The sequence below is a fragment of the Peptoniphilus gorbachii genome (genome assembly GCF_016908115.1).
Taxonomy (GTDB): domain Bacteria; phylum Bacillota; class Clostridia; order Tissierellales; family Peptoniphilaceae; genus Peptoniphilus_A; species Peptoniphilus_A gorbachii.
This window is the reverse complement of record NZ_JAFBDH010000003.1, coordinates 172863-230040: the sequence shown is the minus strand read 5'-3', so window position 1 is coordinate 230040 and position 57178 is coordinate 172863. Positions and strand designations below refer to the sequence as shown.

Here is a 57178-nt window from a genome sequence, read left to right as displayed (position 1 = left end):
GTGTAACTAGGGCATCTTGCAAAAAGTCTGCATGAGAAGATAAAATTCCATTTAATTTATTTTTTATGGAATCTTTTTTTGCTGCAATTCCCCTTCTTATTCTTAAAAGTTCGCGAGATGCGTCGTCAGCAATTTCTTCTTCAGAAATAATTTTTGAATTAATTTCATCTTCAAGACTTTTATCTGTGTAAAGATTCTCAATTAACTTGTCAATGTAATTTAATTTTATTTCCTCATCGCTACTTGAATCCTTTTTTAAATAAGTTTTTAGACCTCTAGAAACTCTCAAAAAGTCAGAAACTTTTAAAAGGGATCCAGCAGAAAGTCCACCACCAATTTCAACTCTTTTTATAATATTTTTTATGTCAACTATTCCAAAAAGTTGTGGTTCTCCCTTTGCCAAAACTAATTTTAGGGCCTCGTTAGTTTCGTTTAATCTCTCTTTAATCTCCTGAAAATCTGTGGAAATATTAAGGCCTTCAATATATTCATTTGTAATACTTGCACTGGCAAGATTTTTAAGTTCAGCTAAAACTTTGTCAAACTCCAAAGTTTTTGCTGCTCTCTTAAAAGAATTATCCACTGACAATCCCCCTATTTATATGTCCCTTAGTTACCTGTTGATACTTGTCTTCTAATTTCTTCTTTATATTTTTAAAGTCCTCTTCCTTGTAATTTTTATATAATTTTATAATTTCATCTGTAAATTCATCTGCCAAGATGAGAAGATTTACCTTGTTATCCAAAAGCCTATTTACATATCCGTCAAGTAAAATTGGATAAGAATTAAAAATTTCCGTAAAAGTATTTTGCCTTAGAACTTCAAAATCTACATTTTTCTCATCTCTTAATAGATAATTCTTGTATCTGCATGTCGAACAAGTTTTCTCATCTTTACAATTTTTTATAATAGAGAAAGGACAATGCTTCATTGTCATAACTGGCAGTCTTCCATAGGAAATTAAATTCAATTCGGTATCATTTTTATTTGCGATTTTTTGAATTTGACTGCTATTTAATTCTGGCGAAAGTGTTATTGACTTTAAGCCCAAGTCTCTAAAAAAGTCTGATGTAAGTCTATTAAAGACATTTAGACCAATGTCGCCATTTATTTCAAGACCACCATCCTTAAAAATATAATATTCTGAAAGATTATTTATCCAAATTCCTCTCACATTTTGATTTTTTAAAATATATTCTCTTAAATTTTCTAGTTCCTTATAGGAATAAAACTTGTCAAGATAAATTGAAACTTCTCTATTTTTAAATTTTTTATTAAATTTCTCTAAATCCTTGGCACGAATTATGATTTCATCAATGTCTTTTAAAGAAGAATTTTCCAAGTCCTTAAATTTATTGAAGAAAACTTTAATTTTACTTTTTTTATCTTTATTTTGCTTCTCAAAATTTTTATTTTCTAGTTTGTTTTCTATTTCAAGTCTATCAATTGAACCGTCTAAAATTTTATCTTCTAAAATTTTTGTGGCTTCTCTTCTAAGTTCGTTAATTGCAGAAATTGGGAGAAAGGCATTGTCGTCTAAATCAAGGTCAATATTTTTTACACGGAAAATACTGTCGCCCGTCTTAGAAATATTTTCAATGACTCTATCTCTATCTAATCCAGATTTTTTTGCCACTTCAACCACTCTATCAAGTTCAAAATTTGTAGATAAGTCCCCAGATTTTACCTTAATAAGAGGTCTTTCGCCAATTTTTATCTTTAAATCTATATCTAATTCTCTTTTGTAGTCAAAATTTTCAATTTTTTCATCAACTTTTTCATAAAGTTTTTTTGAAAAAGTTCTATTTATTTTAGAATTTAAAATTGGAGCCTTAAATAAATTTATCTCATGAGGAATATTTGCCTCATAGAAAGAATTTGACCTCATGCCAAATCTTCCACTATTAGAAATAAATTCAAGCCCATCGCCCTCAAATACATCTTCATCAAAAATAACTTTTGCGTAATTTTTTCTGGCATCAATTACTTTTCCAACTTCAACGCCTCTGTTGTCAGGTCTATCAGATGAGATGAAGTCATTTCCAAAGTCTCCATTAAAAAGCCCCTTGGTAAAGCCTCTGTTAAAAACTTGCTCTGTATCATTTTTATCCTCTAAAGTTAGTTTGCCTTCCAAGGATTTTTTATAGGATGACACAACTGTGTAGACATATTCCGGGTTTTTCATTCTCCCCTCAATTTTTAAGGAATAGCCACCAGAATTTATTATTTTGGCAACATCATCTAGGGTGTTTAAGTCTTTAGGAGAAATGTAATAAAGTCTCTTTCCAATTTTATTTTTATCAAAATCTAAAATTTCATAGGACTTTCTGCAAGCTTGAGCACATTCGCCACGATTGCCGGATTTCCCACCAATCATAGAAGACATGAGACACTCTCCAGAATATGAAACGCAAAGGGCTCCGTGAATAAAAGTTTCCACATCTATGTCGAGTTCTTTAATTTTTTCCAACTCAAAAAGTGGAGTTTCACGAGCAAGTACAACTCTAGAAAAACCCATTTCCTTTAAAAATTTTGCACCGTAAAAATTATTTACTGCCATTTGAGTTGATGCATGAACTTCAAAATCTGGGAAATTCTTTCTGATTTCTCTTGCAATGCCAAGATCTTGTAAAATAAGAGCATCAACACCTATGTCATAAAGCATCTTCACACTTTCCATGGCTCTTTTTATTTCAAAATCAGCAATTAAAATATTAAAAGTAACATAAATTTTTACATCCCTAAGATGGGCATAATTAATTGCCTCTCTTAATTCTTCTTTGTTAAAATTTTTTGCCTTTGCCCTTGCAGAAAATTCGTCATAGCCCAAATAAACAGCATTAGCACCTGCCGATACAGCAGCCTTTAGGGCAGCCATATCACCAGCAGGTGCTAGGAGTTCATATTTACTTTTCTTCATAAAGATTTTCCAGTTCTCTTGTCAAATCAATTATTCTTCTCGATGCGGCGTTGTTTTTTTCTTCTAGTGTGGAAATATTTCCTTCAAGTTTTTGAATTTCTTCTTTTAAATCAGTGATTTCTTTATTTTTATCAAGAAGATCCCTATTTACTTTCCTATTTCTGTCCTCTACATCAAGAGTTTTTTGTTGAAGCTCCCTGTAATTTGTGTTTACTTTCTTATTTTCCTCTTCAAAAATTGAAAGTTGTTTCTTTAAATCTTTTATTTCTTCCATTTTTTCAATGATTTCTTTCTTATCGCCACTGGCATTAACTAAGTCATTTTTGTCAGACTTCATCTTTTCAAAATCATCTAAAACATTTAGGGCACAGAGCACAAGAGTCTGAACCTGATTTAATTTGTAATTACTTTTTGCAGTGTCCTTGATTCTCTTATCAAGATTTTTTGCAAGGTCCTTAATATACTTTTCGTCATCATCACCGCATACTAAAAACTTCATTCCATCGATAATGACTTCGATTCTCTTAATATCGGACATAATAGCCTCCTTAGGATCTTAATTTAGCTTTAATTTCACTTTCAATCTCAGCAACTATTTTTTCACAAATTTCTGTAACTTCAGCATCTTCAAGAGTTCTATCGCCTGCTCTAAATACAAGTGAGAAAGCTACAGATTTCTTTCCTTCTTCAATATTTTCGCCTTCATAAATATCAAATACCTTAAAGGATTCTAAAAGGTCCTTGCCATATTTTTTAGATATTTTTTCAAGTTCAACTGAATCCACATCTCTATCCATTACAAAGGCAAAGTCCCTCTTCATAGTTGGGAATTTTGGAAGATCTTTGTAAGTGTAATTGCCAATAGTGTTTTCAACAATTTTGTCAAAGTCAAGTTCTGCCACATAGGCTTTTTTCTTTAAGCCATAATTTTCTAGTACCTTTGGATGAACTTCCCCAAATACACCAAGACTTTCTCCCTTTAAAATAAATTCAGCAGATCTACCTGGGTGCAAGAAGCTAACTTCTTTTCTTCTAACTTCAAGGTCATTAATTCCAAGATACCACAAGATTTTTTCAATGGATTCCTTTAGATAATAAAAATCTCCTAAATCATAAAATCCCATTGTTAGTTTTAATTTTTCTGAAGGAAGTTCCCCTTCATTTGGGAAGAAGGTATTTCCAATTTCAAATCCGCCTACATTTTCGTTTCCTCTAACATAGTTTTTGGCAAGGGCATCAATCATTGAAGGCACAATAGTTGTCCTCATTATTGAATAATCTTCTCCCAGTGGATTTAAAATTTTTATAATATTTTTTTCATCTTCTTCATAAGATGATTTTTCATAAGAAGATGGACTTACAAAGGAATAAGTCATAAATTCAGAATAACCAAGACCAATCAAAAGATTTTTTATTCTGTCTTCAACATTTCTAAATCTTGGCTTTCTTCCTACAGTTAAGGTTCCCCTTAATTTCTTAGGTTCTATATGGTCGTAGCCATAAATTCTTGCAACTTCTTCTATTAAATCTTCTTCAATGCCAAGGTCAAGTCTCTCGCTTGGGATTTTTGCAAGTAGATAGTCTTCTTTGACATCAGTTTTAATTTCAAGTCTATTTAAAATATTGGCAACTTCATCTATTGTAAATTCAACGCCAATTAAATCATTTACTTTTTCTAGTCTTAATTTTATTTCCTTTGGTGCCTTGTCAAAATCTCCAACATCTTTACTTCCGCCGACAACTTCAGCAATGCCAAGCATTTCTGCAAGTTGGCAAACTCTATCCACAGCAGTTTTTGCAAGATTTGGGTCTATTCCCTTTTCAAATCTTGAGGAAGCTTCACTTCTAAGGTTAAGTCTTCTTGAAGTTTTTCTTATGTTTTCCTTGTTGAAGTTTGCACCTTCTAAAAGTACATTTACAGTTTTTTCTGTAATTTCAGAATCAAGTCCGCCCATTATTCCTGCAAGACCAATGATGTCACTTCCATCAGTGATTAAAATATCATCACTTGTAAGTTTTCTAGTTTCGCCATCAAGTGTTACAGTTTCTTCGCCATCTTTTGCCATTCTAACTACAATTTTCTTGTTTGTTAGGCTGTCTAAATCAAAGGCATGAAGGGGCTCGCCGTATTCAAGCATTACAAAGTTTGTTAAATCAACTATATTTGAAATAGGTCTTACTCCCGCTTGCATAAGATAAGCTTGTAGCCAAAGTGGAGATGGTCCAATCTTTATATTTTTAAGAATTTTTGAATAATATCTCTTGCAGTTTTCTGTTTCGATAACTATGTCATCAAAGTAATCAGAAAAATCATCTACTTCATTTTCTATTTTAATATCATTGTGCTTAGTTTTTAAATCAAAGGATGCAGCAGTTTCTACAGCCATGCCCATGATACTAAGACAGTCTGGTCTATTTGGTGTGATTTCAAGTTCCAAAATGTCGCTATCCATGAAGAGAGTTTCCAAAGCAGATTTTCCAATTTCAGTACCTTCTGGGAAGATAAAAATTCCATTTCTCGCTTCCTTAGGAATTACAGAATTTTCAAATCCAAGTTCTTCAAGAGAACAAAGCATACCATTGGATTCAACTCCACGAAGTTTTCCCTTTTTGATTTTTACTCCACCAGCAACAGTTGAACCGTGAAGAGCAACGGGAACTATAGCGCCTTCAAAAACATTTTTAGCACCAGTTACAATTTGTAAAACTTCATCTCCCACATTTACAGAGCAAATAACAAGCTTATCTGCATCAGGATGCTTTTCAATTTTTTCAATTTTTCCTACTACAATTTTATCTAAACCATCTGATGGAATAATAACAGATTCAACATGAGAACCTGAATTAGAAAGTCCATCTGCAAGTTTTTTTACATCAAAATCGAAATCAACATAATCTTTAAGCCATTTAATCGGTAATAACATCTCTATCTCCTTAAAATTGTTCCAAGAACTTCTTGTTGTTTTCAAACATCATTCTTATATCAGTGATTTTATATCTAACCATTGCAATTCTGTCGATACCCATACCAAAGGCAAAGCCAGAATATTTTTCAGGGTCGATTCCACAGTTTCTAAGAACATTAGGATGAACCATTCCACATCCCAAAAGTTCCATTGACCAGCCAGTGTATGAACAAGCAGGGCAGCCCTTGCCGCCACAAGATGGGCAAGTAGTATCTACTTCAAGACTTGGCTCAGTAAATGGGAAATAGTGAGGTCTAAATCTTGTTTTCATATCTTCGCCAAAGAAGGACTTAACAAAATAGTTTAAAGTATCAATTAAATTTGCCACAGAAATTTTTTCATCAACAACAAGACCTTCAAGTTGGTGGAACATTGGTGAGTGAGTAGCATCAACTTCATCAGATCTGAAAACTCTGCCAGAACATATCATGCGAATTGGAGCGCCATGTTCCTTCATTGCTCTAATTTGAACAGGAGACGTTTGTGATCTAAGAATTGTATTTTTGTCAAAATAAAAAGTATCAGACATATCTCTTGAAGGGTGATCCTTTGGAGCATTTAAAAGATCAAAATTATTTTCCACAGTTTCGATTTCTGGACCATCATAAACAGTAAAGCCCATGTGTGTAAATAAATCTTCAAGATCCTCAAGAGTTTTCTTTAGAGGATGTCTATGTCCCAAGATTAGATCGTCAGTCTTTAAAGTGACATCAATTCTTTCCTCGTGAAGTTTCTTTTCCAAAATCTTATTATTGATTTCATTTTTCTTTTCTTCAATTGAATTTTCAATAGCTTCACGAACTTCGTTGGCAAGAGCGCCCATAACAGGTCTTTCTTCGTTAGAAAGATCCTTCATACCCTTTAGGATTTGAGTAAGTTCGCCCTTTTTGCCTAAGTATTTAACCTTTAATTCATCTATTTCTTTAATTGTATTAACTTCATTTAAAAGTTTCATGGATTCATCTTTGATTCCAAGTAATTTTTCTTTCATGTTGACCTCCAATTCATAATATATAATTATATCATAGTTATAAAAATTTTTTAATAAATTCAAATAAATTCCCATTTTATCAAGGGGTAGAGTTAAAAAATAAAATTTTCAAAAAAAGTTCAAGAAAGCTTTATTGAATTAAATAGGATTTGTTTTATAATTTAAGTATAATTTATAGTAATAAATCGAAGTCAAGGGAGTTTATTATGAAAGTTGGCATGAGAAAACCAAGCATTAAAAAATCTTTTAAAGCAAGAACAACTTCACAATATAAGAGAGCAATTAAGAGATCAGTAAATCCATTTTACGGCAAAAGAGGCATGGGCTTTATAAGAAATCCAAAAAAATCAATTTATAATAAAATTTATCACAAGACTACCTTTGGACTTAAAGACTTAATTTATTTGCCTAAGAAAAGCAGTCATAAAAATTATGTAAAAAATAATTCAGATGAAAATGATTATGGATTAAATTGGAAGGAGCTTGTAACTAACGAGAAAAAAGAATACTTAAAATTATATAAGGATTCCATTATGAAAATGTCTGATGAATTTTTTAATGGCTATAAAATATCTCTCGATAAAATTTCTCATATCGAAATAGATAATAAAGTTATTTATATCTATGATTTAGATGGCAATTTATTTTTCCATGGAAATTTAACTGAAAAAAATCAAAAAAATTGCTACAGACTTTATAAAAAAGTAAACAAAAAAGATTTATACCCTTATAAATCTTACTATGAAGTGACAAATAATTTGCCTGAAGGAAAGTCAAAAAGACCTTTAAAGCTTTTTAAGTTTGTGAATCTACCCTTGTCGATATTTTTAATCTTGCTTTCACAAATAATAAATAGCCCTTTCTTTAGTACAATAAGTCTTATTTTTTTAGTAATAAATATTTATGGTATAAGGATTCACACATCTAGTTTAAAATAGTCATATTTTCTAAAATTTTAGAGTTAATATTAATAAGGAGGAAGATAATATGAAAAAAACAAAGAAATTATTCTTAGTCGCATTTTTGTTATTTGCATTTATTCCCTTTAATTTATTTGCAAGTAGCGAAGTAAAACTTTGGATTAATGGCAGTTATGTAACTACTGATGTCGCTCCGGTAATTGAAAACGGGAGGACTTTAGTTCCTATTAGAGTTATATCTGAGAACTTAGGTCTTGAAGTTGATTGGGATAATGACTTAAAGCAAATCACAGTTTCGCAAGGTGATGATCATTTTATATTTGTAATTGGTCAAAATTTTTATACAAAAGATGAAATCAAACAAGACCTAGATGTTGCACCAAAAATTATAAATGATCGTACTTTTGTTCCTATTAGAGTTATTGCAGAAGCCTTTAATCAAGAAGTTAATTGGGACAATGTAGCTAGAACAGTTGCCATTGGAAGTGGTTACGAAGCTCAACAAGCACCTGCACCAGTTGCTACAGATAAGCAAGACGAAGTTAAAGAAGTTAATACCGTAAACACCTTTGTTACAAACCCACATGGAACTAATAATTACCAAAATTACACACCAGATACGAGCCAAGGCAAAATAAAAGGCAATAGAAAAAGCAAAATTTATCACGTCCCTGGAGGCAGAGATTACAACAAGGTCTCTCAAAAAAATGTGGTTTTCTTTGATACAGAACAAGAAGCGCAAGCTGCTGGCTATAGAAGAGCAAAAAATTAAAATTTAATATTCTAGATTCAAAAAAATCCTTGATTGCTGTAATAAGTAATCAAGGTTTTTTTATGGCATAAAAAAAACTGACTGCAAATGCAATCAGTAATTGGCAGGGGTAGCAGGACTCGAACCCACGACACTTGGTTTTGGAGACCAATGTTCTACCAACTGAACTATACCCCTAGGACAAGTTATATCTTAACAAAGAATTAATAAATTGTAAAGTTCTTTTTATATTTTGTAAATTTTTTCACACAAAAAAATGTGCTAGATAAGCTAACACATCTCTTTATTTTTTAAATTTTCTTCTACTTGGGCGAAAGTTTCTTCTAAAGTCCCAGAGTTGTCGATTATGACATCTGCTTTTTTTCTCTTTTCTTCGACAGAAATTTGAGAATTTATTTTTTCTTCTGCATATTCTCTTGAAATGCCGTCTCTATTCATTAGCCTTTTTATCTGTGTTTCTCTATCTACATAGACAAGCCAAATCTCGTCAAAATCAAGACCATATTTTTTATTTAAATCCTCATTTTCAAAGAGAAGAGGAATATCTATAAAGACAAGACCATCTGCACTTTCACTTTCTTTTTTTATTTTTTTATAAATTTCAGGATGCATAATTGAATTTAGTTTTTGGCGATGGATTTTTCTCGCAAAAATAATTTCTGCCAGTTTTTTTCTGTCAAGCTTGTCATTTTTATAAAGATCCTCGCCAAATTCTCTTTTGATTTTATTTTTTACAGTTTTATAATTTGCCACATCTCTTGCAATTAAATCTGCATCAATAACTTTTATGTCCTTATTTTTTAAATAATTTGAGACCTGAGATTTTCCCGTTGCAATGGAGCCTGTGAGCCCGATTACTTTATTTTGATTCATAGAGATTTTCTCCAGTATTCATATCAACAGAAAGTTTTACATTTAAGTCAACAGAATTTTCCATTAAGTCTTTCATAATTTTTTTAACTTCTTCAACTTCGTCCTCTGCAGCGTCAACTACAAGTTCGTCGTGAATTTGAATTATAAGTTTTGATTTTAACTTTCTTTTTTTAAGTTCACTATAAACTTTTACCATGGCAATTTTTATAATATCTGCTGCTGAACCTTGGATAGGTGTATTTAGGGCAATTCTCTCGCCAAAACTTCTTATGTTGAAGTTCTTTGCACTAAGTTCAGGGATATATCTTCTTCTCTTAAAAATTGTCTCAACATAGCCTTTTTTCTTACCATCTTCAATTTCTTCAGACATATAATTTTTTATGCCAATAAAATGACCTAAATAATTGTCGATGTATTCCTTGGCAGCCTTTCTTGGTATATTTAAATTTTGTGAAAGTCCGTAATCAGAAATTCCATAGACAATTCCAAAATTTACAGCCTTAGCCTCAGACCTTTGAAGGCTTGTAACATCATCATAAGGCACGTGAAAAACTTCTGAGGCAGTTTTTCTGTGAATATCTAAGCCATTTTTAAAGGCATCAAGCATTTCTTTATCCTCTGAAAGAGCAGCCAAAACTCTAAGTTCAATTTGTGAATAGTCGGCATCCACTAAAAGTGAATTTTTTGATGCCAAAAATGCCTTTCTAATTAACCTTCCCTCTTCAGTTTTTATTGGTATATTTTGAAGGTTTGGATCATTAGAGGAAATTCTTCCTGTGGCAGTCACTGTTTGCATAAATCTTGAGTGAATACGCTTAGTTTTTTTATTTATAACAGCTTTTAGCCCGTCAATGTAAGTTGATTTTAATTTAGAAAATTTTCTGTAATCTAAAATATTGTCAATAATTTCGCCCTTGCCGCGAAGTTTTTCTAGGACATCAGCAGAAGTTGAGTAGCCAGTTTTTGTCTTTTTAATAACTGGGAAATCCATTTTTTCAAATAAAATCACGCCTAATTGTTTTGGCGAATTGATGTTAAATTCCTCATCAGCTTCTCTGTAAATTTCTTCTTCCAAATCCTTTAGTTTTAAAGTAATTTTTTCGTCAATTTCATCTAAAACAGCCTCATCAGTGTTTATGCCCACATATTCCATAGAGGCAAGGACTTCGACTAGTGGTAGCTCCATGTCCTTATAAAGAGAAATCATCTCTTCCTTTTCAATTTTTTCACTTTGAACCTCTTCCAATTTGTAAATTGTATTTAGCATAAAGGCAAAATACTTAAATAGGTCTTCTTTATTAAGTTCTTCATAAGTTTTTTTCTTTGCGCCCTTGCCGCAGAGATCTTCCTCATCCATATAGCCATTTTTAAAGTAGTCCATGGAAATTTTATTTATATCGTAGTCGCTTTTTGTGGAATTTAAAATATATTCAGCAATAACTACATCGTGGGAATAATTTTTTATGTCAATGCCAAGATCCATTAAGATTATTATGTCTTCCTTTAGGTCGTAGCCAAGTTTTTCTATATTTTCATCTTCCATAATTTCCTTTAACATATAAGAATCAATATTTTCCCATGAAATGAAATTCACATCTTCACCAGGAACTTTTAGACCAAGATAAATTGGCTTCACGCCTTCATAAATTTTGCCGTCAGAAATAAATTTAAAGGCAAAAGACTTTTCTTTTTTCGCATTTTCTTTAAAATCATCTAGCTTTTTTATTTCCTTAAATTTAAAATTATCTTCAGAAATTTCTTCCACTTCTTCCTTTTGATATTCCTTTGGAAGCCTTGAAAGCATGGAATTAAATTCAAATTCCCTATACATTTTTGAAAGGCTTTCATAATCGTAAGAAGCTTTTTTGAAGTCATCTAAAGATTCTTCTATTGGCACATCCTTTACAATTGTCCCCAATTTTTTACTCATAAAGGCAGACATTTTGCCATCAATTAATTTTTCCTTTAACTTTTTTGCTGTAACACTTTCAATATTATCGTAAAGATTTTCAATGTTTTTATATTCTTTAATTAATTTAAGTCCAGTTTTTTCCCCAATGCCATAAATTCCTGGTATGTTATCAGATTGGTCCCCCATAAGTGCCTTTAAATCAATAAACTCTAGGGGTTCTATTCCATAATCTTTTTTAAGGCTATCAACTGTTATTATATCCATTTCAGTTATGCCCTTGCGAGTTAAAAGGACTTTAGTATTTTCATTTACAAGTTGAAAATAATCCTTGTCGCCGGTTAAGAGGTAATTTTCAAAATTTTTTTCGCTTGCAAGTTTTGAAAGCGTGCCAGCAATGTCGTCTGCTTCATAAACTGGTGATTCCAAAATTTTTATATTCATCAAGTTTAAAATGTCGCGGACAAGAGGCCATTGTTGTTCAAGTTCATTGGGAGTTTTTTGCCTTGTGCCCTTGTAGTCCTTATAAATGTCGGACCTAAAAGTTTTGCCCTTCATGTCAAAGCAAACTGCCACATGGGTTGGGTTTATTTTCTCTATGGCATTTTCCACCATCATGACAAAGCCGTAAATCGCATTTGTGTAAAGACCTCTCTTGGTTTTCAAAAGAGGGAGAGCGTAAAAAGCTCTGAAAAAAAGTGAACTTCCATCTATAATTAAAAATTTATTTTCCATAAAAAACCTCCTTACTACATTATAACAGAGTTTAAAAGAAAAATTTTGCAAATAAAAATCCCCAAGTGAAAGTAAATTCATTTTGGGGATTTAAAAATATTAAATTTTATTTTTCTGAATACTCTGCCTTTAAAGATTTTCCTTTTATTTTTTTGCCATCAAGATCTCTTATAGCTTCTTTAATCATATTTTTTGGAATTTCTACAAAAGTAAAGCTTGGCATAATGTTAATTTTTCCAATTTCCTTTGGAGATACATTTGTGTACTTATCTACAAGTCTAATTATTTCACGGGAGTCAAGATCATCTCTTTTTCCCTTGTTGATGAAAATCTTTGGTCCCTTGATTTTTTTGATTTCTTTATTTTTTTTGCCATTAGCATTTCCTTTTTTGGAATCTTTCCTATTAGATACATTCATTTCAAACTTTTTGCCAAAGTCAACTTTATCAAGCTCAGTGATTTTTCTATTTTTTGAAGACTCATTTACCATCCTTAAAAGTGATGCAGAAATGTCATAAAGACTGTAGCCCTGTGACAAAAGCTTATTTAAAACTTCAGTGTAGTCGGTGTTATCCTCAGCCTTTAAAATACTAGCACTAACCTTATTAAATAAATTTTCCATACTTTCTTTTTCAACATCGTATTTAGTTGGAAGATCTAATCTTTCCATTTTAATATTCGCATATTTTTCGATTTCTCTAAACTTTGGATAATCTTTATTAGTTACAAAAGTAAAGGAAACTCCCTTTTTTCCAGCTCTTGCAGTACGACCAATTCTGTGGACATAATACTCAGCTTGTTGTGGCAAATCGTAATTAAAAACAATGTCGATGTCAGAAACATCAAGACCACGAGCAGCAACATCTGTTGCAATTAAAATGTCTATGGTGTTATTTCTAAACTTTTTCATGACATTGTCTCTTGAAGACTGACGCATGTCGCCGTGAAGTGAATCAACCTTGTAGCCCTTTTGTGCAATTTCAACTTCCAAGCTCTCAACCATTCTCTTAGTGTTGCAGAAAATAATAGATTTTTTTGGCTTCTTGATTAATAAAAGTCTATTTAAAATTTCAGTTTTCATATTTCTATTTAATTCCAAATAGTATTGCTTAATTTTTTCTGCAGTAAGTTCTTTCTTTTCAATGATAACTTTCTTTGGATTATCTTGATATCTCTTTGAAAATTCCTTAATGTTGTTGTCAAAAGTTGCTGAGAAAAATAAAGTTTGTCTGTCACTATTTGTCTTTTCGATAATAGTTTTCATGTCATCTCTAAAACCCATGTCAAACATCTCGTCAGCTTCATCTAGTGTCAAGAATTTTAAATCATCAATCTTAATAGTTTTTCTCTTCATGTGGTCCATTATCCTGCCTGGTGTTCCCACGACAATGCTGGCACCATTTTTTAATTCTCTAAGTTGTTTTCTCATGTCTGCACCACCGTAAATGGCAACAACTTTTATAAATTTTTTATGTTTTGAAAGTTTTTTAAGTTCTTCAGAAACTTGTCTTGCCAACTCTCTCGTTGGAACAAGAACAAGAGCTTGCAAACTTTCATAATTATTATCTTCAATTTTCTCAATCATTGGAATCCCAAAGGAAGCAGTTTTTCCCGTACCAGTTTGTGCTTGTGCAAGAAGGTCATGACCCTCTAAAATTTTTGGAATAGTATTTTCTTGTACTTCCGATGGATTTTCAAAACCCATTTCTTCAATTGACTGTAAAACTTCCCTAGATAAATTTAATTCGTTAAATCTCAATATATTCTCCTAATCTTTTTTGAACAAAAAAATAGACCGAGATTCACTCGGTCCTCAAGTTCTTTCTTTAGACATTATAACACAAAAGTTTAAAAAAAGCTTGATTTTTTAAAAACAAATAATATTATCTAAAATTTTTAAATTATTTATAAAGCTTTCCCTTATATTCTAAAATTCCACCCTCAAGATTTATTACATCATAGCCTAGTTCACTAAGATAAGCTGCAACTTCATAAGATCTTCTACCACTTCTACATAATATATAAACTTCTCTATCTTTTGGAATTTTATTTAAATTATTAGGCACTGTCATCATGGGAATGTGGACTGCACCATTTATTGTTCCTGCTTCTAATAATTCACTTTCTTCTCTTACATCTATAATGTAAGGATCTTTTATTTTATCAATTTCATTTACATTTATTTCTCTCATTTTTCCCCACTTAGTTTTAAAATATTTCATTAAAAAAGACCCCTTAGGGTCCTTTTATTTAAAAATTTATTTTACTGCAATAGCTTCGATTTCAAGAAGTCCATTCTTTGGAAGATTAGCTACTTCAACGCAAGATCTTGCTGGTTTATGTTCACTAAAATATTCTGCGTAAACTTCATTTACTGCTGCAAAATCATTTACATCATCTAAGAAAATATTTACTTTAACAACTTTATCCATGCTTGAACCTGCTTCTTCTAAAATTGCCTTAATGTTGTCAAGACTTCTTGCAGTTGCCTTTTTAATATCGTCAGAAATAAGTTCTCCTGTTTCTGGAACTAATGGAAGTTGTCCTGATGTGAAAATAAATCCATTAACTTCTGTAGCTTGTGAATAAGGACCTACTGCTGCAGGTGCTTTATCAGTGTGTAGTGTTTTAACCATTAATCTTCCTCCTCAATTTTTTCATTATTTTTATTGTTTTCGTTATCTTCCCACAATCTTTCGAGGTTATAATATTCTCTCTCATCCTTGTGGAATACATGTACTATTATATCACCAAAATCTAAAATTATCCATCTGCTAGAATTTTTGCCTTCAGTGTTAATTGGCTCTTCACCTTCATCTGATAATTTTTCGTCTATTTCTCTAGCAAGGGCATCTACTTGTGCTGATGAGTTACCACTTACGATTACAAAATAATCTGCTATAGAAGTCATGCCTCCTATATCTAAGACTTTTGTATCGATTCCTTTTTTTGATTCACAAGATTTTAAAATAATATCTAACTTTTCTTCTACTGTCATGTTGCCTCCTATTTAAAATTATATTCTAAAAGCATTACTTTTATTTTTTTCTCATTTGGCACGAAATAAGAAACTCCACCCATATATTTTGGGCTGCCTGGAAGTGTATTTGTTGTAATGTCTTCTGTATTTATTCCTCGCATATTTGCTGCAACTTTAACTAATTTTTTTACTGGAATATTATTTTCTGAGTAATTTATATAAGAACCTAGAAGAAGGGGAGCTTTTATAAGGGTCTTTGGCTCCTTCATCTTGGATAAAAGTGCCGACATAAATTGTTGCTGTGCTTTTACTCTTCCAAGGTCTGCGTCTTTATAGCCCTTTCTAAATCTCAAAAATCCAATTGCATCATATCCCTTTAAAGTTTGTCTGCCCTCTTTTATATCAATTTTTAGAGGTGGATCTGCTGTTGGATCTTCATATTTCATATCAAGTGGAACATCAACTGTTACTCCGCCAATTTTATTTACTACATCTTCTACAAATCTATAATCTACTGTAACATAATATTTTATATCTGTGCCAAGAAGATTATTTACTGTGTCAAGAGTAAGTTCGCTTCCTCCATATTTAAAGGAGTGATTGATTTTTGTCTTCTTATAACCCTTGATTTTTGTGTAAGTATCTCTTGGAATTGAAATTATATTTACCTTCTTGCTCTTGCCATCTACATTTACTATCATAATTGTATCTGACCTTGCATTATCTGCTTTTTTTGAATCTAGAGAGTCAACTCCAAGCATTAAAAATTGAAGATTTTCTCCAGCCTCATCAGTCTTACCCTCATCTTCATTTCCTAAGAAATAAAAGTATCCTGCTACAGCAGCTAGTGCCAATAATAAAACCACTACAATTGTTGTGATAAAAGCTTTAAAAAAAGTTTTCAAGTATCCATCTCCTTATAAAAATTTCTAGCAATAATTGTCTCTAGGACAATATAAGAGTCACGCTCAACTAAAAATTTTAGAGTGTTATTTAGTGCGAAATACATGGCAGCGTCTAAGTCTTTATTTGCAAGTTCCCTTGCCTTTTCTACGCCGTCAAAATTTCTCATAGGTTCAATATAGTCTGCCAAGAAAATTATTTTTTCAAGATCAGACATATTGGCTCTGCCAGTTGTGTGATAAGTAATGGCATTTAAAATATCCTCATCATCTATTCCATAAAATTCTCTTGCAAAGAGAGCTCCAAGGTAAGAGTGTATAATTTGCGGAGCTTTCAGCATGTCCTTTGTTAGGAGGAGTTTATTTTCCTTAGCTGTTTTAATGAGCTCTTCTTTATCTCTTATTTTTGCACAGTCGTGTAAGAAGCCAGCAACTTCTGCCTTTTCCTCATCAACATCGTGAATCTTTGCCAACTTTATGGCTGTATCTTTTACCCTTATGGTGTGAAGAAATCTCTTTTCGCCAATTCTCTCGCGAATTTCTTTCTCATACTTTTTTAAATCATAGGTCATCTTTGTAAAACCCGCTTTCCTTAATATAATTCACAACTTCTTCAGGAATTAAATATCTAACAGATTTTTCTTCTTTAATTCTATCTCTAAGTTCTGTTGAAGAAATTTCATAGAGGGGAGTGTGGATAATTTCAACTTTAGTGCCATAATTTTCACGCAAAAATTTTAACTCTCTATTTATTTCTTCGATATCAATATATTTTGGTCTCAGTGCCACTACAAATTCAATTTCGCCTGAAAGTTCTTCTATTTTTTTCCAAGTTTTAAGTTGAAAAAGGGTGTCTAGACCTATTAAGAAAAATAATTTTTCATCTTTATAAATTTTTTTAAGGTCTCTTACTGTATCAACTGTGTAGGATAATTTTATTCTATTTGTCTCTATATCTGTAATTTCAAAAGTAGGGTTTGATGAAATTGCAAGCTTTACCATCTCATACCTAGCCCTTGCTGATACATCTAAATCCTTGTGAGGAGGATTGCCCGTTGGTATAAAAATAATTTTATCGAGACCTAATTCTTCCTTTAAATATTCACAAATCATGAGATGACCATAGTGAATTGGATTAAAGGTCCCCCCAAAAATTCCATATTTTTTCATTACAATTCTATTTTTTTATTTTCCTTAGATTCTCTATAAATTGTAAGTTTTTTGCCAATTTTTTGCACAAATTCTGCGCCAGTTGCACTTAAAATTTCATCTACAATTTCGTCAACTTCTACTGGTGCATTTTGCAAAACTTTAATTTTTACAATTTCATGATCTTCTAAAAGTTTATCTATTTGCTTTAAAAAGCCATCATTGATTCCATCTTTTCCAAGTTGGATAAGTGGATCCATATTATGAGCAAGACTCTTTAAATATGATCTTTCTTTTCCTGTTAACATTCTTTCTCCTATCTATTTTTTATTCAAAAAATTCAAATTCGTAGCCACCGATAAATACAGAGCATCCATCTTCTGCCCCAAGTTTTTCCAGTTTTTCAACAACCTTATTTTTTCTAAGGTTTTCTTGGAAATATTTAAGTGAATCATAATCGTCAAAATTAGTGGAGCGTAGAAGTTTGTCGATATATGGCCCTTCAACAAAGTATTCGTCATTATCTTTAAATACTTTTATGCCTTCTTCTCTTGTAACTTCTTCAACATGCTCTTCATCATAGGTCTTGTAGTCACTGTAATCTACTTCTTTTAGCTTATTATATGTTAGCTTCATTAATTTGTCCAAATTTTTTGTAGTTGCACAAGAACCTGCAATAATTTCATATTTATCGCCAAGTTCTTCTTCTAATTTTTTTAGATTTTCTTCAGCGCCTGGCATATCCATTTTGTTTGCAAAGATAATTTGCTTCTTTTCGCCTAATTTTTCATTGTATCTTACAAGTTCTTCATTGATTTTATAAAAATCTTCAACTGGATCTCTATCTTCAGAACCAGAAATATCAAGAACATGAATTAAAATTCCTGTTCTCTCTACATGTTTTAAAAATTCGTCGCCAAGACCAATTCCTTCAGATGCACCTTCTATTAAACCTGGTATATCTGCAATTACAAAGGATTCGCCTTCATCTACTTTTACAACTCCAAGGTTTGGAGAAAGTGTAGTGAAGTGATAATTTGCAATCTTTGGATTGGCAGATGTTACTATGGAAAGAAGGGTTGACTTGCCAACATTTGGAAATCCTACAAGTCCAACATCAGCAAGAAGTTTTAATTCTAAGATTACTTCTCTTTCTTCGCCAGGATTTCCTGCTTGTGCAAAGGCAGGTGCTTGTCTAGTTGAAGTTTTAAATCTTGCGTTACCAAGACCACCCTTGCCGCCCTTACATACAGTGACAGACATATTGTTTTCCTTTAAATCATAGATTACGCCCTCAGTCTTTGCATCTCTAATTAAAGTCCCAACGGGAACTTTTAGGATTATATCCTCGCCATCTTTTCCAAATTTTAATTTGTTCATGCCGTTTTGTCCATTTTCGGCTTTGTATTCTCTTTTATATCTAAAATCCATCAAGGTGTGAAGTCCAGAGTCCGTCATTACAATTACGCTTCCGCCTCTTCCACCGTCGCCTCCAGCAGGTCCACCAGCTGGTTCAAACTTTTCTCGTCTCCAAGCGACAGCGCCATCTCCACCTTTTCCGGCTTTTAATTTTATTTTTGCTATATCTATAAACATTTTTACCTCGCATTTTCTAAAATTATATCATAGAACTAACACAGAATTGTAGTGAAAACTTGAACCTTATGTCAAATATGTAAAATCTTGGTGAAATTTTAGATTTTACAAAGAAATAAAACAAAAAATAAAAGCAAGGTTTCCCTTGCTTTATCTTTATGCTAATTCAACTTTTTCTTCTTCGAAAACATTGGCGAATTTCTTTCCGCCTTTGCCCTTAGTTGTGAATCTCACAATTCCATCAGCTGTAGCAAATAAAGTGTCATCTGAACCCTTCATAACATTTTCGCCTGGATGGATTTTTGTTCCTCTTTGTCTAACAAGAATGTTTCCTGCTAAAACAAATTGACCGTCGCCTCTTTTAACTCCAAGTCTTTTTGAGTTTGAATCACGACCGTTCTTAGAAGAACCTGCTCCCTTTTTTGAAGAAAAAAGCAATAAATCAAATTTAATCATTTTACACCTCCACAATCTTTAGTGTCAAATATTTTGGGTAAGCTTCATTAATAAGCTCTATCCCCATTATCATAAATTCAAAACAAGTTTGAATATCTTTTCTTTTAAAAATATCACTATTTAAAATTTCTATTTTCAACAATCCGTCGCCCTGCTTGTCTTTAATTTCACTTTCACTTACTCCAAGTTTATTTATCAGTGTAAAATAAAAAGTTTGTGTGAGAGTAGAAATGCTTGAGCAGACAATTTTATCAAATTCGCCCTCTGCATGACCACAAGACTTAAATCCATAGTAATAATCACCTTTTTTATAAAGGTCAATACTAGTCATTAGTTAATACCTGAAATCTCAACTAAAGTGTATGGTTGACGGTGTCCGTTTTTCTTTCTTTCGTTTTTCTTAGATTTGTATTTATAAACAACAACTTTTTTTGCTTTACCTTGTGCTAATACCTTAGCTTCAACTTTTGCACCATCAACAAATGGAGCACCAACCTTAGCATCGTCACCAGATACAAAAAGAACTTTATCAAAAGTTACCTTGTCGCCTTCTTTAACATCTAATTTTTCAACTTTAATTTTGTCACCAGCTTCAACAATATATTGTTTTCCGCCTGTTTCAATAATTGCGTACATTGTAGCACCTCCTCATTACAAGACTCGCCATTATAGGCACTATGTTTAAAACCTACTCTGTGCGGTTACATCAATGTATTTTATCACATAGCTTTTTCTTTGTAAAGAAATTATTTGCTATTTTTAGACAAATACTCATAAAAAATAAGCAGGCTTTCACCTGCTTAGATTTTATCTTTATTTAATAAGATTTTCAACTGAAAATTTTAAAACTAGTCAGTTATTGTCTTATTTTTGATTTCTTCTTTAAGTTGTGCGATAAATTCATCTACATCAACATCAGCTACTTCTTCACCATTTCTCTTTCTAACAGAAAGTTTTCCTGATGTTTCTTCTTTTTCTCCAATTACTAGCATGTAGTTAATCTTCTTAACTTGTGCTTCTCTAATTTTGTAGCCAACTTTTTCTGCACGACCATCAAGATGAACTCTAAGTCCTTCAGCGTGAAGTTTGTCTGCAATTTTTTCTGCATAATCTTTAAATTTGTCAGATACAGGAATAACTTCAACTTGAACTGGAGATAACCATAGTGGGAATTTACCTGCAAAGTGTTCGATTAGGATACCCATAAATCTTTCAACTGAACCAAGTAGGGCTCTGTGAAGCATTACTGGTCTCTTTCTTTCTCCATCTTCATCAACATAAGTTAAATCAAAGTTTTCTGGAAGTTGGAAGTCAAGTTGAATTGTACCACATTGCCAAGTTCTTCCAATGGCATCTTCAAGGTGGAAGTCAATCTTAGGACCATAGAAAGCTCCGTCGCCTTCATTAATTGTGTATGGTAAATTCTTTTCTTCTAGGGCTTCTTTTAGGCTCTTTTCTGCAAGATTCCATGCTTCAAGGTCTCCCATGTAGTCATCTGGTCTTGTAGAAAGTTCAATTGAATATTTAAAACCAAAAGTAGAATATAGATAATCAGCTAAATCAATCATCTTAAATACTTCGTCTTTTACTTGTGAGAATAAGCAATAAACATGGGCATCATCTTGAGTAAATGTTCTTACTCTAAATAGTCCGTGTAGAGCTCCAGAAAGTTCGTGTCTGTGAACAACACCATATTCTGCAAGTCTAATTGGAAGGTCTCTATAAGAATGATTGTTTGAATTGTAAACTAAAATTGAGCCTGGGCAGTTCATTGGCTTAACTGCATAATCTCCATCGTCAATTTTTGTGAAATACATATTGTCTTTATAGTGATCCCAGTGTCCTGATCTGTGCCATAGGTCTTCGTTTAAGATAATTGGAGTTAAAATTTCTCCATAACCATTTTCTTCAAGAACTCCTCTCCACCAGTTAAGTAGAGTGTTTCTCAAAATCATTCCATTTGGATGGAAGAATGGGAAGCCAGGTCCTTCTTCGTGCATGCTAAATAGGTCAAGTTCTTTACCTAATTTTCTGTGGTCTCTCTTTTCAGCTTCTTCACGTCTTTCAATGTATTCATCTAATTGTTTTTGTTTTTCAAAAGCAATACCATAAATTCTTTGAAGCATTTTGTTATTAGAATCGCCTCTCCAATAAGCACCAGCTATTGAAAGAAGTTTTATTGCCTTAATTTTTTTAGTTGATAGAAGATGAGGTCCCTTGCAAAGGTCAGTGAAGTCGCCAATTTTATACATTGTGATCTTTTCATCTTCTGGAAGGTCTTCAATTAATTCAACCTTATAATCTTGATTTTGCTCCTTGAAATATTCAAGAGCTTCTTCTCTTGAAACTTCAATTTTTTCTACTGAAAGATCTTTTTTAGCAAGTTCCTTCATTTTATCTTCAATTGCCTTTAAATCTTCATCTACAAATCTGTGTTCAAGGTCAAGATCATAATAAAATCCTGTATCAGTTGAAGGTCCTATTGCAAATTTTGTTTCTGGATAAAGTTCCTTAATTGCATAAGCCATTAAATGAGATGCAGTGTGCCATAAAATTTTCTTTCCTTCCATGTCTTCAAATTTTACAACTTTAAAATCGCTATCTTCATAAACTTCATCATCAAGTCCTAAAATTTCTCCATTTACTACAGCTCCAAGAGAATCTCTTAAAAGGCCTTGAGATATGTCTCCAGTAACTTTAGATACCTTTACTCCGCTTTCATATTCTTTTTTTGAACCGTCTGGTAATTTAATAATCATTATATCCTCCTAAAATTAAAAAATAAAATAAAAAAAGCCACCATCCCAAAGGACGATGACCGTGGTTCCACCTTAATTAAACTCAAGGGATTTAACGCATCCATACGCCATAGTTTGCTATGGGGCTCCAAGTTAGTTTTCAAAAATATAAAATTGGAAATTTTCAGCTGCCATTTCCTCTCTAAGAATTTTATATAATTTACTCTTCTTATCAAAGCCATTTTTAAAATTGCTCTTATATTAACACAAAGTTTTTAAAAATTCAAGAGTCGAGAGAATTTATCTCTCAACTTGCTAATATTTATTACCCTGTGAAAAATTTTTAAAACAAATTTTTTTATCTTTGATATAATTTATGAAGAAAAATTAATTGGAGGCAAGCATGAAAAACAAGTTAAAATATTTTATAATTTTTATCATAATAATAGCATCAATGCCAATTCTTCCTGTCCTTGAAGAAAGTTTTTATGGATTTTTTGCCTTTATAAATTTTTATGGGCTCAGCTCCTTCGTATTGCCCCTTTTAATTTCTTTGCCCTTAATTTATAAAAATAGAAGTTTTTATTTTTTCTATTTTTTACTTATTCCAATCCTCTACAATAACTTCTTTATATTATATTTTTTCAATCTTGTGGACTACTCCTTCACTTCAATTATATTTTTTGTCCTTGGTTTGGTCTTGTCTCTTTACTTATTAAGGGGCAATAAAAAAACTCCTAAATAGGAGTTTAAATTATTTTATATAATAATCATTTGAGGAGATGTAAAAGTAAAATGAACTACAAAACTCAAATTAAAATGTTCAAACACCTAATTCCTATTGGCGAGAAAAATTCAAAAGAGCTTATAAGTTATCTCAAAAATAAATTTGACCTTGTTGAAATTGATTTCTCAGAATTACCTTCCTATAAGAGGAATATGCTTAGTGAAAATGCAAAATATTATGTAGGAAATGTTAAGTTAAATGTTGAGATAAAAGACATGTCCTTTCATCTCTTTAAAATTATAGAAAATGAAAAAAGTATAGAGTATGTGGATCCTCGTGAAGCAGAATATGGTAATTTTCTTTTTTTATACTTGAAGAAAAGACTAAATATATGTATACAAATAGTGGTAAACTTCTAATAGAGATGACTTATGTTTCTGGTGTCTCTGAGGAATCTTACCTTGAAGAAGATGATGTATTTAAAGATTTGCTTTCTAAGTTAATGTTTGATTATATCGATTTCAATAAGTTTTTATATAAAAAAATTCTTAACAAAAAAATAAATAGATAGTATATGTTTATAAATATCCTAATAATTATATTAGAAATAAAAGATGGTATTAAAGAAGGGAATTAACCCTTCTACATACCATCTTTTATATTTGTCACTTTTACAAAGGTCTTAAATAAAATAAATAGAACCAAAATCTTCTATTGGGTATTTGGACAAAATTTCAATTTCATAATCATATTTCTTAATAATTTTTAAAATTTCTTCATAAGATGAGTGGTGTGATAAATCTCCTGTGAAGAATATTTTTTTCCCATAGACTCCACTTGCCCCGCCAATAAAACCATAATTAAAATTCTGAAGTCTTATCTCTCCATGCTTTATTTTATAAATTGGAATAAAATCCTTTAGGCTTTCATAAATTCCTCCGTCGCTTGTTATGACAAAATCATCTGTCACAAGTGAGGAGCACTTGGTGTAGCCCTGCTTAATGTCTATCATATGGTAGCCAGAATTTTTGTAGTAATCTAAGAGAACTTTATCGGTGTATTTTAAGTTGTGAATGAAATAATTTTTAAAAGTGAAGGCATTTAGGGGCACATCTTTTGGATACTCTTTTGACAAAATCGAGTGAGAGGGAAGAATCTTTTTGTCTGGAAAAAGATTTTTGTAGTATTCAAAATTATCCCTATCGACTACAAGCTCTCCACTGGGAAGTGGATGGACTAATATATCTGTGTGAGTGTCAAGACCCTTTAAAATATTTTTATTGGCACGAGTCCTCACTACTTCTCCATAGGCTTTTAATTTTTCGCAAAACTCTTCTGGTAAATTTTCTGCCACTAATATATAAGTCATTTCATCATCTCGTAAATTATAATTGATGCTGCAACATTGGCATTAAGGGAATCCACATTTTGAGAAATTGGAATATTTAAAAAATTCTTGGCATGAGACATTAAAAAGTCGGAAACCCCCTTAGCTTCGTTGCCAATTACAACAATGTCCTTGTCCTTAAATTTATAGTCCCTAGTGGATCTTGAGTTATCCAGTGAAGTTGCAATAATATTAAAGTCTAAATTCACCAAATCCTCTCGACTCATAAAATAAATTGGGACCCTAAAAATTGATGACATGGAAGACCTAACTGTCTTAGGATTGTATAAATCGCAGGAGTTTGGCGAAATAATTAGACCGTCAAGACCAAAAGCATCAGCAGATCTTATCATTCCCCCAAGATTTCCCGGCTCTCTAATGTCATCTAGGTACAAAAATTTTCCAGACTCTTCATGAAATTCTCTGTGAACTTCACTGTAGTAGGCGATTATGCCAGGTGAAGTCACTGCGTCGCAAAGATTTTTGAAAATATTGTCTGAAAAAATAAATAAATCTTCTTCCTTAACTCTTTTCCTTATGTCAGGAAATTTATTTTCCTTAAAGGAAGACTCACTTATAGCAATATATTTTGGTCTAAAGTCCCTTGTCTCTTCAATTACAAGGGGTTTTTCCACCATAAAAAGCCCATGCTCTTGTCTATATTTTTTCTCTTTTAAAGATTTTAAAAATTTATATGTAATATTATTTTTACTTGTAATTATCATTTTGCTCCTCGCCTTAAAGAAAAAAGCCCCGAAGGGCTCTTCACTTTTATCTTATTTAAAATTACTTTTGTCTTTTAAATACTCTTTGACATCAATTACTTCTCCATTTTCCATAATTATTTTAAAGGAGTAGTCATAGACATAAGCTGCAGAAAGTCCTATAAGTGATGCAGGAAGTGCCAAAATCATTCCTATTGCAGATGTGGTTAGGGAAAGAGATAGAACTGTTTCATTATCTTTTTCCACTACAAGTCTCCTTGCATTGCCCTTTCTCCAAATTTCTTTTATTGCATCAACAATTTCATCAAGATAATTTATAACTTCGTCAACATATTCTCTGCCAGTTTTATTTTCACGATTTTCGTAGGATTCTTTTTCTTCTTCATTTTCGAAAACTTTTGAAGCTTCAGCGCTCTCGTCATATTTTCCTTCACTTATGAATTTTATAGCTTCATCAACATCGCCGTCACTATCTAAAAGAGCCTTTCTGACAATATCATAGGATGCTCCAGTAGCATTTATAACGTAATCAATTTTTGTCATATTAATCATAATATCACCTCGTTATTATACTTACCCAATAAAAATATTTTAAAAATTATTTTTTTGCAGCTTGGTTTTCTACTTTTGCATTAGAGTTTGTTGAAGAAGAATCTTGTCCTTCTTGGCCTTCAGCTTGTGGAACTTGGTAAACTGCATCCTTTTCTTCATCAACTATAGAGAAGAAAGTTCTGCCTGGATAAAATTTAACTTCTGTTCCGTCAGGATACTTTAAGATAGTCCTTGCATCTTCATTTGCCTTTTCCCAAGTTATTGGAGCAAGCTTTCCCTTTTGAAGAAGAAGTCCTGAGCCGCTGCCTATATTTGCCATCTTTAATGTGCCCTTAGGCCCTGCTACAACTCCCTTTTGGAAGAGAACTACTAAATTATCTGTGTTAAACTCTTCGCCTGTTGCTTCGTCAATTACAGGTTTATCTTGGCGGATGTACTTATATTTTCCACTTGCTTCATCATAGATAAATTTTGTCTTATAATTTTTGTTGAAATTTAAAGTTATTTCTTTTACATCTATTCCTTCTATTTCTGCTATCTTGTCATAAAAATTTAGTGAAACTGTGTTGTCATTTACATCGACACCCTTTTTCTCAACTAAATAATTTTCAAGTTCAGGAAGGGAAATATATCCATTGTGAGGTGCACGCTTGCCAACATTTTTATTTCTGTGGAAGACTATTCCTTCAAGGGCAATGCCATCAAGGTCAACAACATTTCTATTTCTAACTTCAGCAAGTCCTGCTTCAGATCCGCCCCAGTGAGCATAAATTGCATTGTATTCCTTGGCAGTTTGCACAAAGTAAGGCCTTGCAGAACGAACTGGTCCCACATTTTCTGGAAAATTGCTTTGGAAAAGCGCCATGTATCTTGTGAACTCGCCTTCAACTCTGTACTCATAAATTATGTCAGCCTTAGAAATTTGTGCTTGAGGTCTTGCATCATCATGGTTGTCAAGCATTACTGCAAAGATTTTTTTCTTAGCTTGATCTTCATTTTCTCTTTCCTCATGAGTAAGTGGTGTGTAATAAACTATTTTTTCCGGTTCTTTTTTTACTTCTTCCTTTGGTGCATTTGCTGTCTTTGTGTCTTTGTTGCAGGCAATAAGTGAAGTCGCCACTAAAGTCATAAGTAAAAGTTTTTTTAATTTTTTCATTGTCTCTCCTCTTTCTGATTTCTTTTATGTATTAACTTAATTGTAGATTATAAAGGTCAATATGTAAACAAAGTATTATTTAAAATATTTTTCTCGTGATAAAATAAAAAAGGTGATGGTTTGATGAATAAACATATTGTAGCTATAAAAATAATTGTCTATTTTACTGCTTTGTTTGGATACTTTTTAACTAAATACACAAAAATAGTTAAGGATGAAAAACTAAGAGGCAGGCTGTCTTATATCTTTAACCTTATAGCTTGGCTAATGCTTTTATATGAAATATACTTAAAAAAATTTTTATAAATTTTGCAAAAAAAATAAGGGCAACTGCCCTTATTAATTTGCTTCTGTAAATCTTTTAATATCCTTATCGGAACCTAAAACTGTTAAGATGTCCTCTTCTTTTATCTTAAAAGAAGCAAGAGGGTTTACAAAATTTTCCCCAGCTCTCTTAACCATTAAAACATTGAAATTATATTCTTCTCTAAGTTTTAAATCCTTTAATTCTTTTCCATTCATCTTAGGAATGGCAGTAAAATCATAAATAGTATAACCCTTAGAAATTTCATTGGCATCTAGTAAATAATCATTGGATAAATTATTTGCAAGTCTAAATCCCATGTCTCTTTCAGGGAAAATAATTTTATCTGCCCCACATTTTAGCAAAATTTTTCCAAACTTATAATTAGGTGCCTTGGCAATAACTTTTTCGATTCCCGCTTCTTTTGATGCAAGGACTGCCATGACGGCAGCTTCAAGATTTTCTCCAATTGCAATTACTGCAACGTCAAAATTTTTTAGTGCAAGTTCAGTCATTGACTTTTCATCTTCAAGGTCACAAATAATTGCTTCAGTAACATTTTCTGAAATGGCATCAATTTTTTCTTCGTCACAATCTACAATTACAACATCATTTTTTAAATCATATAATCTTGTGGCAACAGTAGATCCAAATCTACCACAGCCAAATACAATAAATGTCTTCATATTTACCCCACTATAATTTTTCCTTCTGAATATCTAGTATGTTTCTTTCTATGTGTATCTAAAATACTTACCCCTAAAGTCGCTGCTCCAACTCTTCCAAGATACATTAATACGATTAAAATAATCTTAGAAAGAGAACTTAAATTAGCAGTAATTCCTCTACTTACTCCAACTGTTCCAAAGGCTGAAACAATTTCATATAAAATATCCAAGTATAAAAATTTACCTTGCTCAATAAGTGTAATCCAAAGAGATGAAAATATTACTAAGAAAGATCCCAAGGTAAAAATACAAAGAGATTTTATAAGTGTTTCATAAGAAATTGACTTGTGAAATATTTCTATCTCCTTATTTCCTCTTAAAACTGAAATTGTTGAGGACAATAAAACTCCAAATGTTGTAGTTTTAATTCCTCCACCAGTTGATGCAGGAGATGCCCCAATAAACATTAACATTATAGTTACAATCACAGAACCCTCTTGCATCTTTCCTATGTCGATTGTATTAAAGCCTGCAGTTCTTGCTGTTACAGACATAAAGAAGGAAGATAAAACTTTTCCATATAGAGACAAACCTGCCATAGCTGGACTCTTGTATTCAATTAAGAAAAAAGCAAGAGTGCCCACTAAAAGTAGCATTGCCGTAAAGGAAATAACAACCTTTGAGTGAAGACTTAAATTCTTAAATCTTCTCTTTCTGTAGATGTCAATAAAAACTGTGAAACCTAAACCGCCAAAAATTATTAAAAGTGAAATTGTCATGTTGACAGTAAAGTCAGACACATAATCCGTTAGAGAATTTCCTATGATGTCAAAGCCTGCATTACAAAAGGCAGAAATTGAATGAAATATAGAAAATAAAATTCCCCTTTCAAGTCCAAAATCTGGAATAAATTTTGTTGCAAGTAAAATTGCACCTACAAGTTCAACTGCTAAAGAAAATTTAATAATATAAATTACAAGTCTAATTATCCCCTTGCTGGTATCGGCATTTGTCTGTTCCTTTATAATTCTTCTCTCAGTAATTCCAATTCTTTTATTTAAAACCATGGCAATAAGTGATAAGAACACCATTGTGCCAAGCCCGCCAATTTGTATTAAAATAATTATTACAACTTTTCCAAAGACAGTCCACTGAGTTGCCGTATTGGCAACAATAAGTCCCGTCACACAAGATGCCGAAGTCGATGTGAAGAATGCATTTAAAAATCCAATTCTCTCACCATTTGCACTTGCTATTGGAAGGTCAAGTAAAATTGCACCGAACAATATCAGGGCAAAAAAAGATAGGCATACTATAAGAGGTGGATTCTTTTTTAATTTTCTAATCATAATACCCTCGTAAATATTTTTATATATCCATTATACAAAAAAAGCTCCCTAAAGGGAGCATTAAATTAATTTCCTTTTGCGATTTCAACTAATTTAGCAAAACCTGCTGGGTCGTTAATAGCCATTTCAGAAAGCATCTTTCTGTTAATATTAACATTAGCTTTCTTAAGACCACTAATAAATTTAGAATAGCTCATGCCATTAATTCTTGCAGCAGCATTAATTCTTGTAATCCAAAGTTTTCTAAAATCTCTTTTTCTTTGTTTTCTACCAATATATGAATAGTTTAGAGATTTCATAACAGCTTGGTTTGCAGTTCTAAATAATTTTGATTTAGCACCAAAATATCCCTTAGCTTGCTTTAGGATATTATTATGTCTTTTTTTAGCGTTAACGCCTCTTTTTACTCTAGCCATCTTTACCTCCTATTAAGGGATCATGTGATCAATTCTCTTTTGATCACCTTTAGAAACTAAACTGCCCTTTCTAAGTTTTCTTAGTCTTTTAGCAGTTTTCTTACCAGTTAAATGTCCTTTATAAGCATAAAATCTTCTAAGCTTTCCGGAACCAGTTCTCTTAAACCTCTTTGCGGAAGCTCTGTGAGTTTTCATTTTTGCCATAAAAATCCTCCTTAATTATCAGACTTATCTTTGTCTTTTCTCTCTGAAAGGAACATCACAAGACTTCTTCCTTCCATTTTAGGTTTTTTGTCCACAACTCCATACTCAGAAACTAAATCATAAAACTTATCGAGAACTTCTCGTCCAAGATCAGTGTGACCCATTTCTCTACCTCTAAATCTAACTGAAACCTTAATTCTATCACCATTTTTTAAGAAATCAATAGCTCTATTGGCTTTAGTGTTCAAGTCATGATCTTCAATATTTGGAGTAAATCTAAGTTCCTTAATATTGATTACCTTTTGTTTTTTTCTAGCTTCTTTTTCTTTTTTCTCTTGTTCGTATCTGTATTTACCATAGTCCATTATACGACAAACTGGTGGTTTTGCATTTGGCGCAACATTTACTAAGTCCAGTTTTTTAGATATTGCCAAGTCAATGGCTTGCATCCTAGGAACAAGTCCTAATTGGTTGCCTTCATCATCTACTAATCTGACTTCTTTTTCCCTTATTTCTTCATTAATTTGAAGTTCTTTAATTTCTAAGCACCTCCGTAAATTAAAAAAGCAGGCACCAAAAGATGCCCGCAAATTCATCATAATTTTAAAACAACCTAAATGACCTCGTCATCAGGTGAGAAGCGGACTTCTTCTTTAATAACAAAAGTTATGATAACACATAGTTTTTATCTTGTCAAATATTTTTTATACTAAAGATTTAATTTTTTGGTATAAAAGATCAATTGCAACTTCATTTTCGCCGCCTTCAGGAATAATTATATCGGCATACCTCTTTGAAGGCTCAACAAATTGAAGGTGAGATGGTCTTACTGTTGCCATATACTGATCAATTACAGAATCAAGCGACCTTCCTCTCTCATGCATATCTCTTTTAATTCTCCTAATTATTCTAACATCGGCATCTGTATCTACAAAGACTTTTATATCCATAATGTCAATTAAATTTACCTCGTTAAAAATTAAAATTCCTTCCAAAATTATAATTGGCTTTGGAAATACTTTTTCCTTTTCCTTTTTTCTGTTGTGAAGGGAAAAGTCATAAATTGGCTTTTCAATTTCCCTTCCTTCCTTTAACATCTTTAAATGCTCAAATAAGAGGTCGTTGTCAAAGGCAAGAGGATGGTCATAATTAGTCTTAACTCTCTCTTCAAAGGCAAGATTTGACTGGTCCTTGTAATAAGAATCCTGTTCAATGACAGACACATTATCTTTTCCAATAAGCTCAATTAATTTTTTTGTAACAGTGCTTTTTCCACTTCCACTTCCGCCACAAATGCCAATTATACAGGCCCTATTCTTCATTTTCTCTCCTCAAAATAAATCCTTTTTTAATAGCTTTGTCTATTTTTATTTTAAATATTTGCTTTGCCTTATTTGCAACTTCAATTTCTCTATCCTTGTCATCTAACATTTTTTCGATTTTGTAGTTGAAATGTTTTATGCCAGGGCCAAAAATTTCTATTTCATCGCCAACAAAAACTCTATTTCTTTGCTCAATAGTTGCAATTTTAGAATCTTCATCATAATCAAGGACAATTCCTACAAAGTCATAACCCCTTATATAGGAGTTGTCTTCATAAACTTGTGAATTTTCATTGGCCTTACCGTAAAAGAATCCCGTTGTAAAATCTCTGTGGCTTACTTTTTTTATCTCTTCCAAAAGATAAGGGTCGTACTTATAATTTTCCTTGTCAGCGTAATATGAATCAATTGCCATTCTGTAAGATCTTATAACAGTTGCAAGATAGTATTCACTTTTTACTCTGCCTTCGATTTTTAAGCTGGCAATTCCTGCTTCAATTAAATCATCAATGTGTTCAATCATGCATAGGTCCTTGGAGTTCATAATAAAAGTGCCCTCGTCGTGCTCTTCTATTGGAAAATATTCGCCAGGTCTTTTTTCTTCAACTAAATGGTACTTATATCTGCAAGGTTGTGCACAGTCTCCCATGTTGGCATCTCTTCCAGTCATATAATTTGACAAAAGACATCTACCTGAGTAGGACATACACATGGCACCGTGAGCAAAAGTTTCAATTTCTATGGAATCTCCAACTTCTTTTATTATGTCAGAAACTTCCTTTAAACTTAATTCTCTTGCCATTACAACTCTTTCTGCCCCAAGTTTTTGCCAGAATTTTACAGTCTGGGCATTTGTTACTGAACCTTGAGTTGAAATGTGAATTGGAAAGTCTGGTGCAACTTCCTTTACCTTCATAAACATACCAGGGTCAGCAACTATTAGGGCGTCAACTCCAATATCATATAACTTCTTGATATAATCTTCCACACCTACAATATCTTTATCGTGAGGAATAATATTTAAAGTGACATGAAGGGTTTTTCCCCTCTCGTGTAAATAGTCTGCTGCCCACTTAATATCTTCAAGAGAAAAATTCTTTGATGCCTTTCTAAGGCCAAAACTTTCTCCTCCAAGATAAACTGCATCGGCACCATATTCCACTGCAGTTTTTAATTTATTAATATCACCAGCTGGTGCTAAAAGTTCAATCTTCTTCATCTTTTCTCCTAACTAATAGTACGCCATCTCCAATGGGAACCACAGAAGAAATAAATCTCTTATCTTCTGAAATATCCCTTAAAAATTTTCTTAGTCTTTTTACAATAGTTATTTTTCTTCTCTTAACTAATGAATCCTCAGCAATCATACCCTTGAATAAAACATTGTCGCAAATTATAAGTCCTTTTTCCTTTAAATTTTTTAGGGCAGCTTCAAAATATTTTTCATATTGTCCCTTGGCAGCGTCAATAAAAATTAAATCATATTTTTCATCTAAGTCAAGTAAAAAATCATAGGCATCACTTTCATGAACAGAAATAATTTTATCTAAATCAAGATCAGAAATATTTTTTCTCGCAATTTCTGCCATTTCACTTTTTAATTCAACGCTGTCGATTTTTTCTATGCACTTATTTCTCTTTGCAAAGGAAATAGATGAGTAGCCAATTGCAGTTCCCAGTTCCAGAATTTTCTTTGGCTTTTGCATTGAGATTAAAAAATTAATAAATTCTTCACTTTCCCTTTCTATTATTGGAACATGATTCTTTTCTGCATAATTGCTCATCTCTTTAAGTTTTTCATTTTCAATAGTTTTTAAATTTCTCAAATAATTTTCTATATAATCGTAATTTATATTTGACATAATCCCTCTAAAAAAGGGAACCTTATAGATTCCCTAAATATCCTAAACTTCCATAATAATTGGTAAAATCATAGGATTTCTCTTTGTGTTTTTGAAAATGTATGATCTCAAATTGTCTCGAATATCAGACTTTAATCCGTTCCAATCCTTTAAATTATCTTTGGAGTCATCTTTTAAAATCTTTCTTACAACATTCTTTGCATCTTCAATTAAATCTTCTGACTCTCTTACATAGACAAATCCTCTTGAAATAATATCAGGTCCAGATACAACTTTTCCTTCTTTTGTAATAGTTATGACAACTATAATAAGTCCATCTTCAGATAGATGTCTTCTGTCTCTTAGTACAATATTTCCGACATCGCCAACTCCAAGTCCATCAACTAAAATATTTCCTGAAGGTACATCTCCAGCTAGCTTGGCATCTTTTTGTGAAATTTCAAGGCAGTTACCATTTTCCATAATAAAGATATTTTCTTCTGGCATACCCATTTGACTTGCAATCTTAGCATGTTTCATTAAGTGTCTAACTTCGCCATGAGCAGGAATAAAATATTTTGGCTTAACTAAGCTTAAAATTAATTTTAATTCTTCTTGGCAAGCGTGACCTGAAACGTGAATTTCTGAAAGAGTTTCATAAATTACCTTTGCTCCTCTTTCAAGAAGCCTATTTATAACTTTTGTAACTGCATTTTCATTTCCAGGTATTGGTGTTGCAGATAAAATTATTGCATCATTTGGAGTAAGCTGTATTTTTCTATGTTCGCCATAAGCAATTCTAGTAAGAGCAGACATTGGCTCACCTTGTGAACCTGTTGTAATTAGAACAATTTCGCTGTCGTCATACTTATCCATATCTCTTATGTCAACAAAGGTATCTTTCTTAACCCTAAATTGTCCAAGTTTTCTTGCTGTTTCAGTTACATTTACCATGGATCTACCTGATAATACTACTTTTCTTCCATATTTTTCTGCAGAATTAATGATTTGTTGAACCCTATGCACATTTGATGCAAAAGTTGCAATAATAATTCTATTGTCTTGTAAATTTTGGAATAATCTATTAAAAGTTTCTCCAACTTTGGATTCACTCATTGTATATCCTGGTCTTAGAACATTGGTAGATTCACCGATCATTGCAAGGACACCTTTTTCTCCAATTTCAGCAATTCTAGTTAAGTTAATTGGCTTACCACTAATTGGTGTAAAGTCAACTTTAAAGTCCCCTGAGTGATAAACATAGCCAAGAGGTGTCTTTATAGCAAGGGCACAAGCATCCGGAATAGAGTGATTTACATTTATCCATTCTACTTCCATTTTTCCAAGTTTAACAACATCTCCTGCATTAACTACATGGAGTTTATCTCTTGAAAGTCTATGTTCCTTTAATTTATTTTCCAATAGTCCAATAGTAAGACCTGTTCCATAAATATCTAGGTCTAACTTTCTTAAAACATAAGGAATTGCTCCTATATGGTCTTCGTGACCATGAGTTAAAACAAGTCCTTTAATTTTATGTTTATTATTTTCTAAATAAGTTACATCTGGTATTACTACATCAATACCAAGCATTTCATCTTCTGGGAAAGTCATACCACAGTCGATAATAATAATATCATCTCTGTATTCTACAACTGTAAGATTTTTTCCAATCTCGTGAAGTCCACCCAGTGGAATTATCTTCACTTTATTAGTATTTTTCATTAATTAGCCTTCTCCTCAAATTTGTGGCGGCAGTCTTCGCAATAACCCATAAATTTTAGAGTGTGGTCAACAATCTTAAAATTCTTTTCTTTCTCTACTTTTTCTTCTAGTTCATTTAAATTGTCAATATCAATTTCTTCTACTTTTCCGCAATTTATGCAGACAAGATGATGGTGTCTATGACCTTCACTTGGAACTCTAAGCTCGTATCTTATGATATTATCATCAAATACAATTTGATCAAGTATGCCAAGTTTGTGAAATAATTGAACAGTCCTATAAATAGTTGCTATACCCATATCAGGATCTTTTTTTGCAACTAAATTATAAACTTCTTCAGTCGTCAAGTGTTTATCTTTATTGTACAAAAATATTTCATAAACCTTAGCTCTTTGTTTAGTGTATTTATAACCACTATCTTTTAAAATTCTTTTAACAGGATCAATATTTATATCCATATCTTCACCTATTCTATTTCGTCCAAAAGTTCTTCATAGGCTTTTTTTGCTTCTTCTAGTTCATCGTCATCGATGCCAGAGAGAAGCTCATCACCATTTTCATCTTCTATCACTTTTAATATATAGATTTCTGGTTCATCTTCATCAGTATAGAGTGCAACATAATCTGTGTCTTCAATTGAAAACTTTGCATCAACAAAAAATTCAACCTCAACATTATTTTCATCATATAATTTTATTTTTTCCATCTTTATCACCTATAAATTAAATCTATCCAGATAGGATTGCAGGATATATGTCGCTGCAATTTTATCTATATATTTTTTCCTATTTTCTCTTCGAACAGAACCCTCTATTAAAACTTTTTCTGCCATTAAAGTGGTCATTCTTTCGTCAACATACTCAATCTCAACCTTAAATTTATTTTTCAATTTTTCTGCAAACTTCATAACTTTTTCACTTTGTGGCCCAATGGTATTGTTCATGTTCTTTGGAAGACCTACCACTATTTTTTCTACATCATTTTCTTTTATTATGTCATGAATTTTATCATAGGCAATCTTATTTGACTCTCTCTTAATTGTCATAAGAGGTTGAGCTGTAAGCATTAAAGCATCTGATATAGCTACTCCAATCCATACATCACCAACGTCAAGGCCTAAAATTTTATTCATATAACCACAACCTTTACAGGTACATATATAATATGTAAAAGAGATGGTCTAGCCATCTCAAATCTTTTCTAAATAAACTTTTAACATCTCTTGTAAAAGCTCATCACGCTCTACTTCTTGTATCATGGATCTTGCATTATCATGGCTTGTAATGTATGTGGGATCGCCAGATAATATATATCCAATAATTTGGTCAGAAGGGTTATAACCTTTTTCCTCTAGAGCATTGTAAACAACTTTTAAAATACTCTTAATTCTTTCTTGTTCCAAAGCATTTTTTTCAAAAATTTGTGTATTATTGTTTTGATCCATAATTACCTCCAAATAGATTATATCATAAAATATCTATTTTGATAATATTATAATAGGTCGCTAAGCTTATTTAAAGCTTCTTCAACTTTAGCAATATCCTTGCCGCCAGCAGTTGCCATGTCAGGTCTACCACCGCCGCCGCCACCGGCTACTTTTGCAATTTCTTTAATAAGTTTTCCTGCAGCAATTTTCTTTTCTACTAAATCTTTTGAAACAGCACAAATAAAGTTAAGTTTTCCTTCATTTACTGTTGCAAATAAAACTACTACTGAGCCCACTTTATTTCTAACTTCATCAGCTAAGTCACGAAGTGTATTTACATCTACTCCATCAAATTTTTTGATGACATAATTTATGCCATTTTTATTTTTAACTGAATCTAGAAGTCCAGAAATTTGATCCTTTGCCATGTCATGTTCTAGTTTTTCAATTTCTTTATTTGCTTCTTTTAGACTCTTAATATTTAATTTTATCTTTTGTAAAATTTCTTCTCTATTAGATTTAAGTTCCTTAGCTATGTCTTCTTGTTCGTCTTTTAATTCATTTAAATATTTTAGAACAGCTGGACCTGTAATAGATTCAATTCTTCTAATACCGTTACTTATACCACTTTCACTTAGTATTTTAAACATTGAAATTTCAGAAGTATTTGAAACATGAGTACCACCACAAAGTTCACGAGAATAATCTCCCATGGAAAGAACTCTAACTTCGCCATGATATTTGTCTTCAAATAGACCAATTGCGCCCATTTCTTTTGCTTCTTCTAAATTTGTTATCTTAGTTTCTACTGGAAGAGCTTCAAAAATCTTTTCATTTACAATCTTTTCAACTTTATCAATTTCTTCTTTTGACATTGCTTCAAAATGAGAGAAGTCAAATCTCATTTTATCTGGCATTACTAAGGAGCCAGCTTGGTTTACGTGATTGCCTAGAACATCTTTTAGGGCTCTGTGAAGTAAGTGAGTTACAGAGTGATTTCTTCTTATATTATTTCTTCTCTTAACATCAATAAGAGCTTTGACAGGAGCTTTTTCTAGCTTACCTTCTTCTACTTCAACAAAGTGAAGGTGAAGTCCATCCTTAGTCTTTTTAGTGTCAGTAACTTTTAATTTGAACTTGTCAGAAATAATTTCTCCAGTATCTCCAACTTGTCCACCACTTTCTCCATAGAAAGTAGTTTTGTCTAAAATTACTATGCCCTTTTCGCCTTTATTTATTGAATCAACAATTTCGTCATCATCAGAAATAATTCTTATAATGTTTCCACAACATTCATTTTTTTCATAACCTAAAAATTCATTGGAAAGGCCTTCAAAGAGATGCTTGTTATCTTGATTTGCCCAGCCAACATTTTTGTCGTCTCTTGCTTCTCTAGCCCTTTTCTTTTGGTCATCCATTTCTCTTTTGAATCCAGCCATGTCAACATCTAGACCTTCTTCTTTTAAGATTTCTTCTGTTAAATCAATAGGGAAGCCATAAGTGTCATAAAGTTTGAAAGCTTTTTTTCCGTCAAGTAATTTTTCACCACTTGCCTTCATTTCTTCTATATTAGAATTAAGTCTAACAAGACCACCATCAATAGTTTCTAAGAATTTTTCTTCTTCTCTTCTTATTATTTCCTTAATGGATTCTCTGTTTTCCTTTAGTTCCTTGTATTGATCGCCCCAAGAATCAATTACCATGTCTGCAATTTCAAATAAAAAGGCCCTCTTTATTCCAAGTTTTCTTCCGTGTCTTGCAGCTCTTCTTATAAGTCTTCTTAAAACATAGCCTCTTCCTTCATTTGAAGGCACAATTGTATCAGAAATCATAAAAGTCATGGCTCTTATGTGGTCAGTAATTACTCTAAAAGAAATATCTGATTTTTTGTCTTCGCCATATTTTTTGCCTGAAAGCTTTGAAATTTCTCCAATTATATCTTTTATGGCATCAATCTCAAAAATATTGTCAGTTTTTTGTAGAACTGTGGCAATTCTTTCAAGACCCATTCCTGTATCAATATTAGGATGTGATAGTGGATTGTAATTTCCTTCTTCATCTTTATCAAATTGAGTGAAAACTAAATTCCAAACTTCTATAAATCTGTCGCCTTCTCCACCAGGTCTTTCATCAACTGATCCGTATTCAAGACCTCTATCAACATAAATTTCTGAACATGGACCAGATGGACCAACTTCAAGTTCCCAGAAGTTGTCTTCTTTTCCAAGTCTTATAATTTTTTCTTCAGGAATTCCAATAACATCTTTCCAAATGTTAAAGGCTTCGTCGTCATCCTTATAAACCGTAACCCAAAGATCTTCCTTTGGAATTTCAAGATTAACTGTCAAAAATTCCCAAGCCCAAGGTATTACTTCGTGTTTGAAATAATCTCCAAAGGAAAAGTTTCCAAGCATTTCAAAAAATGTTGCGTGTCTATCTGTTAAGCCAACATTATCTATATCGCCAGTTCTAATACATTTTTGGCAAGTTGTAACTCTCTTTGCAGGTGGAACTTCTTCACCTGTGAAGAATTTTTTCATTGGTGCCATTCCTGCTCCAATTAAAAGCAGTGACTTGTCATTTTTTGGAATTAGTGAAAAACTTGGTAATATAAAATGTCCCTTTGATTCAAAAAATTTTAAAAATTCTCTTCTTATATCGTGTAAACCTAAATATTTCATAAACAACTCCTATTAAAAATCCTCCCATTCCCTGGGAGGATGTGCTATAAATATTATAATTATAAAGAATATGATTGTCAATTAGAGCTATATCTGTCGTTGTATTTTATTTTTGCAAAATCAATTAGGATAAATATTATTGATGTTATTGGAACAGAAATTACCATTCCCCAAACTCCAAAGATACCTCCACCTATGATTATTGAAATTAAAATTATTAGTGGATTAAGCCCAGTGCTATCTCCAATTAGTTTTGGTGCCAAAATATTATTTTCAACCCATTGAACTAATACGAAGAGAACTAAAACCCAAAATGCTTTTATTGGTGAATCCATAAAGGCAAATAAAACTGCAGGGACACAACCAAGGAAAGGTCCAATAAAAGGTATTATATCTGCCACACAAGTTATAAGTCCAATGATTATTGCAAAGTCCACTCTTAAAATCAAAAGATAAACCATAGTGAGGACTCCAACGAAAATTGCAAGTAGCATTCTTCCTCTAATAAATTGTTGAAGAGCTATGTCAATTCTATTGGCAAGATATGTTATATCTTCTCTATGTTTATTTGGTATAGATTTTTTTACTTTGAGAGTAAATTTTTCCTTGTCCACTGAAAAGTAGAAGGAGAAAATAATTATTAAAACAAGTCTAAAGGCAGATGTCACAAAGCCATAGACCTTGGAGAAAACTCCAGAAAGTGAACCCATAAGGGAGCCTTGTGCCTTTGTAACTAAGTCATTTATAGTTTTTCGCATTGAGTTTAAAATATTTGAAACTATTTGTGGTGTTTCAACATTTCCCTCTACCTTTGGATTAGATTCTTTGTAAAAATCTATAAAATTATCAGGAAGTTCAATGTTAAATTTAGCAAAAATATCTGTAAAAAAATTATTTACATTTTTAGTAAATGTATCAACCATGACTGGCAAACTAGAAAGTAAGTTTGAAATTTCATTTATGGTCTTTGGAATAACAGAAACTATTAAAATCCCAAAGATCAAGACAACTGAAATGTAAACTATAATTACACCAAATTGTCTTTTGACGCCCTTTCTCTCCAAATAATTTACTATTGGATCTATTATGTAGGCAAAAATAATTGCAATAATAGCAGAGGAAATAGTGTAACCCAAAATTGGAAATTTGTTAAAAATTATTGTAATTAAATAGAGAGTTAAAATCCCTAAAAATATTTTTGTAATGAAGTGCAGATCTATGCTTATTCTCTTTTTGCCTTCAATATATCTATTTCCAATATTTATCAAATAATAAATCGCCAAAAATATTAGAAGTATTGAAAGTATTGCTAGAGCATAAATCATAAATCTCGCAGCATTACCGGAAATTTGTTCCAACATATTATCACCTGTTCTTGAACTTTTTCATCCCTTCATTTATTTTTTCCACTACATAATCACATTCATCCTTAGTGTTATTGTGATTAAGGGAAAGTCTAAGCATGGAAAGAGAATCTTCTTCGCTTCTTCCAATTGCCCTAAGGACATGGGATGGGTTTATGCTTCCTGCTGCACAAGCAGAGCCAGAAGATGCACATATATCATACATATCCAGATATTGCACCATGGTTTGTGGCTTAGTATCCTTTAAAGTGATATTGATATTTCCAGGAAGTCTTTTGTCTCTTGGACCATTTAAAATAATTCCATCAATGTTTAAAAGTTTTTCAATGGTATAGTCTCTTAAGTCCCTTGTATAACTTATATTTTCATCAATATTAACATAAGCATCTTCTATTGCTCTTGCAAGACCAACTATAGATGCCACATTTTCTGTTGAGGCTCTCATGCCTCTTTCTTGTTCTCCACCATCTATAAAGGGGAAAATTTCTGTACCTTCTTTAATATATAAAATTCCTATCCCCTTGGGAGCGCCAAGTTTGTGACCTGATATAGAAAGCATATCAAGGTCTAAGTCTTTTAGATTAAATTTGACATTTCCCATGGCTTGCACTGCATCTGTGTGCATTAAAATATTTTTTTCTCTGGCAATTTTTGAAATTTCTTTTATTGGTTCTATAGTTCCAATTTCATTGTTGGCAAACATAACAGAAATTAATTTTGTATTGTCCTTAATTTTTTCACTTAATTCATCTAAGTTTATAAAACCCTCTTGATCAACTGAAATTAGAGAATAATTACTTCCCAATCTTTCAACTGCTTTAAGTGAATTTAAAATAGCAGGATGTTCTATCTTTGATGATATTATATGATTTTTTTCCCTTGGATTCAATGATTCTTTTATAACCCAGTTGTCTGATTCAGAACCTGAAGAAGTAAAATAAATTTCACTAGGCTTAGTCTTTAAAATTTCTGCAATTTTTATTCTTGAATTTTCAATTGCTGCTCTAGATTTTTGTCCCAGAGAATAAATTGCCGATGCATTCCCATAGTTTTCTCTCATATAGGGAAGCATGGCATTTAATACATTCTCTGTTACTTTTGTAGTAGCTGCATTATCCATGTAAATCATAGTAACCTCACATGTCTGCTAGAGTCATGGACTCCATTACATCTTCAATTTGTCCCTGAAGTTTTGATAAAATATCTCTAGTTGCACATTCCTTTTGCTTTATACAATTTGAATTTTTGCCAAGGTCGCAACATGAAAGTGACATATCACCTTCTAGGGCATTTATTATTTCTCCTATTGCAATATTTTTTGGATCTCTTGAAAGAACATAACCGCCACCTGCTCCTCTTATAGATTTAACAAGATCAGCCTTACGTAAAAGTGTAAAGAGTTGTTCAAGATAAGATTCAGATAAGTTTTCTTCCTTTGCAATATCCTTTAGGGCAATGGGACCCTTGCCCATATTTTCTTTTAAATTATACATTGCCATGAGTCCATAACGACCCTTAGTAGAAAGTTTCATTTAATCACCTCTTATTCTGGAATAAAAGATCCTTTTTCTTTGTTATTTTCTAACATATCCTTTAGAGTGTACCATGATAAAACTGCGCATTTTACTCTTGCTGGAAGTGTGCTAATGGATTCAAAGGCAATGGCATCGTCAAGATCTTCTAGTTCATCAGAATCTGTAACTTCACCTTTTACCATTCCAATAAATTTTTTTGCCCTATCAATAGCTTCTTCAACCTTTATGCCCTTTACATTGTCACACATTATTGATGTTGATGCTTGTGAAATTGCACAGCCATGACCTGTATAAGAAATGTCTTCTATTATTCCATCTTTTACTTTTAATTCAAGAGTAATTTCATCGCCACAACTTGGATTGTGTCCAAGTTCCTTGTGAGTATAATCTTCTAATTCATGTCTATTGTGTTTATTTCTTGAATGTTCCAAAATTAATTCAGTATAAATATTATCAAGATTCAATTCCTAAAATCCTCCTTACATCTTCAAGATGTTCAACGAAATAATCAATTTCTTCAACTGTATTATAAATTGCAAAACTTGCTCTACAAGAAAAGTTTGAACCTAAAAATCTGTGAAGTGGTTGGGCACAGTGATGACCTGATCTTATGGCAATGGCAAAAGTATCAAGAATTGATGCAACATCGTGAGGATGAGCTTCTTTAAAGTTAAAAGATATTACTGGAGCTCTATTTTTGTCACTTGTTGTATAAACTTCAAGATAATCTAATTTTTTTAACTTATCATAGCAATAGTCAGTTAAATATCTTTCATATTCGTCAATTTTATCCATGCCATATTTATTTATAAAATCAATGGCTGCTGCAAGATTTACTGCACCTTCGACATTGGCAGTTCCTGCTTCAAATCTTTGTGGCGCATCTAAAAAAGTTGTGTGGTCTTCGTAAACATATTCGATCATGTCGCCACCTGATAGGAAGGGTTCCATTTGGTTTAAGAGATTTTCTTTTCCATAAAGTACACCAATGCCTAGAGCAGAATACATTTTATGACCAGAAAAGGCTAAAAAATCCACATCAAGTTCACTTACATTTACTTTTCTATGAGGCACAAGTTGTGCGCCATCTAAAATAATTTTTGCATGAGAATGCTCTCTTGCGTATTTGACAATTTTTTCAATGTCAGGATTTGTTCCAACTACATTAGATGCTCCAGTGATTGATAAAATTTTTGTCTTTTCAGTAACTTTTTCTTCTATTTCAGAAAAAGGAATTTGCTTATCATCATCTATATATAAAAATTTTAATTTTGCTCCAGTTTTTTTGGCGACTTCTTGCCAAGGAACTAAATTTGAATGGTGCTCCATTATTGAAATTAAAATTTCGTCACCTTCACTTAAATTGTTTCGTCCATAGGAATAGGCAACTAAATTTAGAGCTTCTGTGGCATTTCTTAAAAATACAATTTCACTTGCTTTTTTTGCTCCTATAAAATCAGCAACCTTTTGTCTTGCATTTTCATAAACTTCTGTAGACATCATGGCAAGATAGTGAGCTCCCCTGTGTGGGTTTCCATTTTCATTTTCATAAAAATTCTTTATATTATCTAAAATTTCACGAGGTTTTTGTGTTGTTGCCCCATTGTCAAAATATATAATGTCCTTGCCATTTGGCTTTAATTTTAAAAAGGGAAACTCTTTTCTAATATCTTCTATTTCATTTTTTGTAAACATCTTAATTTCCTCTCTTTATAATTCTTCTAACTGAATCCCAAACTTCATCTCTCAATTTTTCATCAGAAAGAGCGTCAATGGCACGAGAAAATTTGGATTCAACTATTAGTGCTTCAGCTTCTTCGTGGCTGATGCCTCTACTCATGAGATAAAATATTTGATTCATGTCAAGCTTACCTGCACTTGATGCGTGATTCCCAACTACATCATCTTCGTGAGCAAGCATTAGTGGCACTGAAACTGAATGAACTGTATCATCTAGTAAAATTGAATACTCTTCTTCAGATCCAATAGCTCCCTTGGCACCTTCTATAAATTGAAGATTTGATTTAAAATTTTTAAAGGCTTTATCCTTTAAGGCTCCATTTACTAAAATATCTGATTCAGTCTTTTTTCCTCTATGAATCATGTCATAATTCATATTTAGATATTCATCCTTTTGACCAAAGTAAATTGAATCTACTATTGATGAAGATTTTTCTCCAATTAATTCGCATTTATAATTTGTATAAAGTTTTCCTGCCCCAAGTTCATATTGGTGAAGAGTAACTTTTGCGCCATCTTCTGTATAAATTCCAATTGATTCAAGGACAAGGGACTTGTCATCGTCTCTTGCAATAACAAAAACTTCTACTTCAGAATTTTCCTTTGCAAGGACCTTTATTACAGAATTTCTAAATTTTTCACCTTGGCCAGAAGATGTGTAGTCTAAAACGACCTTTAATTTTGAATTTTTTTCTGCAAGAATGTGATGAAGATCAAAAAGTTCAGAATAGTTATCATCTAATTCAAATAATTTAAAATCTTCTTTTTCTTCATCTTCTTTTGCTAGATAAGAAGAATAATAATTTAAATATTTTCTATTTAATTCTAGTGCATCTTCTGAAATTCCATATTTTATTTTTTCAAATTCAGAAATTTCTCCTGGATTTTTTTCTCCAACTTCTCTATATAATTTCCCGTTTATTTCAGGAATTTTTATTTCAGTTTCATTTACCTTTAAAAAGCTAAAAGTCTTAAAGGCAATTTCATTTCCAATTATATTCATCTTTCACCTACCCAATTGCTCCAACAAGTTCAAGGTTAATAAGATTATTCATTTCAACTGCATATTCCATAGGAAGTTCCTTGGCAATTGGTTCTGCAAATCCTCTTACAACCATTTCCTTTGCCTCTTGTTCAGATATTCCCCTTGACATCAAATAGAAAATTACAGAGTCAGAAATTCTGCCTATTTTTGCTTCATGTCCAATATCTATGTCGTTGTTTTCAATTTTTATTGTAGGAATTGTATCTGACCTAGACTCATTATCAAGCATTAGTGATTCACATGATGTTGAATTTTTTGAGCCAATAGCATTTTCTTTTATTTCAACAAGTCCTCTGTAAATTGCAATTCCGCCAGATTTTGAAATTGACTTAGTGTTAATAGTTGACTTAGTGTGTGGTGCTGCATGAACAACTTGTGCTCCTGTGTCAAGATTTTGCCCTTCACCTGCAAAGGAAATTCCAGTAAATTCACTAGATGCATTTTCTCCAACTAAAATTGATGCAGGATAAAGCATTGAAACTTTTGAACCAAAAGAACCAGATACCCATTCGATTTTTCCATTTTTTTCTACAATGGCTCTCTTTGTGTTTAAGTTGTACATATTTCTTGACCAGTTTTCAATTGTTGAATATCTTAGAGTTGCATTTTCGCCTACAAAAAGTTCAACTGCACCTGCGTGTAAATTTATTACATTATATTTTGGAGCAGAACAACCTTCTATAAAGTGACAATAAGCTCCGTCTTCTACAATTATAAGTGTGTGTTCAAATTGTCCTGCGCCTGGTGCATTAAGTCTAAAATAAGATTGTAGAGGAATATCTACATTTACTCCCTTTGGCACGTAGACAAAGGATCCACCAGACCAAACTGCATAGTGAAGAGCTGCATATTTGTGAAGATTTGGAGTGATACACTTGCTGAAATATTTTTTTACGATTTCTGGATATTTTTTAAGTCCACTTTCAAAATCAGTGTAAATTACTCCTTGATCAGAAAGATATTTTTGAATGTTGTGATAAACTACTTCAGAGTCATATTGTGCTCCAACACCAGAAAGCATTGATTCTTTTTCTGCTTCAGGTATGCCAAGTTTATCGAAGGTATCTCTTATTTCGTCAGGAACATTTTTCCAATCATCAGACATATCGGCATCAGGTCTAATGTAAGTTGTGATTTTATCCATGTCTACTTCTGAAACATCAGGACCCCACTCTGGATTTTTCTTCTCATTAAAAATCTTTAGAGCCTTTAATCTACTTTCAAGCATCCATTCTGGCTCGTCCTTTTCCTTTGAAATTTGTCTTACAATCTCTTCAGTAAGTCCCTTTTCAGTCTTGGACCTATAGGTAAATTCATTTTTAATGTCATAAACTCCACGGTCCATGTCTTCTACATAAGTTTTTTCTGTCTTAGTCAATTATTTCACCTCTTCTCTTATCCAATTGAATCCTTCTTTTTCGATTTTATCAATTAGAGAAGCGTCTCCTTCTTTAACAATTTGTCCATCTAAAATTACGTGAACAAAATCAGGTTTAATATTATCAATAAGTTCCTTGTGGTGAGTTATAATTAAAACTGCATTGTCCTTATTTAAAAACTTTTCAATTCCACTAGAAACAATTCTTGTAGCATCAACATCAAGTCCTGAATCTGTTTCATCAAGAATGGCAAGTTTTGGATTTAGCATAAGCATTTGAAGAATTTCATTTTTCTTCTTTTCTCCACCAGAGAAACCAACATTTAAATATCTTTCTGCGTAAGAAGAATCCATTTTTAATTCTTCCATTTCCTTTTTAATTTGTTTTTTAAATTTTAAAATAGAAATTGTCTTGTCTTCCTTTAAAGATTTAGCTGTTCTAATAAAATTTTCTACAGAAATGCCTGGCACTTCTTCTGGACTTTGGAAGGACATAAAAAGTCCCTTGTTAGCTCTCTTGTCTGTTGTAAGGTCTGTTATATCTTCGCCATCTAAAAATATTTTTCCACTACTTACATTGTAAACTGGATTATCCATAATTACATTGGCAAGTGTGGATTTACCTGAACCATTTGGTCCCATAATTACGTGAACTTCACCGTAATTAATTTTTAAATTAATATTTTTTAATATCTCTTTATCTTCCACGCCTGCACTTAAATTTTCTACTCTCAATAACTCAGTCATACTTCCTCCATTTATAAAAAATAATTCATACAAAATTACTATGTTTTTTTCTATTAACTATAATAACACAAGTTTTTTAATAATCAAATATTAATTGCAAATAAAAAAACTAGGTTTAACCTAGTTTATGAAAGCATAAATGCCGACTCTATGTGATTGATTTCCTTTTCCTTAAAATAAATTTCAATTATGTCAAATCTTACCATTATGTCAAAAAGATTTTTCTCCATAATATATGCTGTTGCAGTTTGAATAATGTTCTGCATTTTAAATTCAGTTACAGCTTCGTAGGCATCGCCATATTTCCTGGAGTTACGAGACTTCACTTCAACAAAGACAAGTTCATCTTTATCCCTTGCAATAATGTCAATCTCAGTTCCAAGAGCTCTATAATTTCTTTCTAATATTACATAGCCTTTTTTCTCCAAAAAATTTGTGGCAAGGTCCTCTCCACGATTTCCAAAAAATAAATTGTGTCCTACCATAATTTCATATTCTTCAAAAAAGTTTTTCTGTGCATCTTAGTTGGTCCATAGGCCTTTAAAGCATCTCTGTGATACTTTGTGCCGTAACCCTTGTGCTTTTCAATGCCATAGTGAGGATACTCCTCTGCCCATTTGTTGCAAAGATCATCTCTATAGACTTTTGCAATTATTGATGCGCAGGCAATGGAATAGCAGGACTCATCGCCTTTAATGATGGCGTGTTGAAAAATTCCAGTTTCAATTGTCTCTGCATCTATTAAAACACAATCTGCAATAACTTTTTCCCCTTTTTTATTTCTCAAATTTTCAAGAGCATTTATCATAGAAATATGAGTTGCCATTTTTATATTTACCTTGTCAATTATATCTGGGTTTGCCCTGCCAATGCCTACAGCAATGGCGCTTTCTAAAATTTTTGGGTAAAGCTCTTCTCTTTTTTTGGGACTAAGTTTTTTTGAATCATTTACTCCCTCGATGAAATCATCCTTAGGCATGATAATTGCACAGGAAACTACATCGCCAAAGAGGCAGCCTCTGCCAACTTCATCTATGCCACATACATATTTGTAGCCCTTGTCGTAATATTCATTTTCAAATTTATAAAAATTCATTGGGCTCCTCCAATGTTATTCGTCCAAGAGTTCCCTTTCTAAATTCATCTAAAATAATTCCAGAAACTTTTTCATAATCTATAAGACCGCCACGCATAAGCGCCCCTCTATTTTTTCCAATTTCATCCATAATTTCTATGGCTTCTATATCTTCGATATTAGAAAGTTTATATCTTTCTTCAAGAGCAGCTGGAGCAATTTTTTTTAATTTTCCAATTAATTTTAAGGCAAGAGTTTCTCTATCCATAATTTCATCTTTTATGGCACCAGTAAAGGCAAGGTTAAGTCCAACTTTTTCTTCGAACTTTGGCCACAAAACTCCTGGCGTGTCTAATAGATGAAGCTTTGAATGAATTTTTATCCACTGATTTGTCTTTGTCACTCCAGGTCTATTGCCAGTTCTTGCAGATTTTGTACCAGAAATTGAATTAATAAAAGTTGACTTGCCAGAATTTGGTATTCCCACAATCATTGCACGAAGTGGACCCTTATTAAGTCCCTTGTCCTCATACTTTTTTATCTCATCTGCCATGAGTTCTTCAGATTTTTTTACAACTAAATTTACATTGGGCTTCATTGCATTGTAGGATATGGCAAAATTATTTTCGTCAGTAATTTTTTCCATCCACTCTTCATTTAATTTTGGATTTGACAAATCTGACTTGTTAAATATTAAAAGTCTTTTTTTGTTTTTAAATAGGTCATCAAAAAGAGGATTTCTACTTGAGAAGGGAATGCGAGAATCAATTATCTCAATTACAAAATCAACGAGTTTTAATTTTTTCTCAATGTCTTCAATTGTCTTTTTCATGTGACCTGGATACCAGTTAATATTCATTTAATCACCAAATAAAACCTTGTCTAAAATTTTTACTGCTCCATCGTTATTGTTGTCATAATCAGATACCACATCGGCTCTTTCTCTTAATCTTTCTACACCATTTTTCATGGCAATGCCAAGCCCAACATTTTCTATTAACATAACGTCATTGGAGTCATCGCCAATTGCAGCGACATTTTTTAAATCTATGCCTCTAATTTCTGCGTATTTTTTTACACCATAAAATTTGTCGCCAGACTTTTGCAAAACTTCAAGCATCCACTTTGGCTCTCTTCTGATTTTCATTATGTGAAAATTAAATCTATCAGAAATTTTATCTCTCATTCTATTTCTAAGGTCTACCAAATCGTCATGACTTCCAGCAAAGACAATAGAAAGAGGATTTCCCTCTAAATTTTCAAAATCATCTAATCCTAGATTTCTTTCTCTAAAGGCATCAACATAAGTGCCCTCAAAATTTGTAAAATTCTTTTTCTTGTAAACAAGATCAATGCCATCATTTCTTTGGATGTGAAGTGATGTATATACTTTATCATTGTCATCAAAGGCCATGACCCTCTTTAAGTCCTCGTCACTAATTGGATTTACATAATGAACTTTGCCAGTTAAATTATCTCTAATTACATTTCCATTATTGCAAATTAAATCTATATCTACATTATTTCCAACAAATTTATGGGCAGAATAATATTCTCTTCCCGTAGCAACAACTGGAATAATATTATTTGATTTTAGTTTTTGTACAAAGGATTCAAAACTCTTAGTAATAACTTTTTCTGTATTCAAAAGAGTTTCATCTAAATCCATAGAAACCATTTTAATCATAAATCACCTATACATTAAATTTAAATACAATTACATCGCCATCTTCAACGACATAATCTTTTCCTTCACTTCTTATAAGTCCCTTTTCTCTTGCCGCAGCAACTGAACCTGACTCAACTAAGTCCTTGTAGCTAACAGTGTCAGCTTTAATAAAGCCTCTTTCCATATCAGTGTGAATTTTCCCTGCAGCTGTTGGTGCCTTTGAGCCCTTTTTAATTGTCCAAGCCCTAGTTTCCATTTCACCAGTTGTTAAAAATGAAATTAAACCTAATAGTTTATAGGAAGATTTAATTAATTTGTCAAGACCAGAAGAATCAAGGCCAAGTTCTTCAAGGAAAAGTTCTTTTTCATCTGGATCAAGAGAGGCAATTTCTGCTTCTATTTCTGCAGAGATTACTACAACTTCGTCGCCAGATTTTTCTGCGTATTCTCTAACTTTTTTTACATATTCATTGTCTTCTTTATTTAATTCTTCTTCGGCTACATTGCATACATAAATTACAGGTTTTGCACTTAAAAGAGAATAATTTTTTATGATTTTTTCTTCTTCCTCGTCAAGCTCAACTTCTCTTGCAGCTTTTCCTTCTTCAAGAGCATTTTTAATTTTTTCTAAAAGATCTCTTTCCTTAGCAAGAGATTTTTCTGCTCTAGCTTTTTTTACAACTTTTCCATATCTGTTTTCTACTTGTTCAAGATCTGAAAAAATTAATTCTAAATTTATATTTTCAATATCACGAAGAGGATCTATTAATCCGTCAACATGAATAATATTTTCATCGTCAAAACATCTAACTACATGTACAATGGCATCAACTTCACGAATATTTGATAAAAATTGATTTCCAAGTCCTTCCCCCTTACTTGCACCTTTAACAAGACCGGCTATATCATAAAATTCTATATTAGTGTGAACAATTTTTTCTGACTTGCTTAACTTTGCAAGCACATCTAATCTTTCATCAGGTACATTTACAACCCCAACATTTGGTTCAATAGTTGCAAAGGGATAATTTGCAGCTTCAGCACCAGCACTTGTAAGGGCATTAAATAAAGTTGACTTACCAACATTTGGTAGTCCTACGATTCCAAGTTTCATTAGAAAACCTCCATTCAAATTAAAATTATATCACAGGCGGGCCAAGACGTCATTTAATTTCATTTATAAAAAATTTTTGAGTTTATTCTATTAATAATAAAACTTTAATTAATTTATTATTTTTCTTTAAAAAAATTTTTAATATCATTAAAATCTTAAATAAATCTTAAATTTTTAAATTAATTGCACTATAAAAGGCTAGTCTAACTTTTATTTAGCTTTTTTTTATTGTATAATGAGTTTAACAATTATTAAAGAGGTGAATAGTATGAGTGCCATCGTCATAAATGACCTGACAAAAGGCAAGGGCAAGGAAAAAGTCTTATCAAATTTAAATTTAGAAATTTTAGATGGCGAATTTTTCTCTCTTCTTGGAACAGAAAACTCCGGAAAGACAACTCTTGCAAGAATTATTATGGGATACTTAAAACCCGGTAGAGGATCTATTAGGGTTTATGATATGGATTCATTTAAAGAATCAAAGGAAATAAAAGAAACTGTGTCCTTCGTTTCTGAAGATATGATTTTCGATTCAAAGATAAAATCTTATGCTTTATTAAAGAAGACACTTAACGCACATGGTCTATCTAACACAGAAGATATTGATGTTCTCTGTGATTATTTTGACTTTAATTCAAACCTTCGCATTTGCGATTTAAGAGATAGGGAAAGAAAACTTTTTTCTATTATAAATGCCTTAGTTATTAAACCAAGACTTATAATATTAGATAAACCTACAAAATTTTTAGAAGATAAAGATGTTGATAAACTTTTCTCTTATATCAAGAGATTAAATGAAACAGAAGGCTTAACTGTTTTATTATTATCCGACTCACTTAGAGAGGCAAAAAAATATTCTTCAAGAATTGCCTACTTATCTGATGGAAAAATTCAAGATACTGAATACAATAATGTAAAGGCCGCTGGAGATAAGGTTTTAAAAATTGATTCTTACAGAGGAAATTTAAATTACTTTACTTCCATTGGTGCAAGAATTATTAAAGATGAGGAAGATGAAACTATTCTTTACTTCGACGGAGCTCTACCTGAACTTTCAAAGGTAATCTATGAAGAAGGTCTAGAAAATTATGTCCTTGAAGATGCAAAATTATCTGACAAGGTAAATGCTTATTACAAGGGAGAAAATGCAAAGCTTCCTAGAAGAAAAGCACCAGCTCCAGAAAAAGAAGTAATTGAGAATCCTACAGAAAAAATTTCTGAAAATAGTCTTGAAACTTCTGAAGTTAATGGAGTTACAGAAAATACAATAAAAATTAATGAAGCAGAAAATAATTTTTCTGAAGTAGAAGGTGTCAATTTAGAAAATTCTGAAAAAGATATTATTCATAACACAAAGACAAATCTTTTTGTAGATGAAGATAAAGTTGTCCTTGACGAAGAAGCTTCTCCTGCAATAAAAAATGAAAATGCAGAAAATGAAGTTGATGATATAGTTAAAGAAAACTCAATTGAAAATAAAGAACTTTTCCGTGACAATTCAGAAGAAAATAAACAAAATGATACAATTATTTTTAAAACCTCTGATGAAGGCGTCTTTAATGCAACAGAAGAGACAAAGCTAAAGGAGGATAAAGATGATATTTAATATGGAATTCAAATCAAATTTTGCAAAGATGATATCTTGGGCTATTGTCCTAATAATTTTACTTGGACTTATGCTTGCCTTTTATCCCTTCCTTGCAGAATCACAAATGAACTCACTATTTAATTCAGTTATGGAAAGCTTTAACGAGCCAACTAGAAATATTTTGGGTCTTTATGAAGGAATGGATATAGTAAATATTGGCGATTACATTGCCCTTGTTTACCATTACCTTGCAGTTTTAATATTTGTATTTGCAATGCAACTTGGAGCAAGCTCTCTTGCAAAGGAACAAAGTTCAGGTAACATCGAATACATTTATTCAAATCCAATTTCAAAATCAGAAATCGTAACAGGAAAAATTGCTGCCAACTTGTTGACTTACATTTTATTTTTAATAATTATGGCACTTGCAACAGTTGGACTTGTCCTTGGAATTTCTTCCATAGGAATTGGTGCAAGTGATGCAGCTGAAATAACAAGTTTTGAAATTTTTGAAGCAGTAGTAAAAGTTTTTGTTGGACTACTTGGCTCAGGTCTTGTATTTATGTCTATTGGATTTTTCTTTTCTTCAATGTCAAAATCTTCACTACACCAAGATGCAGTGGCTGCCCTATTTATATTTTTAATTGTCCTACTTACAATTGTAGGAAAAGTTATAGGCGATGTCTTTGGCATGCTTGTTTCTTACTTCCCTAACGAAGCCTTTAGACCTTATAGCTTTGTCAGTGCAAACTTAAACCTATTTGGCATAATAGCAAATGCAGTCATATTTATCCTCATGATAGTATTGACTTACACAATCTATTCAAATAAAGAACTTAAATATTAATTTTAGAAAACTACTTTGCTTAAAACAAAGTAGTTTTTTTGTACTCAAAATTATTTTTCATAAATTCTAATTTTAAAAATTTGTCAGAATTATTATCTCTATCACGAATATATTAGTGAAGGAGGAAATATGGATAATAAAGACTTGATAGAAAGGCTAAAAAAGAAAGATGAAGATGCCCTTTATATATTTATTGAAGAGTACGGAAAAATATTAAAAGGTGTTATTTCAAAAACGCTTTGGAAATATCCAAACCTTTGGGAAGAAGCCATGAATGACGCCCTCTTTAGTATATGGCAAAATATTGATTACTTTGATTCCAGTAGGTCCACTTTTAAAAATTGGTGTGCCCTTGTTGCAAAGTATAGAGCCATAGATATTCTTAGAAAAGAAATTAAATTTGAAAGCCTTAGACTAGATGAAGATTCAAAAATTGTGGATTCAGATTTATCTTCAAATCTAGAAATAGAAGAAATCCTTTCACTTTTAAATGAAGATGACAAAAAACTTTTTGAAAATATTTTTATCCATGGTCTTTCTTATAAAGAGGCAGCATCTAAACAAAATATTTCCACAGCAAATGCCTATAAAAAAGTTAGCAGAGGAAGAAATTTTTTAAAAAAATGGAGGGAAAGTTTTTATGAAAAATAATATTTATGATGAGTTAAACGACATGAAAATAGAATATGAAGAAGTTCCTCTTAATGATTTCGAAAGAGAAAAACTAAATAAAACTGTTAAATCATTAAAAATAAAAAACAAGAAAAATAAGTTTAATAAAAAAGTGGTGGCAATAGCAGCATCTCTTATATTGATTTTTGGAATAACAAACTACAAATCCGGTGGCTATGTCTTAGCTAAGACAAGAGAATTAGCAAGTAATTTTAAAATTTCTTTATCAGATGCCATGGGTCTTTCAAGGGAAGTTGATAAGTACAGCGTAAATTTAAATGAAGCTTTTGAAATAAATGGCAAAAAATATATTTTTGATAAATTTATTATTGAAGATAATAATTTATACACTGTAATTTTGAGCCTAAATGACTCAAAAAAAATGCTCTCTGGAAAAGTTTCCTTAACTGAACTTAAGGTTAATGGCAAGAAAAATAAAATTCTTGGCTCCAGTGCCTCTGGATATACTTTAGCTGAAGATGAAAAAGTAAATGTTTATACTCTTAAATATGATTTAGAAGATTCTTTGCCAAAAGAAGGCAAAGTTAATTTAGAATTTTTCTTCGATGAGTTTTTAGGAAACAAGAAAAAAATTAGTCTCTCAACAAATATAGATATGTCACAAATGAAAATGAATAAAAATATTATAGCAAAGGACTTTACTATTCCAGATACTAATAATATTGTCATTGAAAGCCTTACTACAAGCCCAGCTTCACAAAAAATTGTATTGACCTATCCTGACTCCGAAGATGGATTTATTTATACAATAAAAGCCAGAGATTCTAAAGATAGATTTGTTTACTTTGAAACTCGCGAAGCAGAGAAAAATAAATCCACTCTATATTTTTCACCAGTCATTAGCAAGGTCACTGCCGATGAACTTTTAAATGAAATCAAAACACTAAAATGCCAATTATACAGAGTGACAGTCAACAGCTATGACAAAGAAATGCCTATTGGAGAACAAGCAATTGGTGACGAGTTTACTCTCACTTTAAAATAAAAATTTATATTATGGAAAAAGTCCTACCCGACAAAAGGTAGGACTTTTTCCAATGCAATTATTTTATGAGGTTTATGCAATTTTTTCTATTTGTTTCATATTTTCTAAACTTTTTAATCTTTCTGATTCTATATTATTTGATTCTTCTATTTTTTCGTTGTAAATTCTATTTAATTCTTCTTCTGTCACCTCACTTGGAAGAATGTCTAGGACAACTTCGCCCTTATTTAGCATTATTATTCTGTCAGAATATTCTATGGCATTTTTCAAGTTGTGAGTAATCATAAGTGTTGTGATCTTTTCTTTTTTAATTAAGTTGTTAGTCTTATCCATGATTAGCTTTGATGTCTTTGGGTCAAGGGCTGCTGTATGTTCGTCAAGTAAAAGTATTTTTGGTTTTTTTACTGTCGCCATTAAAAGAGATAGTGATTGTCTTTGTCCACCTGATAAAAATTTTACTTGTGTCTTTAATTTATTTTCAAGTCCAAGGTCAAGGCTCTTTAGTTTTTCAATTATTTTTTCATTGTTAGCCTTGTCGATTAATTTTTTGAAGGTAAATTTATGTCCCTTTTTAAAAGCCATGGACATGTTTTCTAAAATATTTAGGCTTTGGCAAACTCCCTTTGAAGGGTCTTGATTTACCTTTCCAATGTCTATTGCCCTCTTGTCTTCAGATAATTTTGCAATGTCTACATCGTCTAAGAGAATTTCTCCCTTATCTGGGTTAAGTGATCCAGAAATCATATTAAATAATGTAGACTTGCCACATCCATTTGGTCCTAAAATTGCAACGCACTTATTTTCTTCAATATCAAGGGAAAAGTTATTAAATACTTGATTTTCTTCTTCCATTCCCTTGTAAAAAGTTTTTGATATATTTTTAATTTGTAGCATTTTCTTCCCTCTTTCCCTTTAATACAGATAGTCCCTTGGAGGAGACATTATTATAAACTATAAAGAATACAACTATTATTGCAGTTATTCCCTTTAAATCACTTGGAGCAAGTCCAAGGTAAAGGGCTATGCCGTAAATGATTCTATAAATTATTGCTCCTATTATTGCCCTTGTAGTTCTATTTAAAAAGTTTGCGTTCTTTAAAAAGGCATCGCCTATAATAACTGATGCAAGAGCAGATACGATTATGGCTTGACCCATTGTTATGTCTGCGTAGCCATTTGACTGTGCCATTAAGGCTCCTGCCAAGGCTGCCAATGCATTTGAAATTATAAGACCTATAGCAATATACTTGTCTGGATTTTTGCCAAGAGCTTTTACTAGAGTTTCATTGTCGCCAGTTGCCAAAAGTAAATATCCTTTTTCTGTTTTTAAAAACCAATCTAAAATAATTTTTATTATTAGGGTCATGACAATTAAAATTACAATTTTTGGAAGGCTTTCAAAAAGTTGAAAAACAGTTTTATAATCAAAGAAGGTAACATTTGGCGTGCCAGTAATTCTCAAATTAACTGAATATAAAAATGTCATGGTCAAAATCCCTGCAAGTATTGCCTGAATTTTAAATTTTCTAAATAAAATATAAGTTATATATCCACCAAGACCACCTGCAATAAGTGAAACTAACATTGCAAGTAGTGGGTTCATTCCAAGAGTTAGCATCTTTGCAAAGGCAAAAGCTCCCAGCGGAAAGGTACCTTCCACAGACATATCTGGAAAATCTAAAATTTTAAATGTTATTACTACTCCTATTGTCAATATGGAAAATATAAGTCCCATGACAATGGATTCCATTATTACTGAATTCAACTTTCTTCCTCCTAAAATTTATTATAATTTTTTATTCAACGACCTTTGCGTCTTTCATTAAATTATCTTCATTACTTAGTCCAAGGGCCTCAGCAGTTTTTTTGTTTACAACTTTTCTTGTGTCAGTTGAAAATACTACTGGAAGTTCAGAAACTTTTTTGCCGCCAAGAATTTCACTTGCCATGCCTGCTGCTTTCTTTCCAAGATCTACATAGTCAACACCTGCACTAAATAGTATTCCATTTTCTACAGGTCCTTCTTCTGATGCAAAGGAAGGAATTTTTGATTCCTTTAAAGATTCTGCTATTATTGTTGAGGCAGATGAAACTGTGTTATCTGTAATCGCCATAAAGATGTCAATCTTTGGCTCTATTGTCTTTATTGCAGTTGACACGTCATTAATATTATTTACTCCAACTTCAACTACATTTAATCCAAAACCTGCAGCTGCTTTTTTAAGTTCTTCTACTTGGAATTTTGAATTGGCTTCGTTTGTAGAAAACATAACGCCAACATTTTTGACATCTGGGAAAATACTTATCATTTCTTCAAGTTGTGCAGAGATTGAAAAATAATCACTGACACCAGTTACATTTTCTTCTGGCTCTTCTAAATTTTTAAGAAGATCAGCACTTTCAGGATCAGTTACTGCGTTAAAAATAATTGGAATTTCCTTTTCACCGTTCTTTGCACCTTGTGCAGCTGGAGTTGCAATTGCATAAATCAAATCAACTTTTTTATCTTGAAAAGATTTAATAATTGATGGGACAACTGTCAAATCTCCATTGGCATTTTTTGAAATAATTTCAACATCTGGATTAGTCCTTTTTATTTCATCTTCAAAACCTTGTCTTGCTCTTTCAAGGGCAATGTGGTCTGCAATTTGAATGACACCAATTTTTTTTGCACTGCTAGTTTCCTTAGCAGTTTCTTCTTTCACATTTTCACTATTTCCACTTTTGCCACAAGCCACAAGGACAAGGGACATAATAAGTAAAACAAACAACTTTCTAAATTTCATAAAAAACCTCCATAAAATAAAAAAAGCCTTTCATCCACATTGGGACGAAAGACTGACTTCGCGGTACCACCCGATTTTATAATCTAAAAAGATTACCTCACCTTAAGGTCTAACAACCTCTAGCCTCAGTTAACGGTGGCTTCCGTACTTGCCTACTAATTTCAACAAATAAGCTTTAGAGTGTATATTAAACTTTTGTGTATTGCCTCGCACCAGACGGC

At 31.9% G+C, this 57178-nt stretch carries 61 protein-coding genes, 1 tRNA gene, 1 pseudogene and 2 other annotated features (2 of these 65 only partly in view); of the genes and pseudogenes, 8 read left to right on the top strand and 55 right to left on the bottom strand.

What is annotated here, in order from left to right; all coding sequences use genetic code 11:
- The 5 genes in view from JOD41_RS04580 to pheS are tightly spaced (at most 10 nt apart) and all read right to left on the bottom strand, a layout consistent with a single transcriptional unit that may run on beyond the window.
- Positions 1–583: the beginning of an endonuclease MutS2 gene (locus JOD41_RS04580; protein ID WP_205051770.1), read on the bottom strand. The gene continues 1790 nt to the left of window position 1, outside the view; 583 of the gene's 2373 nt are visible here — the first part of the coding sequence; the start codon lies at positions 581–583; the stop codon falls past the left edge of the window.
- Entirely contained in the window at positions 576–2921 is a 2346-nt protein-coding gene (locus JOD41_RS04575) for a U32 family peptidase (RefSeq protein ID WP_205051769.1), read from the bottom strand. Before JOD41_RS04575 ends, JOD41_RS04580 begins: the two co-directional genes overlap by 8 nt.
- Complete coding sequence (locus JOD41_RS04570) at positions 2908–3459, bottom strand: cell division protein ZapA (protein WP_156702549.1); 552 nt, start codon at positions 3457–3459, stop codon at positions 2908–2910. Before JOD41_RS04570 ends, JOD41_RS04575 begins: the two co-directional genes overlap by 14 nt.
- 10 nt (positions 3460–3469) lie before the next feature.
- Positions 3470–5845, bottom strand: coding sequence for a phenylalanine--tRNA ligase subunit beta (gene pheT / locus JOD41_RS04565; RefSeq protein ID WP_205051768.1), 2376 nt, complete (start codon positions 5843–5845; stop codon positions 3470–3472).
- A 10-nt stretch (positions 5846–5855) separates the two neighbouring features.
- Complete coding sequence (gene pheS, locus JOD41_RS04560) at positions 5856–6878, bottom strand: phenylalanine--tRNA ligase subunit alpha (protein WP_205051767.1); 1023 nt, start codon at positions 6876–6878, stop codon at positions 5856–5858.
- Between the two features lie 206 nt (positions 6879–7084).
- On the opposite strand from pheS, the gene JOD41_RS04555 reads away from it, so the two are divergent.
- Together JOD41_RS04555 and JOD41_RS09185 are read left to right on the top strand one after the other, a co-directional pair.
- Positions 7085–7816, top strand: a complete 732-nt coding sequence (locus JOD41_RS04555; RefSeq protein ID WP_205051788.1) for a hypothetical protein — start codon at positions 7085–7087, stop codon at positions 7814–7816.
- Positions 7817–7865: 49 nt separating this feature from the next.
- Positions 7866–8570 carry a stalk domain-containing protein gene (locus JOD41_RS09185; RefSeq protein ID WP_239541008.1) on the top strand — a complete coding sequence of 235 codons (705 nt, stop codon included), beginning with the start codon at positions 7866–7868 and terminating at the stop codon, positions 8568–8570.
- 101 nt (positions 8571–8671) lie between these two features.
- Here JOD41_RS09185 and JOD41_RS04545 read toward each other — a convergent pair.
- The 16 genes from JOD41_RS04545 to thrS form a co-directional block, all read right to left on the bottom strand.
- Positions 8672–8747, bottom strand: a tRNA-Trp gene (locus JOD41_RS04545).
- 93 nt (positions 8748–8840) lie between these two features.
- Positions 8841–9443: a dephospho-CoA kinase gene (coaE, locus tag JOD41_RS04540; protein WP_205051766.1), complete on the bottom strand. Its 603-nt coding sequence runs from the start codon at positions 9441–9443 to the stop codon at positions 8841–8843.
- Positions 9430–12087, bottom strand: a complete 2658-nt coding sequence (polA, locus tag JOD41_RS04535) for a DNA polymerase I (protein WP_205051765.1) — start codon at positions 12085–12087, stop codon at positions 9430–9432. The genes coaE and polA overlap by 14 nt, the downstream gene beginning before the upstream one ends.
- A 106-nt stretch (positions 12088–12193) precedes the next feature.
- Complete coding sequence (locus JOD41_RS04530; protein WP_205051764.1) at positions 12194–13846, bottom strand: DEAD/DEAH box helicase; 1653 nt, start codon at positions 13844–13846, stop codon at positions 12194–12196.
- Positions 13847–13988: 142 nt separating this feature from the next.
- Entirely contained in the window at positions 13989–14309 is a 321-nt protein-coding gene (locus tag JOD41_RS04525) for a rhodanese-like domain-containing protein (RefSeq protein WP_239541006.1), read from the bottom strand.
- A gap of 36 nt (positions 14310–14345) precedes the next feature.
- Positions 14346–14723: a RidA family protein gene (locus JOD41_RS04520; protein WP_205051763.1), complete on the bottom strand. Its 378-nt coding sequence runs from the start codon at positions 14721–14723 to the stop codon at positions 14346–14348.
- The gene (gene rsfS, locus JOD41_RS04515) at positions 14723–15085 is read right to left on the bottom strand and encodes a ribosome silencing factor (RefSeq protein ID WP_156702532.1); all 363 of its coding nucleotides are present in this window, start codon (positions 15083–15085) and stop codon (positions 14723–14725) included. Before rsfS ends, JOD41_RS04520 begins: the two co-directional genes overlap by 1 nt.
- 8 nt (positions 15086–15093) lie before the next feature.
- Positions 15094–15972 (bottom strand): LCP family protein, encoded by an 879-nt coding sequence (locus JOD41_RS04510; RefSeq protein WP_205051762.1) that lies wholly within the window; start codon positions 15970–15972, stop codon positions 15094–15096.
- Positions 15969–16541, bottom strand: coding sequence for a bis(5'-nucleosyl)-tetraphosphatase (symmetrical) YqeK (gene yqeK / locus JOD41_RS04505; RefSeq protein WP_205051761.1), 573 nt, complete (start codon positions 16539–16541; stop codon positions 15969–15971). Before yqeK ends, JOD41_RS04510 begins: the two co-directional genes overlap by 4 nt.
- On the bottom strand, positions 16531–17139 hold the full coding sequence (nadD, locus tag JOD41_RS04500) for a nicotinate-nucleotide adenylyltransferase (protein ID WP_205051760.1): 609 nt from the start codon (positions 17137–17139) through the stop codon (positions 16531–16533). Before nadD ends, yqeK begins: the two co-directional genes overlap by 11 nt.
- Positions 17139–17426 (bottom strand): ribosome assembly RNA-binding protein YhbY, encoded by a 288-nt coding sequence (yhbY, locus tag JOD41_RS04495; RefSeq protein WP_205051759.1) that lies wholly within the window; start codon positions 17424–17426, stop codon positions 17139–17141. The genes nadD and yhbY overlap by 1 nt, the downstream gene beginning before the upstream one ends.
- A 19-nt stretch (positions 17427–17445) precedes the next feature.
- Positions 17446–18714: a GTPase ObgE gene (gene obgE, locus JOD41_RS04490; RefSeq protein ID WP_205051758.1), complete on the bottom strand. Its 1269-nt coding sequence runs from the start codon at positions 18712–18714 to the stop codon at positions 17446–17448.
- 156 nt (positions 18715–18870) lie between these two features.
- Complete coding sequence (rpmA, locus tag JOD41_RS04485) at positions 18871–19170, bottom strand: 50S ribosomal protein L27 (RefSeq protein WP_156702517.1); 300 nt, start codon at positions 19168–19170, stop codon at positions 18871–18873.
- 1 nt (position 19171) lies between these two features.
- A complete protein-coding gene (locus JOD41_RS04480) occupies positions 19172–19501 on the bottom strand; it encodes a ribosomal-processing cysteine protease Prp (protein WP_156702515.1) in 330 nt (109 codons plus the stop codon).
- A complete protein-coding gene (rplU, locus tag JOD41_RS04475) occupies positions 19501–19806 on the bottom strand; it encodes a 50S ribosomal protein L21 (RefSeq protein ID WP_156702513.1) in 306 nt (101 codons plus the stop codon). The genes JOD41_RS04480 and rplU overlap by 1 nt, the downstream gene beginning before the upstream one ends.
- A gap of 212 nt (positions 19807–20018) precedes the next feature.
- Positions 20019–21929 (bottom strand): threonine--tRNA ligase, encoded by a 1911-nt coding sequence (gene thrS, locus JOD41_RS04470; protein ID WP_205051757.1) that lies wholly within the window; start codon positions 21927–21929, stop codon positions 20019–20021.
- Positions 21930–21974: 45 nt separating this feature from the next.
- Positions 21975–22153, bottom strand: a binding site (T-box leader).
- A gap of 550 nt (positions 22154–22703) precedes the next feature.
- On the opposite strand from thrS, the gene JOD41_RS04465 reads away from it, so the two are divergent.
- The gene (locus JOD41_RS04465) at positions 22704–23054 is read left to right on the top strand and encodes a hypothetical protein (protein WP_205051756.1); all 351 of its coding nucleotides are present in this window, start codon (positions 22704–22706) and stop codon (positions 23052–23054) included.
- A 263-nt stretch (positions 23055–23317) separates the two neighbouring features.
- Here JOD41_RS04465 and JOD41_RS04460 read toward each other — a convergent pair whose 3' ends face one another.
- From JOD41_RS04460 to JOD41_RS04445, 4 genes are read right to left on the bottom strand one after another with little or no spacing between them, the layout of a single operon-like run.
- Positions 23318–24004: a DUF6873 family GME fold protein gene (locus JOD41_RS04460; protein ID WP_205051755.1), complete on the bottom strand. Its 687-nt coding sequence runs from the start codon at positions 24002–24004 to the stop codon at positions 23318–23320.
- Positions 24001–24747 carry a TrmH family RNA methyltransferase gene (locus JOD41_RS04455; protein ID WP_205051754.1) on the bottom strand — a complete coding sequence of 249 codons (747 nt, stop codon included), beginning with the start codon at positions 24745–24747 and terminating at the stop codon, positions 24001–24003. Before JOD41_RS04455 ends, JOD41_RS04460 begins: the two co-directional genes overlap by 4 nt.
- A 51-nt stretch (positions 24748–24798) precedes the next feature.
- Positions 24799–25299 (bottom strand): DUF4342 domain-containing protein, encoded by a 501-nt coding sequence (locus tag JOD41_RS04450; protein ID WP_205051753.1) that lies wholly within the window; start codon positions 25297–25299, stop codon positions 24799–24801.
- Between the two features lie 46 nt (positions 25300–25345).
- Entirely contained in the window at positions 25346–26455 is a 1110-nt protein-coding gene (locus tag JOD41_RS04445) for a DUF3048 domain-containing protein (RefSeq protein WP_205051752.1), read from the bottom strand.
- 123 nt (positions 26456–26578) lie between these two features.
- On the opposite strand from JOD41_RS04445, the gene JOD41_RS04440 reads away from it, so the two are divergent.
- Positions 26579–26761 carry a hypothetical protein gene (locus tag JOD41_RS04440; RefSeq protein ID WP_205051751.1) on the top strand — a complete coding sequence of 61 codons (183 nt, stop codon included), beginning with the start codon at positions 26579–26581 and terminating at the stop codon, positions 26759–26761.
- A 33-nt stretch (positions 26762–26794) separates the two neighbouring features.
- On the opposite strand, the gene JOD41_RS04435 is transcribed toward JOD41_RS04440, so the two are convergent.
- The 27 genes and pseudogenes from JOD41_RS04435 to ychF all read right to left on the bottom strand — a co-directional run bounded on the left by JOD41_RS04435 (position 26795) and on the right by ychF (position 50058).
- Positions 26795–27445 (bottom strand): potassium channel family protein, encoded by a 651-nt coding sequence (locus JOD41_RS04435; RefSeq protein WP_205051750.1) that lies wholly within the window; start codon positions 27443–27445, stop codon positions 26795–26797.
- Between the two features lie 2 nt (positions 27446–27447).
- Complete coding sequence (locus tag JOD41_RS04430) at positions 27448–28776, bottom strand: TrkH family potassium uptake protein (RefSeq protein WP_205051749.1); 1329 nt, start codon at positions 28774–28776, stop codon at positions 27448–27450.
- A gap of 65 nt (positions 28777–28841) precedes the next feature.
- Entirely contained in the window at positions 28842–29192 is a 351-nt protein-coding gene (rplT, locus tag JOD41_RS04425; RefSeq protein ID WP_205051748.1) for a 50S ribosomal protein L20, read from the bottom strand.
- A 12-nt stretch (positions 29193–29204) separates the two neighbouring features.
- Entirely contained in the window at positions 29205–29396 is a 192-nt protein-coding gene (gene rpmI, locus JOD41_RS04420) for a 50S ribosomal protein L35 (protein ID WP_019107680.1), read from the bottom strand.
- 11 nt (positions 29397–29407) lie between these two features.
- Positions 29408–29995, bottom strand: coding sequence for a translation initiation factor IF-3 (gene infC / locus JOD41_RS04415; RefSeq protein WP_239541005.1), 588 nt, complete (start codon positions 29993–29995; stop codon positions 29408–29410).
- Positions 29996–30100: 105 nt separating this feature from the next.
- Positions 30101–30718, bottom strand: coding sequence for a uridine kinase (gene udk, locus JOD41_RS04410; protein ID WP_205051747.1), 618 nt, complete (start codon positions 30716–30718; stop codon positions 30101–30103).
- Positions 30708–31937, bottom strand: coding sequence for a peptidase U32 family protein (locus tag JOD41_RS04405; RefSeq protein ID WP_205051746.1), 1230 nt, complete (start codon positions 31935–31937; stop codon positions 30708–30710). Before JOD41_RS04405 ends, udk begins: the two co-directional genes overlap by 11 nt.
- Positions 31924–32580, bottom strand: coding sequence for an O-methyltransferase (locus JOD41_RS04400; protein WP_205051745.1), 657 nt, complete (start codon positions 32578–32580; stop codon positions 31924–31926). The genes JOD41_RS04405 and JOD41_RS04400 overlap by 14 nt, the downstream gene beginning before the upstream one ends.
- Positions 32581–32622: 42 nt before the next feature.
- Positions 32623–34284 (bottom strand): ribonuclease J, encoded by a 1662-nt coding sequence (locus JOD41_RS04395; RefSeq protein ID WP_205051744.1) that lies wholly within the window; start codon positions 34282–34284, stop codon positions 32623–32625.
- A complete protein-coding gene (locus tag JOD41_RS04390; RefSeq protein WP_205051743.1) occupies positions 34284–34742 on the bottom strand; it encodes a Fur family transcriptional regulator in 459 nt (152 codons plus the stop codon). The genes JOD41_RS04395 and JOD41_RS04390 overlap by 1 nt, the downstream gene beginning before the upstream one ends.
- 8 nt (positions 34743–34750) lie before the next feature.
- On the bottom strand, positions 34751–34990 hold the full coding sequence (locus JOD41_RS04385; protein WP_205051784.1) for a DUF1292 domain-containing protein: 240 nt from the start codon (positions 34988–34990) through the stop codon (positions 34751–34753).
- Positions 34968–35416: pseudogene (ruvX, locus tag JOD41_RS04380) on the bottom strand (Holliday junction resolvase RuvX). Before ruvX ends, JOD41_RS04385 begins: the two are co-directional and overlap by 23 nt.
- A 57-nt stretch (positions 35417–35473) precedes the next feature.
- Positions 35474–35728: an IreB family regulatory phosphoprotein gene (locus JOD41_RS04375; RefSeq protein WP_156702481.1), complete on the bottom strand. Its 255-nt coding sequence runs from the start codon at positions 35726–35728 to the stop codon at positions 35474–35476.
- A 47-nt stretch (positions 35729–35775) separates the two neighbouring features.
- A complete protein-coding gene (alaS, locus tag JOD41_RS04370; RefSeq protein WP_205051741.1) occupies positions 35776–38391 on the bottom strand; it encodes an alanine--tRNA ligase in 2616 nt (871 codons plus the stop codon).
- A 77-nt stretch (positions 38392–38468) separates the two neighbouring features.
- Entirely contained in the window at positions 38469–39752 is a 1284-nt protein-coding gene (locus tag JOD41_RS04365; protein ID WP_205051740.1) for an AI-2E family transporter, read from the bottom strand.
- 4 nt (positions 39753–39756) lie between these two features.
- Positions 39757–40884 carry a cysteine desulfurase family protein gene (locus tag JOD41_RS04360; protein ID WP_205051739.1) on the bottom strand — a complete coding sequence of 376 codons (1128 nt, stop codon included), beginning with the start codon at positions 40882–40884 and terminating at the stop codon, positions 39757–39759.
- A gap of 7 nt (positions 40885–40891) precedes the next feature.
- Complete coding sequence (locus tag JOD41_RS04355) at positions 40892–41287, bottom strand: RrF2 family transcriptional regulator (RefSeq protein WP_156702475.1); 396 nt, start codon at positions 41285–41287, stop codon at positions 40892–40894.
- An 11-nt stretch (positions 41288–41298) separates the two neighbouring features.
- Complete coding sequence (gene sufU, locus JOD41_RS04350; protein ID WP_205051738.1) at positions 41299–41754, bottom strand: Fe-S cluster assembly sulfur transfer protein SufU; 456 nt, start codon at positions 41752–41754, stop codon at positions 41299–41301.
- On the bottom strand, positions 41744–42985 hold the full coding sequence (locus JOD41_RS04345; RefSeq protein WP_205051737.1) for an aminotransferase class V-fold PLP-dependent enzyme: 1242 nt from the start codon (positions 42983–42985) through the stop codon (positions 41744–41746). Before JOD41_RS04345 ends, sufU begins: the two co-directional genes overlap by 11 nt.
- 1 nt (position 42986) lies before the next feature.
- Complete coding sequence (locus JOD41_RS04340; RefSeq protein ID WP_205051736.1) at positions 42987–44033, bottom strand: SufB/SufD family protein; 1047 nt, start codon at positions 44031–44033, stop codon at positions 42987–42989.
- 7 nt (positions 44034–44040) lie between these two features.
- A complete protein-coding gene (gene sufB / locus JOD41_RS04335; protein ID WP_205051735.1) occupies positions 44041–45453 on the bottom strand; it encodes a Fe-S cluster assembly protein SufB in 1413 nt (470 codons plus the stop codon).
- Positions 45454–46200 (bottom strand): Fe-S cluster assembly ATPase SufC, encoded by a 747-nt coding sequence (sufC, locus tag JOD41_RS04330; RefSeq protein WP_205051734.1) that lies wholly within the window; start codon positions 46198–46200, stop codon positions 45454–45456.
- Positions 46201–46325: 125 nt separating this feature from the next.
- Entirely contained in the window at positions 46326–46685 is a 360-nt protein-coding gene (locus JOD41_RS04325) for a YraN family protein (protein ID WP_156702463.1), read from the bottom strand.
- Positions 46679–47296: a ribonuclease HII gene (locus JOD41_RS04320; protein WP_205051733.1), complete on the bottom strand. Its 618-nt coding sequence runs from the start codon at positions 47294–47296 to the stop codon at positions 46679–46681. The genes JOD41_RS04325 and JOD41_RS04320 overlap by 7 nt, the downstream gene beginning before the upstream one ends.
- Positions 47283–48134 (bottom strand): ribosome biogenesis GTPase YlqF, encoded by an 852-nt coding sequence (ylqF, locus tag JOD41_RS04315; RefSeq protein ID WP_205051732.1) that lies wholly within the window; start codon positions 48132–48134, stop codon positions 47283–47285. The genes JOD41_RS04320 and ylqF overlap by 14 nt, the downstream gene beginning before the upstream one ends.
- Positions 48135–48962, bottom strand: a complete 828-nt coding sequence (locus tag JOD41_RS04310; protein ID WP_205051731.1) for an HAD-IIB family hydrolase — start codon at positions 48960–48962, stop codon at positions 48135–48137. It lies immediately after the preceding gene.
- A gap of 7 nt (positions 48963–48969) precedes the next feature.
- Positions 48970–50058, bottom strand: coding sequence for a redox-regulated ATPase YchF (gene ychF, locus JOD41_RS04305; protein ID WP_205051730.1), 1089 nt, complete (start codon positions 50056–50058; stop codon positions 48970–48972).
- A 268-nt stretch (positions 50059–50326) separates the two neighbouring features.
- On the opposite strand from ychF, the gene JOD41_RS04300 reads away from it, so the two are divergent.
- The 4 genes from JOD41_RS04300 (at position 50327) to JOD41_RS04285 (ending at position 54171) form a co-directional block, all read left to right on the top strand.
- Positions 50327–51664, top strand: coding sequence for an ATP-binding cassette domain-containing protein (locus tag JOD41_RS04300; protein ID WP_205051729.1), 1338 nt, complete (start codon positions 50327–50329; stop codon positions 51662–51664).
- Entirely contained in the window at positions 51654–52493 is an 840-nt protein-coding gene (locus tag JOD41_RS04295; RefSeq protein WP_205051728.1) for an ABC transporter permease subunit, read from the top strand. Before JOD41_RS04300 ends, JOD41_RS04295 begins: the two co-directional genes overlap by 11 nt.
- Before the next feature lie 129 nt (positions 52494–52622).
- On the top strand, positions 52623–53144 hold the full coding sequence (locus JOD41_RS04290) for a sigma-70 family RNA polymerase sigma factor (protein WP_205051727.1): 522 nt from the start codon (positions 52623–52625) through the stop codon (positions 53142–53144).
- Positions 53134–54171 carry a DUF4179 domain-containing protein gene (locus tag JOD41_RS04285; protein ID WP_205051726.1) on the top strand — a complete coding sequence of 346 codons (1038 nt, stop codon included), beginning with the start codon at positions 53134–53136 and terminating at the stop codon, positions 54169–54171. Before JOD41_RS04290 ends, JOD41_RS04285 begins: the two co-directional genes overlap by 11 nt.
- A gap of 72 nt (positions 54172–54243) precedes the next feature.
- Here JOD41_RS04285 and JOD41_RS04280 read toward each other — a convergent pair whose 3' ends face one another.
- The 3 genes from JOD41_RS04280 to JOD41_RS04270 are packed head-to-tail and all read right to left on the bottom strand — an operon-like array spanning position 54244 to position 56957.
- Positions 54244–55065 carry an ABC transporter ATP-binding protein gene (locus tag JOD41_RS04280; protein ID WP_205051725.1) on the bottom strand — a complete coding sequence of 274 codons (822 nt, stop codon included), beginning with the start codon at positions 55063–55065 and terminating at the stop codon, positions 54244–54246.
- The gene (locus JOD41_RS04275) at positions 55052–55936 is read right to left on the bottom strand and encodes an ABC transporter permease (RefSeq protein ID WP_019107709.1); all 885 of its coding nucleotides are present in this window, start codon (positions 55934–55936) and stop codon (positions 55052–55054) included. Before JOD41_RS04275 ends, JOD41_RS04280 begins: the two co-directional genes overlap by 14 nt.
- Before the next feature lie 31 nt (positions 55937–55967).
- Positions 55968–56957, bottom strand: coding sequence for an ABC transporter substrate-binding protein (locus JOD41_RS04270; RefSeq protein ID WP_205051724.1), 990 nt, complete (start codon positions 56955–56957; stop codon positions 55968–55970).
- A 37-nt stretch (positions 56958–56994) separates the two neighbouring features.
- Positions 56995–57178, bottom strand: a binding site (T-box leader); it runs 49 nt beyond the window's last position.

What these genes read in the sequence shown, in the direction of transcription:
- JOD41_RS04575 (WP_205051769.1), bottom strand. Translation starts at nt 2,921, where the DNA reads ATGAAGAAAAGTAAATATGAACTCCTAGCACCTGCTGGTGATATGGCT.
- JOD41_RS04570 (WP_156702549.1), bottom strand. Translation starts at nt 3,459, where the DNA reads ATGTCCGATATTAAGAGAATCGAAGTCATTATCGATGGAATGAAGTTT.
- pheT (WP_205051768.1), bottom strand. Translation starts at nt 5,845, where the DNA reads ATGTTATTACCGATTAAATGGCTTAAAGATTATGTTGATTTCGATTTT.
- pheS (WP_205051767.1), bottom strand. Translation starts at nt 6,878, where the DNA reads ATGAAAGAAAAATTACTTGGAATCAAAGATGAATCCATGAAACTTTTA.
- JOD41_RS04555 (WP_205051788.1), top strand. Translation starts at nt 7,085, where the DNA reads ATGAAAGTTGGCATGAGAAAACCAAGCATTAAAAAATCTTTTAAAGCA.
- JOD41_RS09185 (WP_239541008.1), top strand. Translation starts at nt 7,866, where the DNA reads ATGAAAAAAACAAAGAAATTATTCTTAGTCGCATTTTTGTTATTTGCA.
- coaE (WP_205051766.1), bottom strand. Translation starts at nt 9,443, where the DNA reads ATGAATCAAAATAAAGTAATCGGGCTCACAGGCTCCATTGCAACGGGA.
- polA (WP_205051765.1), bottom strand. Translation starts at nt 12,087, where the DNA reads ATGGAAAATAAATTTTTAATTATAGATGGAAGTTCACTTTTTTTCAGA.
- JOD41_RS04525 (WP_239541006.1), bottom strand. Translation starts at nt 14,309, where the DNA reads ATGAAATATTTTAAAACTAAGTGGGGAAAAATGAGAGAAATAAATGTA.
- JOD41_RS04520 (WP_205051763.1), bottom strand. Translation starts at nt 14,723, where the DNA reads ATGGTTAAAACACTACACACTGATAAAGCACCTGCAGCAGTAGGTCCT.
- rsfS (WP_156702532.1), bottom strand. Translation starts at nt 15,085, where the DNA reads ATGACAGTAGAAGAAAAGTTAGATATTATTTTAAAATCTTGTGAATCA.
- yqeK (WP_205051761.1), bottom strand. Translation starts at nt 16,541, where the DNA reads ATGACCTATGATTTAAAAAAGTATGAGAAAGAAATTCGCGAGAGAATT.
- nadD (WP_205051760.1), bottom strand. Translation starts at nt 17,139, where the DNA reads ATGAAAAAATATGGAATTTTTGGGGGGACCTTTAATCCAATTCACTAT.
- yhbY (WP_205051759.1), bottom strand. Translation starts at nt 17,426, where the DNA reads ATGTTAACAGGAAAAGAAAGATCATATTTAAAGAGTCTTGCTCATAAT.
- obgE (WP_205051758.1), bottom strand. Translation starts at nt 18,714, where the DNA reads ATGTTTATAGATATAGCAAAAATAAAATTAAAAGCCGGAAAAGGTGGA.
- rpmA (WP_156702517.1), bottom strand. Translation starts at nt 19,170, where the DNA reads ATGATTAAATTTGATTTATTGCTTTTTTCTTCAAAAAAGGGAGCAGGT.
- JOD41_RS04480 (WP_156702515.1), bottom strand. Translation starts at nt 19,501, where the DNA reads ATGACTAGTATTGACCTTTATAAAAAAGGTGATTATTACTATGGATTT.
- rplU (WP_156702513.1), bottom strand. Translation starts at nt 19,806, where the DNA reads ATGTACGCAATTATTGAAACAGGCGGAAAACAATATATTGTTGAAGCT.
- thrS (WP_205051757.1), bottom strand. Translation starts at nt 21,929, where the DNA reads ATGATTATTAAATTACCAGACGGTTCAAAAAAAGAATATGAAAGCGGA.
- JOD41_RS04465 (WP_205051756.1), top strand. Translation starts at nt 22,704, where the DNA reads ATGAACTACAAAACTCAAATTAAAATGTTCAAACACCTAATTCCTATT.
- JOD41_RS04460 (WP_205051755.1), bottom strand. Translation starts at nt 24,004, where the DNA reads ATGACTTATATATTAGTGGCAGAAAATTTACCAGAAGAGTTTTGCGAA.
- JOD41_RS04455 (WP_205051754.1), bottom strand. Translation starts at nt 24,747, where the DNA reads ATGATAATTACAAGTAAAAATAATATTACATATAAATTTTTAAAATCT.
- JOD41_RS04450 (WP_205051753.1), bottom strand. Translation starts at nt 25,299, where the DNA reads ATGATTAATATGACAAAAATTGATTACGTTATAAATGCTACTGGAGCA.
- JOD41_RS04445 (WP_205051752.1), bottom strand. Translation starts at nt 26,455, where the DNA reads ATGAAAAAATTAAAAAAACTTTTACTTATGACTTTAGTGGCGACTTCA.
- JOD41_RS04440 (WP_205051751.1), top strand. Translation starts at nt 26,579, where the DNA reads ATGAATAAACATATTGTAGCTATAAAAATAATTGTCTATTTTACTGCT.
- JOD41_RS04435 (WP_205051750.1), bottom strand. Translation starts at nt 27,445, where the DNA reads ATGAAGACATTTATTGTATTTGGCTGTGGTAGATTTGGATCTACTGTT.
- JOD41_RS04430 (WP_205051749.1), bottom strand. Translation starts at nt 28,776, where the DNA reads ATGATTAGAAAATTAAAAAAGAATCCACCTCTTATAGTATGCCTATCT.
- rplT (WP_205051748.1), bottom strand. Translation starts at nt 29,192, where the DNA reads ATGGCTAGAGTAAAAAGAGGCGTTAACGCTAAAAAAAGACATAATAAT.
- rpmI (WP_019107680.1), bottom strand. Translation starts at nt 29,396, where the DNA reads ATGGCAAAAATGAAAACTCACAGAGCTTCCGCAAAGAGGTTTAAGAGA.
- infC (WP_239541005.1), bottom strand. Translation starts at nt 29,995, where the DNA reads ATGATGAATTTGCGGGCATCTTTTGGTGCCTGCTTTTTTAATTTACGG.
- udk (WP_205051747.1), bottom strand. Translation starts at nt 30,718, where the DNA reads ATGAAGAATAGGGCCTGTATAATTGGCATTTGTGGCGGAAGTGGAAGT.
- JOD41_RS04405 (WP_205051746.1), bottom strand. Translation starts at nt 31,937, where the DNA reads ATGAAGAAGATTGAACTTTTAGCACCAGCTGGTGATATTAATAAATTA.
- JOD41_RS04400 (WP_205051745.1), bottom strand. Translation starts at nt 32,580, where the DNA reads ATGTCAAATATAAATTACGATTATATAGAAAATTATTTGAGAAATTTA.
- JOD41_RS04395 (WP_205051744.1), bottom strand. Translation starts at nt 34,284, where the DNA reads ATGAAAAATACTAATAAAGTGAAGATAATTCCACTGGGTGGACTTCAC.
- JOD41_RS04390 (WP_205051743.1), bottom strand. Translation starts at nt 34,742, where the DNA reads ATGGATATAAATATTGATCCTGTTAAAAGAATTTTAAAAGATAGTGGT.
- JOD41_RS04385 (WP_205051784.1), bottom strand. Translation starts at nt 34,990, where the DNA reads ATGGAAAAAATAAAATTATATGATGAAAATAATGTTGAGGTTGAATTT.
- JOD41_RS04375 (WP_156702481.1), bottom strand. Translation starts at nt 35,728, where the DNA reads ATGGATCAAAACAATAATACACAAATTTTTGAAAAAAATGCTTTGGAA.
- alaS (WP_205051741.1), bottom strand. Translation starts at nt 38,391, where the DNA reads ATGAAATATTTAGGTTTACACGATATAAGAAGAGAATTTTTAAAATTT.
- JOD41_RS04365 (WP_205051740.1), bottom strand. Translation starts at nt 39,752, where the DNA reads ATGTTGGAACAAATTTCCGGTAATGCTGCGAGATTTATGATTTATGCT.
- JOD41_RS04360 (WP_205051739.1), bottom strand. Translation starts at nt 40,884, where the DNA reads ATGATTTACATGGATAATGCAGCTACTACAAAAGTAACAGAGAATGTA.
- JOD41_RS04355 (WP_156702475.1), bottom strand. Translation starts at nt 41,287, where the DNA reads ATGAAACTTTCTACTAAGGGTCGTTATGGACTCATGGCAATGTATAAT.
- JOD41_RS04345 (WP_205051737.1), bottom strand. Translation starts at nt 42,985, where the DNA reads ATGTTTACAAAAAATGAAATAGAAGATATTAGAAAAGAGTTTCCCTTT.
- JOD41_RS04340 (WP_205051736.1), bottom strand. Translation starts at nt 44,033, where the DNA reads ATGAATATAATTGGAAATGAAATTGCCTTTAAGACTTTTAGCTTTTTA.
- sufC (WP_205051734.1), bottom strand. Translation starts at nt 46,200, where the DNA reads ATGACTGAGTTATTGAGAGTAGAAAATTTAAGTGCAGGCGTGGAAGAT.
- JOD41_RS04325 (WP_156702463.1), bottom strand. Translation starts at nt 46,685, where the DNA reads ATGGTAGGACACAATTTATTTTTTGGAAATCGTGGAGAGGACCTTGCC.
- JOD41_RS04320 (WP_205051733.1), bottom strand. Translation starts at nt 47,296, where the DNA reads ATGAATTTTTATAAATTTGAAAATGAATATTACGACAAGGGCTACAAA.
- ylqF (WP_205051732.1), bottom strand. Translation starts at nt 48,134, where the DNA reads ATGAATATTAACTGGTATCCAGGTCACATGAAAAAGACAATTGAAGAC.
- JOD41_RS04310 (WP_205051731.1), bottom strand. Translation starts at nt 48,962, where the DNA reads ATGATTAAAATGGTTTCTATGGATTTAGATGAAACTCTTTTGAATACA.
- ychF (WP_205051730.1), bottom strand. Translation starts at nt 50,058, where the DNA reads ATGAAACTTGGAATCGTAGGACTACCAAATGTTGGTAAGTCAACTTTA.
- JOD41_RS04300 (WP_205051729.1), top strand. Translation starts at nt 50,327, where the DNA reads ATGAGTGCCATCGTCATAAATGACCTGACAAAAGGCAAGGGCAAGGAA.
- JOD41_RS04295 (WP_205051728.1), top strand. Translation starts at nt 51,654, where the DNA reads ATGATATTTAATATGGAATTCAAATCAAATTTTGCAAAGATGATATCT.
- JOD41_RS04290 (WP_205051727.1), top strand. Translation starts at nt 52,623, where the DNA reads ATGGATAATAAAGACTTGATAGAAAGGCTAAAAAAGAAAGATGAAGAT.
- JOD41_RS04285 (WP_205051726.1), top strand. Translation starts at nt 53,134, where the DNA reads ATGAAAAATAATATTTATGATGAGTTAAACGACATGAAAATAGAATAT.
- JOD41_RS04280 (WP_205051725.1), bottom strand. Translation starts at nt 55,065, where the DNA reads ATGCTACAAATTAAAAATATATCAAAAACTTTTTACAAGGGAATGGAA.
- JOD41_RS04270 (WP_205051724.1), bottom strand. Translation starts at nt 56,957, where the DNA reads ATGAAATTTAGAAAGTTGTTTGTTTTACTTATTATGTCCCTTGTCCTT.